Annotated in this window: 47 protein-coding genes and 1 pseudogene (1 of these 48 only partly in view); 39 read left to right on the top strand and 9 right to left on the bottom strand. The window is 58.3% G+C overall.

The genetic code is table 11. The features are described from left to right. The 14 genes from AC1VNY_RS17500 to AC1VNY_RS17435 form a co-directional block, all read left to right on the top strand. On the top strand, nt 1-736 hold a 736-nt coding region (locus AC1VNY_RS17500; protein WP_482406101.1), incomplete at its 5' end, for a SufD family Fe-S cluster assembly protein. Between the two features lie 70 nt (nt 737-806). Continuing rightward, nucleotides 807-1,577: a Fe-S cluster assembly ATPase SufC gene (gene sufC, locus AC1VNY_RS17495; protein ID WP_482406100.1), complete on the top strand. Its 771-nt coding sequence runs from the start codon at nt 807-809 to the stop codon at nt 1,575-1,577. Further along, a complete protein-coding gene (gene sufD, locus AC1VNY_RS17490) occupies nt 1,574-2,896 on the top strand; it encodes a Fe-S cluster assembly protein SufD (protein ID WP_482406099.1) in 1,323 nt (440 codons plus the stop codon). Before sufC ends, sufD begins: the two co-directional genes overlap by 4 nt. Then, entirely contained in the window at nt 2,893-4,140 is a 1,248-nt protein-coding gene (locus AC1VNY_RS17485; RefSeq protein ID WP_482406098.1) for a cysteine desulfurase, read from the top strand. The genes sufD and AC1VNY_RS17485 overlap by 4 nt, the downstream gene beginning before the upstream one ends. Nucleotides 4,141-4,205: 65 nt before the next feature. Further along, nucleotides 4,206-4,505 (top strand): hypothetical protein, encoded by a 300-nt coding sequence (locus tag AC1VNY_RS17480; protein ID WP_482406097.1) that lies wholly within the window; start codon nt 4,206-4,208, stop codon nt 4,503-4,505. 110 nt (nt 4,506-4,615) lie between these two features. Then, nucleotides 4,616-6,118: a nitrogenase molybdenum-iron protein alpha chain gene (gene nifD / locus AC1VNY_RS17475; protein WP_139481299.1), complete on the top strand. Its 1,503-nt coding sequence runs from the start codon at nt 4,616-4,618 to the stop codon at nt 6,116-6,118. Nucleotides 6,119-6,204: 86 nt separating this feature from the next. Then, nucleotides 6,205-7,761: a nitrogenase molybdenum-iron protein subunit beta gene (nifK, locus tag AC1VNY_RS17470; RefSeq protein ID WP_482406096.1), complete on the top strand. Its 1,557-nt coding sequence runs from the start codon at nt 6,205-6,207 to the stop codon at nt 7,759-7,761. A gap of 96 nt (nt 7,762-7,857) precedes the next feature. Next, the gene (gene nifE / locus AC1VNY_RS17465) at nt 7,858-9,504 is read left to right on the top strand and encodes a nitrogenase iron-molybdenum cofactor biosynthesis protein NifE (RefSeq protein WP_482406095.1); all 1,647 of its coding nucleotides are present in this window, start codon (nt 7,858-7,860) and stop codon (nt 9,502-9,504) included. An 8-nt stretch (nt 9,505-9,512) separates the two neighbouring features. Then, nucleotides 9,513-10,913 (top strand): nitrogenase iron-molybdenum cofactor biosynthesis protein NifN, encoded by a 1,401-nt coding sequence (nifN, locus tag AC1VNY_RS17460; protein ID WP_482406094.1) that lies wholly within the window; start codon nt 9,513-9,515, stop codon nt 10,911-10,913. Then, nucleotides 10,910-11,305 (top strand): nitrogen fixation protein NifX, encoded by a 396-nt coding sequence (gene nifX / locus AC1VNY_RS17455; protein ID WP_018269911.1) that lies wholly within the window; start codon nt 10,910-10,912, stop codon nt 11,303-11,305. Before nifN ends, nifX begins: the two co-directional genes overlap by 4 nt. Before the next feature lie 6 nt (nt 11,306-11,311). Then, nucleotides 11,312-11,782: a NifX-associated nitrogen fixation protein gene (locus AC1VNY_RS17450; RefSeq protein WP_482406093.1), complete on the top strand. Its 471-nt coding sequence runs from the start codon at nt 11,312-11,314 to the stop codon at nt 11,780-11,782. Nucleotides 11,783-11,790: 8 nt separating this feature from the next. Further along, entirely contained in the window at nt 11,791-11,991 is a 201-nt protein-coding gene (locus AC1VNY_RS17445; protein WP_482406092.1) for a CCE_0567 family metalloprotein, read from the top strand. 12 nt (nt 11,992-12,003) lie between these two features. Further along, nucleotides 12,004-12,297, top strand: a complete 294-nt coding sequence (gene fdxB, locus AC1VNY_RS17440; protein WP_482406091.1) for a ferredoxin III, nif-specific — start codon at nt 12,004-12,006, stop codon at nt 12,295-12,297. 905 nt (nt 12,298-13,202) lie between these two features. Then, nucleotides 13,203-14,054 (top strand): host specificity protein, encoded by an 852-nt coding sequence (locus AC1VNY_RS17435; protein ID WP_482406090.1) that lies wholly within the window; start codon nt 13,203-13,205, stop codon nt 14,052-14,054. A gap of 529 nt (nt 14,055-14,583) precedes the next feature. Here the strand turns inward: AC1VNY_RS17435 and AC1VNY_RS17430 are convergent. Beyond that, nucleotides 14,584-15,174, bottom strand: a complete 591-nt coding sequence (locus AC1VNY_RS17430; protein WP_482406089.1) for a hypothetical protein — start codon at nt 15,172-15,174, stop codon at nt 14,584-14,586. A gap of 274 nt (nt 15,175-15,448) precedes the next feature. On the opposite strand from AC1VNY_RS17430, the gene AC1VNY_RS17425 reads away from it, so the two are divergent. From AC1VNY_RS17425 to AC1VNY_RS17350, 16 genes are all read left to right on the top strand, one after another. Next, complete coding sequence (locus AC1VNY_RS17425; protein WP_482406088.1) at nt 15,449-15,769, top strand: HesB/IscA family protein; 321 nt, start codon at nt 15,449-15,451, stop codon at nt 15,767-15,769. Between the two features lie 19 nt (nt 15,770-15,788). Then, on the top strand, nt 15,789-16,067 hold the full coding sequence (locus AC1VNY_RS17420; protein ID WP_482406087.1) for a NifU family protein: 279 nt from the start codon (nt 15,789-15,791) through the stop codon (nt 16,065-16,067). Nucleotides 16,068-16,085: 18 nt separating this feature from the next. Then, nucleotides 16,086-17,279, top strand: a complete 1,194-nt coding sequence (nifS, locus tag AC1VNY_RS17415) for a cysteine desulfurase NifS (RefSeq protein WP_482406086.1) — start codon at nt 16,086-16,088, stop codon at nt 17,277-17,279. Beyond that, complete coding sequence (gene nifT, locus AC1VNY_RS17410) at nt 17,276-17,500, top strand: putative nitrogen fixation protein NifT (protein WP_482406085.1); 225 nt, start codon at nt 17,276-17,278, stop codon at nt 17,498-17,500. The genes nifS and nifT overlap by 4 nt, the downstream gene beginning before the upstream one ends. Beyond that, nucleotides 17,497-18,360, top strand: coding sequence for an SIR2 family NAD-dependent protein deacylase (locus tag AC1VNY_RS17405; protein WP_482406084.1), 864 nt, complete (start codon nt 17,497-17,499; stop codon nt 18,358-18,360). Before nifT ends, AC1VNY_RS17405 begins: the two co-directional genes overlap by 4 nt. A gap of 342 nt (nt 18,361-18,702) precedes the next feature. Next, nucleotides 18,703-20,262 carry a nitrogenase cofactor biosynthesis protein NifB gene (nifB, locus tag AC1VNY_RS17400; protein ID WP_482406083.1) on the top strand — a complete coding sequence of 520 codons (1,560 nt, stop codon included), beginning with the start codon at nt 18,703-18,705 and terminating at the stop codon, nt 20,260-20,262. Between the two features lie 8 nt (nt 20,263-20,270). Continuing rightward, on the top strand, nt 20,271-20,495 hold the full coding sequence (locus AC1VNY_RS17395) for a 4Fe-4S binding protein (protein WP_482406082.1): 225 nt from the start codon (nt 20,271-20,273) through the stop codon (nt 20,493-20,495). 137 nt (nt 20,496-20,632) lie between these two features. Continuing rightward, nucleotides 20,633-21,022 (top strand): hypothetical protein, encoded by a 390-nt coding sequence (locus AC1VNY_RS17390; protein ID WP_482406081.1) that lies wholly within the window; start codon nt 20,633-20,635, stop codon nt 21,020-21,022. Continuing rightward, nucleotides 21,015-21,335, top strand: a complete 321-nt coding sequence (locus AC1VNY_RS17385; RefSeq protein WP_482406080.1) for a nitrogen fixation protein NifZ — start codon at nt 21,015-21,017, stop codon at nt 21,333-21,335. Before AC1VNY_RS17390 ends, AC1VNY_RS17385 begins: the two co-directional genes overlap by 8 nt. Continuing rightward, on the top strand, nt 21,332-21,571 hold the full coding sequence (locus AC1VNY_RS17380) for a nitrogen fixation protein NifZ (RefSeq protein WP_482406079.1): 240 nt from the start codon (nt 21,332-21,334) through the stop codon (nt 21,569-21,571). The genes AC1VNY_RS17385 and AC1VNY_RS17380 overlap by 4 nt, the downstream gene beginning before the upstream one ends. A 14-nt stretch (nt 21,572-21,585) precedes the next feature. Further along, complete coding sequence (locus AC1VNY_RS17375; protein ID WP_482406078.1) at nt 21,586-21,945, top strand: DUF3024 domain-containing protein; 360 nt, start codon at nt 21,586-21,588, stop codon at nt 21,943-21,945. A 32-nt stretch (nt 21,946-21,977) separates the two neighbouring features. Then, nucleotides 21,978-22,247, top strand: a complete 270-nt coding sequence (locus tag AC1VNY_RS17370) for a hypothetical protein (RefSeq protein WP_482406077.1) — start codon at nt 21,978-21,980, stop codon at nt 22,245-22,247. Between the two features lie 44 nt (nt 22,248-22,291). After that, a complete protein-coding gene (locus AC1VNY_RS17365) occupies nt 22,292-23,446 on the top strand; it encodes a DegT/DnrJ/EryC1/StrS family aminotransferase (RefSeq protein WP_482406105.1) in 1,155 nt (384 codons plus the stop codon). Nucleotides 23,447-23,694: 248 nt separating this feature from the next. After that, the gene (locus AC1VNY_RS17360) at nt 23,695-23,916 is read left to right on the top strand and encodes a hypothetical protein (protein ID WP_246787985.1); all 222 of its coding nucleotides are present in this window, start codon (nt 23,695-23,697) and stop codon (nt 23,914-23,916) included. Nucleotides 23,917-23,924: 8 nt separating this feature from the next. Beyond that, on the top strand, nt 23,925-24,383 hold the full coding sequence (locus AC1VNY_RS17355) for a Rieske (2Fe-2S) protein (RefSeq protein WP_482406076.1): 459 nt from the start codon (nt 23,925-23,927) through the stop codon (nt 24,381-24,383). Between the two features lie 943 nt (nt 24,384-25,326). Then, nucleotides 25,327-25,674 carry a (2Fe-2S) ferredoxin domain-containing protein gene (locus AC1VNY_RS17350; RefSeq protein ID WP_482406075.1) on the top strand — a complete coding sequence of 116 codons (348 nt, stop codon included), beginning with the start codon at nt 25,327-25,329 and terminating at the stop codon, nt 25,672-25,674. A gap of 554 nt (nt 25,675-26,228) precedes the next feature. Here the strand turns inward: AC1VNY_RS17350 and AC1VNY_RS17345 are convergent. Next, entirely contained in the window at nt 26,229-26,960 is a 732-nt protein-coding gene (locus AC1VNY_RS17345; protein ID WP_482406074.1) for an OmpW/AlkL family protein, read from the bottom strand. 465 nt (nt 26,961-27,425) lie between these two features. Then, the gene (locus AC1VNY_RS17340) at nt 27,426-27,839 is read right to left on the bottom strand and encodes an ArsC/Spx/MgsR family protein (protein ID WP_482406073.1); all 414 of its coding nucleotides are present in this window, start codon (nt 27,837-27,839) and stop codon (nt 27,426-27,428) included. Between the two features lie 798 nt (nt 27,840-28,637). On the opposite strand from AC1VNY_RS17340, the gene nifH reads away from it, so the two are divergent. From nifH to AC1VNY_RS17305, 7 genes are all read left to right on the top strand, one after another. Further along, nucleotides 28,638-29,522 (top strand): nitrogenase iron protein, encoded by an 885-nt coding sequence (gene nifH, locus AC1VNY_RS17335; RefSeq protein ID WP_026192307.1) that lies wholly within the window; start codon nt 28,638-28,640, stop codon nt 29,520-29,522. Between the two features lie 233 nt (nt 29,523-29,755). Further along, nucleotides 29,756-30,373, top strand: a complete 618-nt coding sequence (locus tag AC1VNY_RS17330; protein ID WP_482406104.1) for a nitrogen fixation protein NifQ — start codon at nt 29,756-29,758, stop codon at nt 30,371-30,373. A 377-nt stretch (nt 30,374-30,750) separates the two neighbouring features. Next, nucleotides 30,751-31,938, top strand: coding sequence for a homocitrate synthase (nifV, locus tag AC1VNY_RS17325; protein ID WP_482406072.1), 1,188 nt, complete (start codon nt 30,751-30,753; stop codon nt 31,936-31,938). 192 nt (nt 31,939-32,130) lie between these two features. Beyond that, nucleotides 32,131-32,472 carry a nitrogenase stabilizing/protective protein NifW gene (nifW, locus tag AC1VNY_RS17320; RefSeq protein WP_482406071.1) on the top strand — a complete coding sequence of 114 codons (342 nt, stop codon included), beginning with the start codon at nt 32,131-32,133 and terminating at the stop codon, nt 32,470-32,472. 984 nt (nt 32,473-33,456) lie between these two features. Beyond that, nucleotides 33,457-34,563: an electron transfer flavoprotein subunit alpha/FixB family protein gene (locus AC1VNY_RS17315; RefSeq protein WP_194456557.1), complete on the top strand. Its 1,107-nt coding sequence runs from the start codon at nt 33,457-33,459 to the stop codon at nt 34,561-34,563. 13 nt (nt 34,564-34,576) lie between these two features. Continuing rightward, nucleotides 34,577-35,884 carry an FAD-dependent oxidoreductase gene (locus tag AC1VNY_RS17310; protein ID WP_482406070.1) on the top strand — a complete coding sequence of 436 codons (1,308 nt, stop codon included), beginning with the start codon at nt 34,577-34,579 and terminating at the stop codon, nt 35,882-35,884. Between the two features lie 39 nt (nt 35,885-35,923). Further along, the gene (locus AC1VNY_RS17305) at nt 35,924-36,220 is read left to right on the top strand and encodes a ferredoxin family protein (protein ID WP_194456555.1); all 297 of its coding nucleotides are present in this window, start codon (nt 35,924-35,926) and stop codon (nt 36,218-36,220) included. 238 nt (nt 36,221-36,458) lie between these two features. Here AC1VNY_RS17305 and ahpD read toward each other — a convergent pair whose 3' ends face one another. The 5 genes from ahpD to AC1VNY_RS17280 all read right to left on the bottom strand — a co-directional run bounded on the left by ahpD (nt 36,459) and on the right by AC1VNY_RS17280 (nt 40,303). Continuing rightward, nucleotides 36,459-37,007: an alkylhydroperoxidase, AhpD family gene (gene ahpD / locus AC1VNY_RS17300; RefSeq protein WP_194456554.1), complete on the bottom strand. Its 549-nt coding sequence runs from the start codon at nt 37,005-37,007 to the stop codon at nt 36,459-36,461. A 6-nt stretch (nt 37,008-37,013) separates the two neighbouring features. Then, nucleotides 37,014-37,568 (bottom strand): peroxiredoxin, encoded by a 555-nt coding sequence (locus tag AC1VNY_RS17295; RefSeq protein WP_137479503.1) that lies wholly within the window; start codon nt 37,566-37,568, stop codon nt 37,014-37,016. A gap of 368 nt (nt 37,569-37,936) precedes the next feature. Further along, nucleotides 37,937-38,614, bottom strand: a complete 678-nt coding sequence (locus tag AC1VNY_RS17290) for a DUF2478 domain-containing protein (RefSeq protein ID WP_482406069.1) — start codon at nt 38,612-38,614, stop codon at nt 37,937-37,939. Then, on the bottom strand, nt 38,598-39,794 hold the full coding sequence (gene modC / locus AC1VNY_RS17285; protein ID WP_482406068.1) for a molybdenum ABC transporter ATP-binding protein: 1,197 nt from the start codon (nt 39,792-39,794) through the stop codon (nt 38,598-38,600). The genes AC1VNY_RS17290 and modC overlap by 17 nt, the downstream gene beginning before the upstream one ends. Continuing rightward, a complete protein-coding gene (locus tag AC1VNY_RS17280; RefSeq protein WP_482406067.1) occupies nt 39,791-40,303 on the bottom strand; it encodes a hypothetical protein in 513 nt (170 codons plus the stop codon). The genes modC and AC1VNY_RS17280 overlap by 4 nt, the downstream gene beginning before the upstream one ends. Before the next feature lie 974 nt (nt 40,304-41,277). On the opposite strand from AC1VNY_RS17280, the pseudogene AC1VNY_RS17275 reads away from it, so the two are divergent. After that, nucleotides 41,278-43,058: pseudogene (locus tag AC1VNY_RS17275) on the top strand (S9 family peptidase). 329 nt (nt 43,059-43,387) lie between these two features. Here AC1VNY_RS17275 and AC1VNY_RS17270 read toward each other — a convergent pair. After that, nucleotides 43,388-44,458 carry a cytochrome-c peroxidase gene (locus AC1VNY_RS17270; RefSeq protein ID WP_482406066.1) on the bottom strand — a complete coding sequence of 357 codons (1,071 nt, stop codon included), beginning with the start codon at nt 44,456-44,458 and terminating at the stop codon, nt 43,388-43,390. Between the two features lie 2,725 nt (nt 44,459-47,183). Between AC1VNY_RS17270 and AC1VNY_RS17265 the strand changes: the two genes are divergently transcribed. Next, nucleotides 47,184-47,840, top strand: partial view of a hypothetical protein gene (locus tag AC1VNY_RS17265; protein ID WP_482406065.1) — the beginning only. Its footprint extends 1,005 nt past the window's final position; only the first 657 of its 1,662 coding nucleotides appear in the window; it begins with the start codon at nt 47,184-47,186; its stop codon lies beyond the right edge, outside the window.

Below are 47,840 nucleotides of genomic sequence, written 5' to 3'. Positions count from 1 at the left end.
GGGCTGCACCGCGCCGCAGCGCGACGAGAACCAGCTGCACGCCGCCGTGGTCGAGCTCGTCACGCTCGACGATGCCGAGATCAAGTATTCGACGGTGCAGAACTGGTACCCGGGCAATTCGGAAGGCAAGGGCGGCATCTACAATTTCGTCACCAAGCGTGGCGACTGCCGCGGCAGGAACTCCAAGATCTCCTGGACCCAGGTCGAGACCGGTTCGGCGATCACCTGGAAATATCCGAGCTGCATCCTGCGCGGCGACAATTCGAGCGGCGAGTTCTACTCGATCGCGATCTCGAACGGCTTCCAGCAGGTCGATAGTGGCACCAAGATGATCCATCTCGGCAAGAACACGTCGAGCCGGATCATCTCCAAGGGCATCGCCGCCGGCAAGTCGCAAAACACCTATCGCGGCCTGGTCAGCGCGCACCGCAAGGCAACCGGCGCGCGCAACTACACCGCCTGCGAATCGCTTCTGATCGGCGACAAATGCGGCGCGCACACCGTGCCCTATGTCGAGGCCAAGAATTCCTCGGCGACGTTCGAGCATGAAGCGACGACGTCGAAGATTTCCGAGGACGTGCTGTTCTACTGCGTGCAGAGAGGCTTGAGCGAGCAACAGGCCATTGGCCTAGTCGTCAACGGCTTCGCGAAAGACGTGCTGCAAAAGTTGCCGATGGAATTTGCGGTGGAGGCGCAGAAGTTGATCTCTATCTCGCTCGAGGGATCCGTCGGGTAACTAAACGTTTCCGCGAGCCCTTGCGATTGCGGCTGGCGTTCTGGATGACGCATTTCAGGGGCAGGTTAAAATGGCGCTACTCGAAGTCAGAGATTTGCATGTTAGTATCGAGGGTTGCGAAATTCTTCGCGGCCTCGATCTTACGGTCAATGCGGGTGAGGTGCATGCGATCATGGGGCCGAACGGCTCCGGAAAGTCCACACTCAGTCACGTTATCTCCGGTAAGCCCGGCTATCACGTGAGCGCTGGCCAAATCCAATTCAACGGTGAGGACCTGCTCGCGATGGAAGCAAACGAGCGCGCCACCAAGGGCATATTTCTTGCCTTCCAATATCCGGTGGAAATTCCCGGGGCGACCACCATGAACTTCCTGCGCGCGGCGCTGAACGCCCAGCGCACGGCGCGAGCACAAAAGGAATTCTCCACCCCCGATTTTATAAAACGAGTACGCGAGGTTGCTATGTCGCTCAACATACCGCAAGGCATGCTCAAGCGCGGCCTCAATGTCGGATTTTCCGGCGGCGAGAAGAAGCGCAACGAGATTTTGCAGATGGCGCTGCTCGAACCGAGCCTGTGCATCCTGGATGAGATAGATTCCGGCCTCGACATTGACGCGCTGCGGATTGTCGCGGGTGGCATCAACGCTCTGCGTTCGCCGGAACGCGCGATGATTGTAATCACTCATTATCGGCGGCTTCTCGACTACATCGTGCCGGACGTTGTCCACGTGATGTCGAAAGGGCAGATTAGAAAGAGCGGCGGAAAAGAATTCGCGCTTGAGCTTGAGGCTTGTGGCTATGCCAAATTCGAAGACGCGGCGTCGCAAGAGATTTCCCGATGAAGCGGGTTGCGACCAAAGCCGCCGCCGGGCGCGCAACGGACAATGTCTTTGCCGCGGCGCATGGACGGTTGCCTGGCTCCGGGCCCGTCGCTTATATCCGTGCGAGGGCGTTCGAAGCCTACGAGCGTGCCGGCCTCCCGCATCGGCGCATCGAGGCCTGGAAATACACCGATCTGCGCACCCTGATTGGCGCGGTCCTGCCACTCGCTCCGCGACCCGATGCGGCTGCGCTGGTGCGCGCAGCGGCGCCGGTTAAGCAAGCAGCAGTCGATCGGGCGGTCAAACTCGTCTTGGTGGATGGCATATTCGCACCGGAGCTCTCCGATGTGGACAGTCTGGAAGACGGGGTCGATGTGCGGTCGCTCCGAGAGGTCCTGGAAGATACGACCGACAGCGCGATGGCCGGCCTGGTGCTGTCGACGACGACTGATGCGGTGATCTCGCTCAATGCGGCAATGGCGACCGATGGCTTAGTGATTATGATTTCTGACGGCGAAGCGGTGAAGCGTCCGATTCAGATCGTTCACGTCGCGACCGGATCGTTGGTGTCTAACTTCACGCGCTCCTATCTGCAGCTCGGCCAAGGCGCGCATGCGGCCTTAGTGGAGAGTTTCGTCTCGGCTGAAGGCGCGAGCGGCTATCAGACCAACGATGCGACAATCGCCCTGGTTGGTGACGAGGCGAGCCTTTCGCATATCCGACTGGCGTTCGACGCCGCTGACGCGGTGAATATCTCATCCAGCATCATCGCGGTCGGCACCAGGGCGAAGCTCGATCTCTTCAGCATGACCTGCAGCGGCTCCGTTAGTCGCTACCAGGGATTCGTCACGCTGACTGGCGAGGGATCCAAGCTCTCGGCGAACGCCGTCAATCTCATCAGGCATAAGCAGCATGTCGACACGACAATGGTTGTCGATCATGCCGTGCCACATTGCACCAGTCGGGAGAAGTTCCGTGCGGTCATCGACGAATGCGGCCGTTCGGTGCTCCAAGGCCAGATTGTCGTTCGTCCTGGCGCGCAGAAGGCGGACGCCACGCTGACGACGCGAGCGTTGCTTCTGTCCGACGAGGCCCGGGCCGACAACAAGCCCGAACTCGAAATTTTGGCCGACGACGTGACTTGCGGCCACGGATCGACATCAGGTGCGCTGGACAGTGCTCTCGTATTTTATCTGCGTGCTCGCGGTCTATCCGAAAAGGACGCGCAGGCATTGCTGATTGGAGCATTCCTGGGCGAGGCGATTGAGGAAATCGCCCCCGAGAGCCTACGCGATTTTGTGACCGCGCAAACTGAACACTGGATGCAGGCGCGGAGATGAGCGTGCATCCCGCGATGAGCAATGGCAGGTACGAGGTCAGCTGTCTACGTGCTGACTTTCCTGCGCTGAGCATGACGGTCTATGGCAGGCCGCTGGTCTATTTCGACAATGCCGCCTCGGCTCAGAAGCCGAAGGCGGTAATTGACCGCATGATGCAGGTCTACTCAAGCGAATATGCCAACGTGCATCGCGGTTTGCACTACCTCGCTAACGCTGCGACGGAGGCATATGAAGGCGCGCGTGCCAAGCTGGCGCGATTTGTGAACGCCCGTCTAAACGAAGAGATCATCTTCACCCGCAGCGCCACCGAGGCAATCAATCTGGTCGCCCAGACCTTCGGCCGTGAACGCGTCGCCCCGGGTGATGAGATCGTTCTCTCGATGATGGAACATCATTCCAACATCGTGCCGTGGCATTTTCTCAGAGAGCGCCACGGTGCGGTGATCAAATGGGCACCAGTCGATGATGACGGCAACTTCCTGCTAGATGCCTTTGAGCAGCTCCTGACCCGGCGCACCAAGATAGTTGCGATCACACAAATGTCGAATGCTCTCGGGACCATCTTGCCGGTAAAGGAGGTGGTGAGGATCGCTCACGCTCGCGGTATCCCGGTGCTGATCGATGGTTCGCAAGGATGTGTCCATCTGAACGCCGACGTCTGCGACATCGATTGCGATTTCTACGTGATGACGGGCCACAAACTCTATGGTCCGACCGGCATCGGCGTGCTTTACGGCAAATCTGAGCATCTGGCGTTGATGCCACCCTTCAATGGCGGGGGCGAAATGATCCGTGAGGTCTCACGTACCGGCGTCATCTATGGTGATCCGCCGCACCGCTTCGAGGCGGGTACGCCACCGATCGTTGAGGCGGTCGGTCTGGGGGCGGCTGTGGACTATATCAATTCAATAGGCAAGAAGCAGATCCGCGAGCACGAAAGCGCACTGCTTGCTTACGCTCAGCAGCAACTGGCGGACATCGACTCCGTGCGCTTGATCGGGACTCCATCCGAGAAGGGACCGATCATCTCGTTTGATATGAAGGGTGTACATGCACATGATATTGCCACCGTCATCGACCGCGCAGGTGTGGCGGTGCGGGCAGGCGCCCATTGCGCGATGCCGCTGCTCAAGCGGTTCGGTGTTCTGGCGACATGCCGTGCGTCCTTCGGCCTCTACAACACACATGAAGAGATTGATGCGCTCGTCGGTGCGCTCATCAAGGCGCGGCAGCTGTTCTCGTGAGACGGCGAGCGGGCCACGTCTAAGTGGCTAGGGAGTTTGCATCGACCTCGGCGGGCGATGACATCATGCACAAGACCATCATCGCCTTCGCTGAAGGTAAGCATCTGTCGTCCCGGCAGCATAGATGGTATCGGCAAGCCGGAGCCGCCGGCCAGCCGCTTGTCCATGTCAGCGGCCGTCCCGCCGAGCGCGATCGCAAAATCGTGCAATCGGCGGCAACGTCGCGCCTTCGAGAACTGCGCGGCGCAATTTCGCGCATAGCCGGAACTTGTTCCATTTCGAACAGGGGCAACGAAGAAGTCTCCGTGCAAAGCGCGATGTCGCGTTCGCAACAACAACCAGCCTCATCGGACGAGCCGCGCTAACTCTGTATATTTGTTCTGGTTTTTGCGCTCTCGACGGACTGGCATGCTCGTTGCAAAAGTCTTGGTCAGCAAGAAGCTCTTCCAACCGCTAACCCTTGAAGGACATCAGCATGAGTCTCGCCACGACCCAGAGCATTGCAGAAATCAGGGCTCGTAACAAACAGCTGATCGACGAGGTGCTGAAGGTCTATCCAGAGAAGACCGCGAAGCGGCGTGCCAAGCATCTCAACGTTCACCAGGCCGGGAAGTCCGATTGCGGAGTCAAGTCCAACATTAAATCCATACCTGGTGTGATGACAATCAGAGGCTGCGCCTATGCTGGATCGAAGGGGGTGGTCTGGGGGCCGATCAAGGACATGGTCCATATCAGCCATGGCCCGGTTGGCTGCGGCCAGTATTCGTGGGGCTCGCGTCGCAACTATTACGTTGGCACAACGGGCGTCGATAGTTTTGTGACTCTGCAATTCACCTCCGATTTCCAGGAGAAGGACATCGTATTCGGTGGCGACAAGAAGCTGGTCAAAGTCCTTGACGAAATCCAGGAGTTGTTCCCGCTCAACCACGGCATCACCATCCAATCGGAATGCCCGATCGGATTGATCGGGGACGACATCGAGGCCGTGTCAAGGTCGAAATCCAAGGAATATGGCGGCAAGACCATCGTTCCGGTTCGCTGTGAGGGCTTTCGCGGGGTGTCGCAGTCGCTTGGCCACCACATCGCAAACGACGCGGTGCGCGATTGGATTTTCGACAAGCTCGACCCCGACGGCAAGCCAAAGTTCGAACCGACGCCCTACGATGTTGCGATCATTGGAGACTACAATATCGGCGGCGATGCCTGGTCATCACGAATTCTGCTGGAAGAAATGGGCCTGCGGGTGATTGCGCAGTGGTCCGGCGACGGTTCACTCGCCGAGCTCGAAGCTACGCCGAAGGCAAAGCTCAACATCCTGCATTGCTACCGTTCGATGAACTACATCTCGCGTCATATGGAGGAGAAGTTCGGTATCCCCTGGTGCGAATACAACTTCTTCGGACCTTCAAAGATCGCAGAATCGCTGCGCAAGATTGCGGGTTATTTTGACGACAAGATCAAGGAGGGCGCCGAGCGGGTGATCGAAAAGTACCAGCCGCTGGTGAACGCCGTGATCGCAAAATATCGCCCGCGCTTGCAGGGCAAGACGGTGATGCTGTACGTCGGCGGCCTGCGTCCGCGTCATGTGATTGGCGCCTATGAGGACCTCGGCATGGAAGTCGTTGGGACCGGATACGAGTTCGGTCATAACGACGACTATCAGCGCACCGCCCAGCATTATGTAAAGGACAGCACGCTCATCTACGACGACGTCAACGGCTATGAGTTCGAGCGCTTCGTCGAAAAGCTCCAGCCTGATCTGGTCGGCTCGGGCATCAAGGAGAAATACGTTTTCCAAAAGATGGGCGTGCCGTTCCGGCAGATGCATTCCTGGGACTATTCGGGCCCATATCACGGCTATGACGGCTTTGCGATCTTTGCTCGCGACATGGACATGGCTGTCAACTCGCCGATCTGGAAGAAGATGAAGGCACCCTGGAAGGAAGCCTCAAAAGCCAAGCTCTTGGCTGCAGAATAACAAGCACTTGGCTCCACATAGAGCAACCGATCCCGCTCTCTGCGGCGAGCTGGGCGACATCAATTTTGATAGTGAAGGATCCTAACATGGCGCAGAGTGCAGAACATGTGCTCGATCACCTCGAACTGTTCCGCGGTCCAGAATACCAACAAATGCTGGCCGACAAGAAGTTGTTCGAAAATCCCCGAGATCCTGCCGAGGTCGAACGTATCAAGGAATGGACGAAAACGCCCGAATATCGCGAGAAGAATTTCGCGCGGGAGGCGCTTGCGGTAAATCCGGCCAAAGCCTGCCAGCCGCTTGGCGCCGTCTTCGTCTCAGTCGGTTTTGAGGGAACGCTGCCCTTCGTCCATGGCTCGCAAGGCTGCGTGGCCTATTACCGCAGCCATCTGTCGCGGCACTTTAAGGAGCCAAGTTCCTGCGTATCTTCGTCGATGACGGAAGACGCCGCTGTATTCGGGGGGCTGAACAATATGATCGACGGCCTCGCCAACAGCTACAACATGTACAAACCCAAGATGATTGCGGTCTCGACGACCTGCATGGCTGAGGTGATCGGCGATGACCTCAACGCCTTCATCAAGACGTCGAAGGAAAAAGGCTCGGTTCCGGCAGAGTTCGACGTGCCGTTCGCACACACGCCGGCGTTCGTCGGCAGCCACGTCACGGGCTACGACAACGCACTCAAAGGCATTCTCGAGCATTTTTGGGACGGCAAGGCCGGAACGGTGCCGAAGCTGGAGCGTAAGCCAAATGAGGCAATCAACATCATTGGCGGCTTTGATGGCAATACCGTTGGAAACCTTCGCGAGATCAAGCGAATCTTGGCATTGATGGGCATCGAACATACGGTCCTCGCCGATAACTCTGAAGTCTTCGATACCCCGACCGATGGCGAGTTCCGGATGTATGATGGCGGCACCACGCTGGAAGACGCGGCGAACGCGATTCACGCCAAGGCGACAATCTCCATGCAGCAATGGTGCACGGAAAAAACGCTGCCGTTCGTGTCCGAGCATGGCCAGGACGTCGTGTCTTTCAATTACCCGGTGGGTGTGTCCGCAACGGATGATGTTCTCGTGGCGTTATCACGCATCAGCGGCAAGGAGATTCCGGAGGAACTCGCGCGAGAGCGTGGCCGCTTGGTTGATGCCATCGCGGACTCCAACGCGCATATCCATGGCAAGAAGTTCGCGATCTATGGCGATCCGGATCTCTGCTATGGGTTGGCTGCCTTTCTGCTCGAACTCGGCGCCGAACCGACCCATGTGCTGTCCACCAATGGCAACAAGGCGTGGCAGGAAAAAATGCAGGCGCTGTTTGCAAGCTCGCCATTTGGTCAGGCCTGCCAAGCCTATCCGGGGCGGGACCTCTGGCACATGCGCTCGCTCTTGTTCACGGAGCCAGTTGACTTTCTGATTGGCAATACACACGGCAAGTACCTGGAACGGGACACTGGAACGCCACTGATCCGAATCGGGTTTCCAATTTTTGATCGGCATCACCATCACCGCTCCCCCGTGTGGGGCTATCAGGGCGGCCTGAATGTGCTGGTGAAGATCCTCGACAAGATCTTCGATGAAATCGACAAGAAGACCAATGTTCTTGGCAAGACCGACTATAGCTTCGACATCATTCGTTGATGGCGGAGAGTGCGCGTGCCATCGCCGGAACACTGGCCGATGGCGCGCGCGCAAGATGGTCGGCAGAGAGTTGCTTTCCCTGAGAGGAAAAACCTGATGAGTTCGCTAGCGGCCACGGTCCAGGATATCTTCAGCGAGCCGGGCTGCGCCAAGAATGGCAGTAAGTCGGAGGCTGTGCGCAAGAAGGGTTGCACCAAGCAACTGCAGCCGGGCAGCGCTGCGGGAGGGTGTGCCTTCGACGGCGCCAAGATTGCGCTGCAGCCTTTTACCGACGTCGCTCACCTCGTGCATGGTCCGATCGCATGCGAAGGCAATTCTTGGGACAATCGCGGCGCGGTGTCCTCCGGCTCTAGTCTGTGGCGCACGGCATTCACAACCGATATGAGCGAAACCGATATCGTATTTGGGGGCGAGAAGCGGCTCTGCAAAGCGATCAAGGAGATCATCGACAAGCACGACCCGCCCGCCATCTTCGTCTACCAGACCTGCATCCCGGCCATGATCGGCGACGATATCAACGCGGTCTGCAAGGCGGCGTCTCAAAGGTTCGGCAAGCCGGTAATTCCGATCAATTCCCCGGGGTTCGTTGGTTCCAAGAACCTCGGTAACAAGCTCGCCGGCGAGGCCTTGCTCGACTATGTAATCGGAACGCAGGAGCCGGACTACGCCACACCGTACGATATCAACCTGATCGGAGAATTTAATCTCTCGGGAGAGCTCTGGCAGGTAAAGCCGTTGTTCGAAGAGCTTGGCATCCGGATTCTGTCCTGCATCTCGGGCGATGGCAAATATCGCGAGGTTGCTTCATCCCATCGTGCACGGGCGGCGATGCTGGTGTGCTCGAAGGCCATGGTCAACGTCGCACGCAAGATGGAGGAACGCTACGGGATCCCGTTCTTCGAAGGGTCGTTCTACGGTATTCAGGATTCGAGCGATTCGCTGCGCCAGATTGCCCGCTTATTGGTTGAACGTGGCGCGGGGCAAGAGCTGCTCGGGCGCACCGAAGCGGTGATCGCACGCGAGGAGGCGAGAGCGTGGGCTGCGATCGAGCCGTACAAGCCACGATTCAAAGGCAAGAAGGCTTTACTGATTACCGGCGGCGTCAAGTCATGGTCGGTCGTTGCGGCATTACAGGAAGCCGGCCTCGAAATGGTCGGAACCAGTGTGAAGAAGTCGACCAGGGAGGACAAGGAACGCATCAAGCTGCTCATGGGGCAAGATGCCCACATGATCGAGGATATGACGCCGCGCGAAATGTACAGGATGCTGAAGGACGCCAAAGCGGACATCATGCTCTCGGGCGGCAAATCGCAGTTCGTCGCACTGAAGGCGGCGATGCCCTGGCTCGATGTCAACCAGGAGCGTTGCCACGCCTATATGGGCTATGTCGGAATGGTCAAGCTGGTGGAGGAGATCGATAAGTCGCTCTCCAACCCGATGTGGGACCAACTACGTCGACCGGCGCCATGGGAGGCTTTGGCCAAGGCGATGGTGCATATGCAATCGCCGGTGGCAGCGATCGCGCGCGATCCGGCGCTCGCCGAAGCGGCACGGCGCGCGAGAAAGATCTGCTTCTGCAACACAGTCGATCTCGGCACGATCGAAGACGCGATCTACGTGCATGGCCTGAGGAGCGTCGAGGCAGTCAGAGACCACACCAATGCCGTCGGCGGCTGCTGCAAGCGACGCATCGAGGACGTCCTGGCGTCCTCGCCGCCCGCCGGGCTGCAGGCCGCCGAATAGGAGGTGTCATGGCCATCGCGACGGTGCCGGCAAAAGCATGCGCAGTTAACCCGTTGAAGATGAGCCAGCCGATCGGCGGCGCATTTGCCTTCATGGGTCTAAGCGGGGCGATGCCGCTTTTGCACGGCTCACAAGGTTGCACCTCCTTCGGACTCACCCTCTTTGTGCGGCATTTCAAAGAGGCTGTACCGCTGCAGACCACCGCGATGAGCGAGGTCGCGACCGTGCTCGGCGGCTATGAGAATCTCGAGCAGGCGATACTCAATATCTACAATCGTACCAAGCCAAAGATCATCGGAATCTGCTCGACCGGTGTCACCGAGACCAATGGAGACGATGTTGATGCCTACCTCAAGCTGATCCGGGACAAGCATCCGCAGCTTGCGAAATTGCCGCTGGTCTATGTCTCGACGCCCGATTTCAAGGGGGCGTTCCAGGACGGCTGGGAGAAAGCCGTGGCGAGCATTGTGGAGTTGCTGGTGGAAGGGCCAAACGTCAATGGCCTGCGCGATCCGTCGAGGGTGAATGTTCTTCCAGGATGCCACCTCACGCCGGGTGATCTTGATGAAGTCCGTGCTATTCTGGAGGATTTTGGGTTGCGGCCGTCCTTCCTGCCTGATCTGGCGGGGTCGCTCGATGGGCATATCCCTGATGACTTTACCCCAACGACCATTGGCGGCATCGGCGTGGACGAAATCGCGAGCATGGGCCGCGCAGGGTGGACTATCGCAATAGGCTGGCAGATGCGGCGAGCGGCAGAGGTCATGCAGGCCAGGACAGGCGTGCCATTTCGCCTGTTCGAACGGCTATGCGGTCTCGGTCCGAACGACGAATTCATGACTTTTCTGAGCGAGGTCAGCGGCCGCCCCGTGCCATCGAAATATCGGCGCCAGCGCGGCCAGCTCACCGACGCAATGCTGGACGCGCACTTCCATATTGGCGGTCGCAAACTTGCAATCGCGGCCGAGCCAGACCTGCTGTTCGACCTGTCCAGTATGCTGCACGAGATGGGCGCGCAGGTGAGCGCGGCCGTGACGACCACGCAGTCGGTGGTGATCGAGCGGATCAAGACCGAGGAGGTGCTGATCGGCGATCTTGAGGATCTGGAAGAGCTAGCCAGAACAAAGCATTGCGACCTGCTGATCACGCATTCGCATGGCAGGCAAGCGGCGGCTCGGCTAAAAATCCCGTTCTATCGAGCCGGTTTTCCGATGTTCGATCGGCTTGGTGCAGGGCACCAACTATCCGTCGGTTATCGTGGTACGCGCGATCTGATCTTTGATATTGCGAATCTTGTGATCGCGGACCGCGAGGAGAATCATCAGCCGACGCCCGATAGATGGAGGCCTTCGGCGGCGCTGCCGCTAATGTCGGGCCACCGCAGTGCAGCTGAGAGGTCGACTGCATGAAGGTCGCATTCGCCACGCAAGACCTAAGACGCGTCGATGCCCATTTTGGTTGGGCAAAGAATATCGCTATCTACGATGTCGCGCCAAACGGGCACGTGTTTCTCAAAGCGGTTGAGTTCGAGGGAGATCTCAAGGAAGACGGCGACGACGACAAGCTGGCGCCGAAGATCGAGGCGATCAAGGATTGCGCAATCCTGTACGTCGCCGCTATCGGCGGTGCCGGCGCTGCGCGGGTCGTGGCCAACAACATCCATCCTATCAAGGTGAACAAGCCAGAAAACATCCTTGCGCTGCTCGAAAAGCTCGAGCGCGTATTGAAGGGCACGCCGCCGCCGTGGCTACGCAAGGCCTTGGCGAAGGACCAACGACGCACATTCGAGTTCGACGAATGAGGTGAGATGACCGAGGCCGCAGAAATGGCGCAGCAGGGCGACGCCCTCGATTCCCCGTTCCTCAAGGAGCTGGTCAAGATATGGCGCGCTCAGGATACCAACGGAGCCTGGGAGGCCAAGAGCGATGTCGAGCTGCTTGAACCCTATATCTTGGACAAGGAGAAGCGACGGGCACTGCCGATTGTCGGCGATCCTGATCCCGACACGCTGTGGCGCCTGGGGCTGTTCTTCAATGCGGTCGCACTCTCGATCGAGAGAGCCACCGGCGTGATGATCCAGCCGATGCTGAAGATGCATCATGAAGGCTTTGGCCGCATGGTGCTGATCGGGGGGCGGCTGATCGCCGTGAACAAGCAGCTGCGCGATGTGCATCGCTTCGGCTTCGATAACCTCGCAAAGCTCGCGCAGGAGGGTGACAAATATGTCAGGGGCGGAATCGACTTGATTCGGAAATTTCCGGACGTGGCAAACTACTGAGGGCATTCATGAGCGATCGTGAACTACTGAAGGCGGAGCTAAAGAAACTTTCGGCCAAAGCGCTCCAAGCCAAAATGGATCTGCACGACCTTTCGGAAGAACTTCCCATCAACTGGACATCGATCATGGCGGTGGCGCAGAAGGCGTATGATGCCTATGCCGAACTCGAACGCAAGAGCCATGACTTGAAGGCGCTGGAAAATACTTAAGGACTCCGACTCATGTCATTTGCAACGCGCGATGGCCGCAACTGGACGCCGGACTACCTGATCTCGATCGATGACAAGAAGTGCATCGGCTGTGGCCGGTGTTTCAAGGTGTGCGGTCGAGATGTCATGACGTTGAAAGGAATCAACGAGGAAGGCGAACTTGTCGACCTGGACGACGACGATGAGATCGAAAAGAAGATCATGGTTTTGAATGATCAGGGTGCCTGCATCGGCTGCGGCGCCTGCGCCAGGGTTTGTCCGGCCAATTGCCAGACCCACGGTTCAGCCGCGGCCGAAGCTGCGTGAGCGAAGGCTGGCAGGCGCGATGAACTAGACCCATCGCTGATCTCGTGCAACTCGAAACTGAAATTGCGCCGGCGTGGGTGATAGCGTCGATTGTTGGACGGAGCGAGCGGAGACATTGCCGTCAGGCCCGCAGAAGGCAAGCCATACATTTGAGTCGTAATCCCGTGGAGATCATCCTCCGCAAGCTCTACGTTTTTGTGGAAGGACGTCCTGCAGCTATCCGGGCTCACAGTATCGGGTGAACGAGACGCGATCCAGATTGTAATGGGTCGCAAATGCCGGTTCCCCGAAGTAGGGCGCACTCCTCCAGATGGTTCCGATTATGTCCTGTAGCTTGTCCTCTTCGGCCTAGGTGCCGCCAACAATAGATCCGTGACCGATCGCGTTGACGCCGAATCTGGTCACGGCAGCAGTTAGTTGTTCCTTCCGTCCCCGTCTTGGTTTGGCACTGACGGTGTCGTTGCACCGGACTGGAGCGACGGTGCAAGAGCGTATGCGAGATCGTCGAGATCGGTAGCACACTAAGAAAAGCACGGAACGGTTGATGGGGGACAAGCCCGGGCCGCAGCCGCGACGGATGGTTGCATTTGGTCAATGGTCTGCTCAAACCTATGGCGTCCCAGCAGCCTGATGAGGCGGTGTTGCGGGTCTGTGTTGACAAACGGCCGGTCCCCGAAAGATCAACCATCGGCAATATCACGCAATGCGCGGCTATCGATTGCAGCTCGATGAGCAACCTGGTTTACGAATCGCGCGCTGATAGCCTGGCCGTTCCGTGGAAGCCGGACAGATGTTCTGCGCCGTGTGGGTCAGCTTACGGTCAGCTAAGCCGCGTATCCTCGTCGACAGAGCTTGCGCGGCACGAGCTCTACAGCGTGCAATTGTGCCGATAGGAAAGCGATCTGATGTATAGCAGAATCGTTGGCTCATCCAGCCAGTCCACAAACGCCAGCCAGGCTGATGAATCGGAAGAGACGGGAGATAGCCCGCGCTCTGCGGAAACGCTTGCAGACGTCCGGTCAAGTGGGTCGTCGCCGGCGCCATACTTTCTGGCTTCGGATCCACCGATCATAGACGACATCGCCGAATCTTCCTTCAATGCAAGGCTCCGGAGATTTTTGGGCGACGACATCAGGCAGATCGCCAGTAATCCACAAGAGTACTCGGATTTCGTATCCGAGAAGGCTGAGCGCGCGGCAATTGTTGCTGGAGGCTATATAAGCACTTATTACAATCCAGCCACTCCCCCGCGATTTTTCAGCTATCAGTTGGGTGACGAAGCTGTTGGGCTCCTAAGAGTGGGAGGTCCGGATCGTATCGAGGGAGAGGACTTCCGGCAACAGTTCGGGCGCAACGATATCACTTCTGTCGTAGACCTACGGGTGACTCATCCCCTGGTCGAGAATGCGGGCGATATTCTGCTGGAACATCAATTGAGAAAGGATGGCGATTATCCGTTGATCTTGTCAAACCCGGCCTTGGGCGGCATTGAACCCCGCCTGGCGGAAATGGGTTTTGTTCACGTTGTTGAAAATAAATGGGTGCTTGATCCTCATCAGCATCCCGAAGTGTGGATGAAGAATGATAACGACGAGTGGCAGCGAGTAGGCAAGCCCACAAAGTACCTTGCTAAGGTAGATGACGATGATTCCGCTACTGGAGCGAGTGTCGAGTGGAACTCTTCTGATGATGATCCGTCATACTACTTGGACCGCGCCATGGAAAGAATGGCTCTGGAGCAAGACGATTCGGAGTGACGAGACAGGCCCGAAAATGACTGGTCCTTGGTCATTGCTGGCGCAAAAGTCTTAGCCTCAGAAGGGAGCGCATGCTCGCAGTGCGCTCCCTTTCTTTTGAATATTAGGCTTGCGATTCCTTGCCGAAACTCGCCGAACGTTGTGCTTCGTCGAATTGGCAGAACCTCGAGACACCGGTCGGCGGACCGAAAGGGGCGAACTCTGTAAGCTGAGATCGTGAGCGTTGCAATATACTTGACAGCCGCAAACCGTGAGATTGCGACGCGGAGCAACTCGATCCCGCCGGCGACGGTAAAGTGTGGTTTACGGTGGATGTGGAGCGAAACGAGTTCTTCGATCCATATGGCGTCCGGCTGATGTGCGGCAAGCACGGAGCGACCTTTGAACTGAGCACCGGGCGGTGCGTCGAAGGTCCATGTAAGGGGAGAGCGCTTACGCCGATTGCGTTGACAGTTCTGGACAGCGAAATCTGCATCGTCGGCGGCGTCTTGTCGAAGACGATGCGCCCTCCGATGAATGAAGCCTGCGCTCAGACCGGCCGATTTTCGTTTCGATTCTTCACGGGTTCCATCCTCTTCAGCCCATCTTCATACGAGATCTCGTCACATGACAGATTCAGATTCTTTGCTGCATCGAGCAGGTAATCCAGCTTGCCACCTGAATCGAGCTTCTTGATGTCGTCCTTGTTGATCCCGACCAGGTCGATCATCTCCTTCCAAACTGTGGACTCGTCGCACGGGAGGACGTTGAAAGTAGCGTCGCCAAGCTTGACTCGGTATTTCGCCAGCAGATCTATGTTGTTGCAGAACATGAAGTAGCTGCCGTCGGGGCTCAACGCGCCGTCCAGCACGCCTGCAACGTCGGCAAGATACGCGAAGGAATGCAGATAGCCGGCTAGCACCGGAATGGTTCGCTCTCCGTCCTGCGCGATCGTCAAGACTTGTTCGATCGAATAGTCCGGCGGCCGCTTCTCGTCCGCGAGCTGGGTTTGGAATTTCAGTGCAACGTCGCCGCGAAAGCCGAACCGGCCAGGCTTAATGGTCCCGCCTTTGAATACGGCATTGAGCAGGCGACCCTCCTTCTCAAGTCTGCCGAGTGCGGTGTTCTCGATTGCAGTCATTAAAGTCGTCCTCGATCTAAGCGTTTCACCGACGCTCTGGCCGGTGCGAGATGCAATGCAAATTGCTTGCCGTCCATGCGCGGCTGTCTGCGGCATAGCTTGGGAGGAAAAGCCGTAAATGGGCTCCGACTGGCTCAAGCAGCCTTGTCGGAAATTCGACACGAGTTCCAAAGCCAACAGGCACGATCCGAAAAGGCAAGCATCATCAAACCCCTGAATGCTGGCACATGACTTGCCATTGAGCGGACAGTCCTAAGCAGATGAAGGATTAGCCATGATCAACCTGACGGACAGCGCGGTGAACGCGGTCAAGAGTGCGATTTCATCATCGACCCAGCCAGCAAGCGGCCTGCGCATTATGGTTGAAGCAGGCGGCTGCAACGGGTTCAAATACACGATGGGTCTGGCCGAGGAACCGAAGCCCGACGACAAAGTGATCGAGTGCGGTGACCTGAAGGTCTTTGTCGACGACAAGAGCCATCAACATCTGGTCGGAACAACCATCGACTTCGTGATGGCGCTGGAGAGCCCAGGCTTCACCTTTCACAACCCGAACGCCACCTCGAGCTGCTCCTGCGGAAAATCGTTCACCTGATATGGAAGAGACATCAAGCATGCTGGCCGAATCAGAGCAACTCAGGCAATTGCAGGCCGCCGTGAACGGCCGAGAACGGCGCATTCGCGCCGTGCTCGAGGAGATCCGAGCCATTCTGCGACGCGGCGGCAGCAGTCGACTGATCGGGATCGGTGGTAGCAGGATCATGGTCAGCCTTGGTGCTCCCGCGTTCTGCGCGTTTTCGGGCGGGGCGCTGGAAGGCATTCAGGCGTGGCTTGTCGAGAGGCTCGGCGAGTTCGTCCGCTTCGTCCCGGCTGCTGCAGCAGCCAAGGCGTGAAATTGAGCGGGGGATCAGGTGCCGATTTATCTCGATAACAACGCGACGACGCGGACCGATCCGTCCGTCGTGCAAGCCATGTTGCCTTTCTTCACCGAGCGATTCGGCAATGCCTCATCCAGCCACGCCTTTGGCGGCGAGGTCGCAATCGCGCTGAAGCAGGCGCGCCGTAGCCTGCAGGATCTGTTGGGGAATGCACACGATCATGAGATCGTTTTTACCTCCGGTGGGACCGAGGCAAATAATGCCGCCATCCTCTCGGCGCTTGCGAGCCAGGAAGGCCGTGACGAGATCGTCACCACCTCGGTTGAGCACTCCGCCATCCTTTCGCTGGTCGAGCAATTGGCGCCGAAAGGCGTCAAGGCGCATATTATACCGGTAGATTCACGCGGCCGGCTCGACATTGAGGCGTTTCGCTGCGCGCTCGGGCCCCGCACGGCGATCGTCTCGACCATGTGGGCCAATAACGAGACCGGTACGATTTTTCCCGTGGAGTTTCTGGCCGGGTTGACCCGTGAGGCAGGCGCGCTGTTTCACACAGATGCGGTCCAGGCCGTCGGTAAGGTACGCGTCGACCTGAAGGACAGTGCGATCGACATGCTGTCGCTTTCAGCGCACAAGCTGCATGGCCCAAAAGGGATTGGCGCGCTCTATCTGCGCAAAGGGACAAAATTCCGTCCGCTAATCTGGGGCGGATCACAGGAGCGTCGGCGCCGCGGCGGTACTGAGAATATCCCCGGCATCGTTGGTCTTGGAAAAGCTGCGGAGCTGGCGGTGGAGCGGCTCGAGCCGGAGCGTGTTCGCATTGGTGCGTTGCGCGACCGCCTGGAGCAGGGGATTTTGTACAGCGGCGAGTGTGCGGTGCTCGGCGATGCTGGCAACCGGCTAACGAACACGGCCAATATCGCGTTCGATGACCTTGAAGGCGAAGCAATCGTCCATCATCTCAATCGCGCGGGCATTGCCGTGTCGCTGGGGGCAGCCTGCAGGTCGGGCTCAATGGAGCCATCGCATGTTCTGCACGCCATGCAGGTGCCGGCGCGGAGCATCCGTGGCGCGGTGCGCTTTTCTCTGTCGCGTGAAACATCTGTTGCGGAGGTCGATGAGGTCGTGTGCGTACTATCCGACATCGTGGCTCGCCTGCGCGCCAATTTGCGGGGATCGGCCAGTCTGGCCAGCTATGCGCCGCAGTCGAGGGAGTTGAGCTCGTGAAGATCATGATCCGCCGCGCTCCGGACGCGGGCCTGTCGATCTACGTGCCGAAAAAGGATCTCGAAGAGTCGATCGTGGAATCCGAGCACGAGACGCTATGGGGTGGCTGGATCAAAATAGCTAATGGCTGGGTGCTCGATTTGCCGCAGATGGCGAGCGATACGCGCTTGCCGGTGACAATCAATGCCAAGAAACGGGGCGAAAACGGTGACGATCCGTGAATGCGCCCGTGCAGATCGATTTTGTCAACGCGACCGATGCTAAGGCCATTCTCGCGGACGTCGCTGCCGGGCTGAGGGCCGCGAGCATTGTTCCCTATATCGGTCCTGGCCTTGCCGAACTGTCCAGACCCGATGTGCCGACGACTCCCGAGGCGTTATCTGCTTTCTTCGCCAGCAAGGTTGCGCTGCCGCGGCGGGCCAAGGGCAATGCATGGGCCGCGGCGCAGCACATCGAGATCAGCAAACATCGCTCCACCGTGACGGCATTGATGGCGCAGGCCTTCGCTCGGCCGGTCGAGCCGGCCGCCTTTCACGATCATCTTGCGTCTCTGTCGCTGCCCATCATAGTCGACACATGGTATGATGGCGCGATGCGCGGGGCGTTGGATAAGCGCGATGGGTGGGGCGAAGTGCAAGGTATTACCCGCGCCAGCATTGGCGAGAATCGTTGGTATCGCTTTTATGACTCGGTTGGCCAAGAGGTCGACGGTGTCGTGGCGGACGGCTGGGCGACGGTGCTGTACAAGCCGCATGGCGGTGTGCAGCCGGCAAAGAACTTCCTGATCTCCGACGCTGACTATGTCGAGGCGCTGACCGAAATCGACATCCAGACACCGATTCCGGACATTATCAAGGAACGGCGGATCGGACAGAGCTTTCTCTTCATCGGCTGTCGGTTCAACGACCAGCTGTTGCGTAGCTATGCTCGGCAAATCATCAAGCGTTCAGCCAAAACCCACTATGCGATCGTTGATCTAGATGCGCTCTCACGCAGTGAGCTCCGCTTTCTGCGCGAGCAGGGCCTGACGCCGCTTGCGATTGGATTGCCTCGCGCAGTCGAGATACTGCTCACCCATTAGCGCCTTGCAAAGCCGGATCGCCAGCTCGCATCGGCCTATTGTGAGATGCCGCATCGCATCAAGGCCAACGGGCAAGGAGCCGGGATCGCGCATGCTTGGCGTTTGAATGAATGCACCCGACGTTGAGCTCGGCGGCAGAAATACGACGTACTTGTTGCGTTTCAAACATGCGCATCGTTGCTGTTCTTGCATCCGTTGGCGTTGATGTTCCAGCTAACTGTTTGGCGCATGGCTGCGATCGCGTCGACTCTACCCTGGCATGTGAGTTGCTACTGCTCTTGCTGAGGCTCTCTCGGGGCTGGTCCTGAGAAGCCGATGATTGCCTGCAGGGAGACATGGGAAATGAACGCGGTCGTCGGGCGCGGAAAATGTGCCAAAGCTGCGGTAGGTGCCAGCAAGATGATGCAGCCGGCCGCCGATCATAGGGGCTGCCGCACCTCGTCCAACTCCGGGCAGGCGAGTTGCGGCTCGCGGGTAGGGCAAGGCGATCTGCCGACCGAGATCTGGGAAAAAGTGAAGAACCATCCCTGCTACAGCGAAGAGGCGCATCATCATTACGCCCGCATGCACGTCGCAGTAGCGCCAGCCTGCAACATCCAGTGCAACTACTGCAACCGCAAATACGACTGCGCCAACGAATCACGTCCGGGCGTGGTGAGCGAGAAGCTCACGCCGGAGCAGGCGGTAAAGAAAGCGCTTGCGGTCGCGGCCACTATTCCCCAGATGACCGTGCTTGGCATCGCCGGTCCCGGCGATCCGCTGGCCAATCCTGAAAAGACGTTCAAGACGTTCGAACTCGTCGCCAAAGCGGCTCCGGACATCAAGCTGTGTTTATCAACCAATGGGCTAAGCCTGCCAGATTACGTTGACGTCATCGCCAAGTCCAAGATTGACCATGTCACGATCACCATCAACATGATCGATCCCGAAATCGGCGCCAAGATCTATCCTTGGATCTTCTTCAACCGTAGGCGCTATACCGGCCTTGACGCGGCAAGGGTACTTGCCGATCGCCAACTGCTAGGCCTGGAGATGCTTAGCGAACGGGGGATCCTGTGTAAGGTCAACTCTGTGATGATCCCGCATATCAACGACGATCACTTGGTCGAAGTAAACAAGGCGGTGAAGTCACGCGGCGCCTTCCTCCACAATATCATGCCGCTGATCTCTGCACCCGAGTACGGCACAGTGTTTGGCCTCAACGGTCAGCGCGGGCCGACAGCGCAGGAATTGAAGGCGCTGCAAGATGCTTGCGAAGGGGAGATAAACATGATGCGTCACTGCCGTCAGTGCCGGGCCGATGCTGTGGGTCTGCTCGGAGAAGATCGCAGCGCAGAGTTTACGACCGACCAAGTCATGAAGATGGACGTCAAATACGACCTCGAGATGCGCAAAGCTTACCAGGACCGGCTAGAGGACGTGCGTGCCGCAAAGGCCGCGGCCAGCAAAGAGGAACTCGGGGAATTGGCCGGAGAGGTGAGCGAGGTCACGCTTCTGGTGGCAGTCGCAACCAAAGGCTCCGGGCTGATCAACGAGCACTTTGGACATGCGAAGGAATTCCAAGTCTACGAACTTTCCATATCCGGCGCAAAATTCGTCGGCCACCGCCGCGTGGACGTCTACTGCCAAGGTGGTTATGGGGAGGAGGGTAGGCTTTCGACCATCATTCGCGGTATCAATGACTGCCATGCGGTGTTCGTGGCCAAAATCGGCGGCAGCCCGAAAAGCAATTTGATCAAGGCCGGAATCGAGCCAGTTGATCAATATGCGCATGAGTTGATCGAGAAGTCGGCGATCTCCTGGTTCCGGTCCTATCTCGATCGGGTGAAAAGCGGTGAGATCCTGCACGCGAAGCGCGGCGACGCGTCGATTCGGCAGGGTGCCGTGATCTCTGCGGCGTAGGGGGTGATGTGCCATTCAAGATCATTGCCTCGCAGTGTACGAGCTGCTCAGCCTGCCAACCCTTGTGCCCGAACGTCGCAATCTCTGAGAAGGCGGGGAGCTTCGTCATTGAACCGGCAAAATGTACCGAATGCATTGGCTATTTCGACGAGCCGCAATGTGTTGCCGCCTGTCCGGTCGACAATACCTGCGTCGTTGACACATCCTTGGCGCGCTACCAGGCGCCAGCCTAAAGGGTGAGCCCCGTGAACGGATTGCCGCCGCTTGATGATGCGAACCGTGCCCAGGAATGCGCCCATGCTCCTGCGACTGCGAAGCGAGCCCATCGCAGCCTCGCCGTCTGGTCCGGATCTTCGCTTGATGCGAGGGAATGACGCCGATGCTGGCCGGCCAAGACAATGAAGTGGATCGCGCCGTCGTGCGCCGCATCGCGCCGCAGCTGTTCGACCGATTGATGAACGATGCGGAGGTCGAGTGCCGCCACATTGTGGCACGGGTTGTCCACAATGAGTGGCCGTTAGCCATGGTGAACGACCCGAACGCCTCCGTGCCGTTCGAGAATATACAAGGACTGTTGCCAAGGGTGCTAACTGCTCCGCAGGGCGGTCCTGACCTGTATGTCCGCCGTGAAATGGCGTGCGGCATTGCCGCTGGTGAATCGCCAGATGTCTTCGAGAATGAGGACAAGTCGATGCAGGATTTCGCTTGCGCTGGTACGGCAGCGGCCCTGCGTGTCCATGAGGGAGCGCTGCATGAATAAAATCGTTCGCGATAGCGACGTCGTCGAGCTCAGCGGGCCGCCTGTCTTCAGCTTTAGCGAAAAGGTGCGTGCCAATCGCACAATCCGTAATGATGGCACCTTTCGCGGCAAAGAGATTGGCGAGGTTTTGGTCAGGAAGGGAGAGGTGGGTTACGTCGTTTCGATCGGAACGTTCCTGCAGCAATTCTACATCTACGGCGTCGACTTTCTCGAACGTGGCTACCGCGTTGGCATGAAGCGCAAGGAGCTTGAGTCGGTGGACGCGTGCGTGGAGATCGATGATTCGCCATTTCCGGAAGAGGCTGTGTCATGACTGAGGGCCGCTCTGCGAAATATCGGCGGGGCCAACGCGTTAAAGCGGCGGTCGACCTCATCAACGATGGCTCTTTTCCCAATACGGAACCCGACGGGATCGTGCTCGGCGCCGGAGCAACCGGCGAAATCGTCAAGGTCGCCATCCATACCGAAGCCGACGTGCCGATCTATACTGTCGATTTTGGTGTGCAACGGCTCATTGGCTGTTTTGAAGAAGAAATCACGGTGCTCTGAAGGGGGCTTTCGCGATGACTGCCGCGCTGATGAGGAAGGTAAAGACCGGGTTGGTTCCTCACCCAAACGAGCTCGATCGCAAGCGAATCGAGCGCGGCTTGAGCTCGCGCAAGCGATATCTCTATGTCTCGCCGAACGTGACGCCAGTGAGGGGGGGCTATCTGGTCGAGAGTCCCTGTTGCTCGCGCAATATCGACCAGGATGGTGGTCTCATTGATGTCGCGCTGATTCTTTACGACGCCGTGAGTGGGATCTGGAAGCTGTTTTGCAAGAACCACGCGCAAGGGATCTGGGAATTTTACAGCCTTTACCACCGCTTGACTTCAGCAATCGATGAGTTGAACGCGGATCCGGAGCGCCTGTTCTGGCAATGACGACCACCTTGGGGAGTCCTAAAGGAGCCATGATGGCGCTTACTGCGGAGGAATTGATTGAAATCGAACGGCTGCTTGCTACCGACGGCGCGGACACGAACCCGCTTGTCGAGCTGCGGCGCCGCTTGCCGCAACTTGCATGCGTTCGCTGTGATGCATCGGATGTGACGGATCAGCCCTACCGGCGGTTTCCTCGTTTCGACCTGCATTTGCTCGACGGGTCGGATCACTGCGTGCAGATTACGATCGATCCGAAGCGGGCGACCGGCATCGTGTTGGCAAGAAGGAATGTTGCGCGGTGAGCGGGATTGAACTGGCAGCGCATCGGCTTGATGGTGCGGACAGGATGGAGGCAAATACGTCCTTCATTCCATTGTCCGATCCCGATATCACCTTCGCCGAGCTCTCCGCCGTGGAAACGGTTCTGTGCTCGCCGCAGATCTCCAATGGGTGGGTCACTGAGGCGTTCGAGCACGCTTTTGCAGCCTATCTTGGCCGCAAATATGCCGTTGCGGTCTCGAGCGGCACCATCGGGCTCCTGCTTGCGCTCAAGGCGGTCGGCATCGGGCCAGGGCAGGAAGTCATCGCCTCGCCGTATTCCCTCCGCCAGACGGTCCATGCGATCGGTCTTGCAGGCGCACGGGCGGTATTTGCCGACATCGACTATTGGTCGGGAACATTGATCCCAGATAGAGCCGAAGAGCGCATCACGGCCAACACGCGGGCGATTGTCGCCGGCAATCCCAACGGCCATCCCGCGCCGTGGTCGGAACTGCGGGCGATCGCGCAGCGCCACCATCTGGCGCTTCTAGAGGATTCCACCGAAGCAATCGGATCGCGCTACAAGGGCGAGCTCGTCGGCCGGTTTGGCGACGTGGCGGTCTTCGACTTTGCCCAGCCCTTGGCCCTAAGTTGTGGCGAAGGCGCAATGGTGGTAACGGACGATATCGACATCGCGGTTGGCTTGCGTCGCTATCGCGCCCACCGCCTGGACGAACGCTCCTCCGTGATCGTCGGTGCCGCTGGACCATACCAAGCCGGCATGAGCGATCTCACGGCAGCCTTGGGGCTGGCGCAGCTCAAGCGTCTCGATGAAATCCTGGAGCGTCGTCGGCTGGTGGAGCAGCTCTATAACGCGCATATGCAATCATTTGAGGGCATCAAGCCGCCTTATGTTGGTCCCCATGTGACCGAGGTGAATTGGTTGCTCTATCTCGTCCATCTCGGAACACGCTTCACGCGATCCGGCCGCGATGCCATCGTTGATGATCTGCGCGTCGCTCAAATTGAAGCCGTCGCCTATAGCCATCCGCTGCACTTGCAACGCCACTACTTCGAGCTCGGCTATCGACGTGGCGATTTCCTGGTTACCGAAAAGATCGCCGATCGCGCCCTGGCGCTGCCGTTTCACACCCATCTCACGAACGACAAGATCGAGTTCATTGTCGAGGCCGTGAAAGATGCCTCGATCAACGTGGGCGCAGGGGCAGCGATCTACTGAGATGCGCGTCATCAACCACATCGAAGGACGACGATTGAATGGCGACGATCCTACTTTGCGACGTCGCGCGAGATGGGCGGGGCGACCGAGGGGGGCCGTGAGCACGAAGAAGACCTGCTCGAAATTAGCGAGGCGCGGTCTCCAAGCCGCGGCTCGAGGCCACGCCAAGCTGCCGGAAACGGAGCACGTCACAACAGAGATCCTCAGTTTCGACTCGGGTCTTTAAGGTCGGCCAAATAGGGGTTGCCATGACTTCTCAACAGGTCATCATTCACGTCCGCTTCGCTCCAAACGGGAGAGTGATCCAAATCAGCGAGCGCCCGGCGAAGCTCACGCCAAACCAATGGTTTGATGTCCTCAATACCCGTGCCGGCTCGACCTATCGGCCGCTCGCTCGTGGCCGCGGCGTTTTTCGGCTGGCCCGGGCTTCAGTCGAAGCTTTCAAGCAGGAAACTGCGCGGCCTGGATGAGCAAAGGGATGATCGGCCCGATGTCTGATCAGATCGAGGTGTTCGCCGTCTGTCCGGCCGATGCCATCGAGCGGTGTGGCGCCATGGCCTTTAGCCTGTCGCAGGTAGACGACAGCGGAGAGAGCCGGCCGTTTCCAATTGTTGTGGTTCGCACTTTTGGCGACGACTATCTAGGGTACGTCAATCGTTGTCCGCATGACAGCTTATGGCTCAACATCGGCTCCGGCGAGTTCTTCTCCTCCGATCGCTCCTTTCTCAGATGCGCACGGCACGGTGCGAGATTTGAGATCGACACTGGGCTGTGCATCGATGGTCCCTGCACTGGACAAACGCTTGAACCGGTCGCACTCGCCGTCATCGAAGGTGACGTCTGCCTGTGTGGCATCAAGCTACTTGAGGATGATGGGTTTTCCGACCCGTTCGAGGACAGCGACGAAACCATGGACATAACGATCCATCCCGATTAACGGGCGTCTCACTTGGCCGTTGCTCAAGTTGTCTCCGGCGCGTTGCCGCCGAATAATGCCATCGTACCAATGAGTGCTGGCGCGGACGCGCGTCAATGCTTTTGAAGTTGAGAGGCGAACAGACGAACCTCGTGCGACCGCGACCTTCGCGGCACCTAGGAGGTGCTTTGGCGCTAGCGCACCCAAAATCGAGCCAGCAGGCCATTGCCGCCGCGGGATACGATGTCTTTGAGAAGGAAATGCCCTCGGCGGTTACGCCGAGGGCACCGTCTGGGCTGGTTGAAATGGGGGGACCCAGACTGACAGGACCGTTTGGTCTGGAGGAATGACGATCCTGTATCGCAATTCTTGGACGACCGCCGAGGCGGGCGTAGCAATTGCGATGCCAAGCTTCCGTTCATGCGATGCCCTTAGCGAGTGCCGCACCATAGTCATCCGGTGGCGGCGGCCAAGGTCGAATGCACGAACGGGCGCGTTGGCGTGGTCCGGCTATTGTGCGTACGAACTGCACAACGCGAAATGGTGAAGCGGGAGAGTGTCAAACGCGATGCGCCATATGTCACGCATGGAACAGGGGAGCGCGACATTGTTGCAACCTCGGCATAATTGTCAGTCTCGCCGGAGTGGAGAATGAGATCGCTGAAGAAATGAGCGCGACGCATCTGGTGCGGAACTTGCTTGGAGAAGTTGGATGGTTGCGTAAGTAATGCGGAGGCAGACACCGCGAGGTTAAAACTGATCAAGGAGGCTATTCTAGATGTCGAGTATCGCTGATCGTCAGCGATCATCATCGGCATGTCGCCCGCTTTCGCAAGCTGGAGTGGGAATTAGTAGGATCAATTGGTCGATGCGGCGTTCGACTGAGGAGCAGGTTGTTGGGGCGGATGCGCTCGGATCTTGTCTCTTTTCAGATGATGGAGGCCGTTGATTTCAGGATAGGCGCATGAATGCAGAAACCGAATTCGAGCTTCCTCAACTTTATAGGCATCACGTCTTTGCCTGCAACACGCAGCGTCCGCCGAATCATCCGCACGGCAGTTGCGGCGCTTCTGGGGCGCAGGCCCTCTGGGATCGGATGGGCAAGGCGGTCGAAGCGCAAGGCCTCACTGACGTCGGCTTCACGGTGACGGGCTGCCTTGGCTTTTGTAACTCCGGTCCTTTGATGGTCGTCTATCCAGACGGAATCTGGTATCGCGCCACCACGCCTGAGGATGTTGATGAAATCGTAGACTCTCATCTCAAGCAGGGAAAACGTGTCGATCGCCTCGTGATGGTGCTGAGGCGAAGCTAAAGGCGTCGCTTGAGCGCCGCTCGCCCTTTGTATCGAACATCGCTGGCCTATCCGTCCAATAGCTGGCATCTCGGAACGTTCGACAATGATCGGGTGCCCTAACGCTTCCAGTACGTGCCTAACACGGGACTGCTTACTTGTCGGTATGGCTTTGGTTTCAAGAACATGCGCTAAAGGTAAGCCTTGATCGGATTCTACTCATGATGGGGGCCGATGAGCCCTGAGCCCAACTCTCTTGCAAGTGCGGTCGTTCTCACACAGGGGACGACCACCTTGAATTCTCAGCTCAGATAAGCAGGCGGTCGTTTCTGCTAATGCCGGGAAACACGAGCAGGAGCCCTATTGATCGCTAGTGGCTCGATTTGCTTGTTTTCCACCCCTTACCGACACATCCGTGACGCACAGCGACAGCAATGCTGGGAATGGCTCCTGGTCACCGGCGAGACGATGCGTCTTTACACATCATCTCGCTCGCGTTTGCACTGTATTATGACGGAGAGACGCGTCCGGCGACCCGGCGCGTCCGGGAAGTTCACTGAAGCGTGTTTCCAGCCTCAGAACTTGTAGGTGATGCCACCGCTGACGAGCCATGGGTCGATATTGGCGCGGCCGGTGACGGCAATCGCATTGTTCACGGTCGCCGAATAATCCGGCCGCAACCACAACTTCTTCACGTCGAAGTTGAGGCCCCAATGGTGGTCAAGCATATAATCGAAGCCGAATTGGACCGCGGCGCCGAACTGGTTGGCGATGTGCAAATCCGTCACGGCAAGGCCGGCGAGCGACGTATTGGCAGCCGATTGGTTGAAGAATGCGGTGTAGTTGATGCCCGCGCCGATGTAAGGCTTGAGCGGGCCAAAATCGGTGAAGTGATATTGCAGAGTCAGCGTTGGCGGCAACAGCCAAGCCTTGCCGATATCTAGTCCATTCAGCGTACCTGTGCCGCTGATGTGATGGCGGCTCACACCGAGAATAAGTTCGGCGGCAACGTTTCTTGTGAAGAAATAGGTGATATCGAGCTCCGGTACCGCTTGGTCGCTGATCGATATCCCGGAAGCGGGCGAGGATAGCGGCGGCGCTCCGGCGACATTGACGGAGCTGCCTGCGGTATCCGGTAAGACGCCAAGAACGCGCAGGCGGATCATCCACGGATTGAAGGGTTCGATTGGGGGGGCTTTGTAGTAGATAGGGGCCTGCGCCAGGTCGGCGGCTTGAACCGACATGCTGGCCAACGAGCTCGCGAGCGCGAGCAGCGATGTCGTCGTCAGAATTGTTTTTATCCTCATCGAATTCTCCATTCCAAAGTCCGCGCGAAGAGTCGCGCGAGATCTCTGTCACACATGGGAGACGGCGATTGATTTGATGCTGATCAAAATGGCAGCGCACGTAGCGCAATTATGCAGTCACGTTGCATAAGGATCACGCCGCGAAGCTCCGTGGTTCTGTCCGGATCGTTTATTCAGTTCAATGTTCTGTCTGAGCCGAATCTAACCGTGTCTCGGCTCAAAGCTCTGATCAAATCCAGGCTGCAGGAATCTTGTGCGACAAGCGCGATCGAACTGCGGTGGTTTCCCACACCGCAAGCGACGAACATGTCTTACTCAAACCGAGCAATCTGAGCGCCGTTGGTTACGAAGAACCACGCACGTCGGCGTTCTCGCCGAACATGTCGTCGGCCATCCTGACAAAGCCGGTATGGGAGGATCGTTGTCGCATTGGTTGGCGGCGCAGTCGTATGATCGATCGTGTCCTCACATCTGCGGACAGTGCGTGCCCTGTTGTTCGTAGGAGCATCCCTCAAGGTCATCTTGCGTGTCCCAGCCAAGCAACGACAGTACGGCTTTATGATCGAATCCGGCGCATCTTGCGCCATCGACGTCGATCAGCGGACGTCTGATCAGGAGCGGGTCTGCCAGCATCAACGCGATTGCACTCGCTGTGTCGATTGCGTCAGGATTAACGTCGCCTGACTTGACACGAGGCGCGGCTCGGTTGAACCAGGATGCGATCGGCGTCTTGCCGAAGAAGTGTCGCAATTCCTCCGCAGCCCACGGCTCCTTCAATATATTCTTGGCTATCACGTCATGGCCGGCGGCCTTCAACGCCAGCATCTGACGTGCATTGGTGACGCAGCCGGGCTTTTGATAAAAGAGGATTGTCGCCATGGTATGCCTATGTGGGTACGCTGAGCTGAACGATCGGCGGCGGTTCCGCTATGTCGGAGAGCGCATTTGACGCTCGTGCAAACGATCACACATAAGCGGCTTGAGCACCGTGCCGTGTTTGCGCCCCGCCTTGACGCCTTCGTTGGACCACTAACTCATCAACGAGAATTGGCTTTTATGTTTCGCAAACGAAGCGCGGGGCAGGGCCGCGGCTAGTCTCGATCCGAGGCACCCTTGTGAGGCGCTTCTTGCTGCCTTTGAGCTCAGGCGCGTCGTTACGACCAGTTGGATCAATCAGTAGGTTAGCCGCAAAATTGACCTCGCTTCATCGACCGCGAACTCCATCGCCGGCCACGTACCTTAGAGATGCCAACCTCGACCTGCATCTCGCTCTGCCCAGATTGCCGACCACCGGCTTGCAAGAAGAGGAGCAAGTCCCGTTCCAGTTGAGAGCATTGGACCTGCTCAGCCAAGCTGGCGTTTTCCAGCATGATGGGTAGGGCCGGTGTTCGTTTTCTGACAGCCGAGCGGATCCTGTCCGGTGCAAAACACTCTGGGGTTATTCAACGGCTCGTTGGCTTTTTAGAATGCAATCAGAAGCTTAATGAGCGCGGACAGTGTTGGCATGGCGGTTGCTATTAAGCGGCAGCAACACTGAGTGAGGGCTGAGTGCACGCCGACGCGTAAGGCGAGCGATGCGCTCCTTCCCTTGAACCCGTGTGCCCCGTTTCTGAGAGAGAAACAGGCTCGCGTGTAGGAAGCGCGCAACTTTTGGCAAATCGGTTGATGGAGAACAACATGTCTTCACTGAGACAAATCGCGTTCTACGGAAAGGGCGGCATCGGCAAGTCGACCACTTCCCAGAATACGTTGGCGGCACTGGCCGAGATGGGTCAGAAAATCCTGATCGTGGGATGCGATCCTAAGGCGGACTCGACCCGCCTGATCCTGCACGCCAAGGCGCAGGATACGATTTTGAGCCTTGCAGCGAGCGCTGGCAGCGTGGAGGACCTCGAACTCGAAGACGTGATGAAGGTCGGCTACAAGGACATCCGCTGCGTGGAGTCCGGCGGTCCTGAGCCGGGTGTCGGCTGCGCCGGCCGCGGCGTCATCACCTCGATCAATTTCCTGGAGGAAAACGGCGCCTATGAGGACATTGACTATGTGTCCTACGACGTGCTCGGCGACGTCGTTTGTGGTGGCTTTGCGATGCCAATCCGGGAAAACAAGGCGCAGGAGATCTATATCGTCATGTCCGGAGAAATGATGGCAATGTATGCCGCGAACAATATCTCCAAAGGCATCCTGAAATACGCCAATTCTGGCGGCGTGCGACTGGGCGGCCTGATCTGCAACGAGCGGCAGACCGACAAAGAGCTGGAACTGGCGGAGGCGCTGGCCAAGAAGCTGGGCACTCAGCTGATCTACTTTGTGCCGCGCGACAATGTGGTGCAGCATGCCGAGCTGCGCCGCATGACGGTGCTGGAGTATGCGCCCGAGTCGAAGCAGGCCGATCACTATCGCAATCTTGCGACCAAGGTTCACAACAATGGCGGCAAAGGCATCATTCCGACCCCGATCTCCATGGACGAGCTCGAGGACATGCTGATGGAGCATGGCATAATGAAGCCCGTCGACGAATCCATCGTCGGCAAGACCGCTGCCGAGCTCGCGGCCTCTTAAGGTCGCGTGTCGCGGCCTTGTGAGGCGCGCGACGGATGCCGGTCTCCCTCACCCCCCATCCGGGGAGACCGGCATTCTGACGATCACCCGGCCAGCTAGAATGGGACGGGGCCAACGTGACCGCTGACAAGGGATTCATGGTCGAAGCGAACTTCCATCCGTTTAGGGCTGCTTGCGCCGACGCGGGCAACGAGGTGCAAAGAGGAATTGCGACCTACCGAGCGCTCACTGGTGTGCCCCCTGAAGAGGCCGACATTGCGACCGACAGCAATTTCGATTGCCATGTCCTGGCGTCGATTCTGGCGGCCGCCTCGATGGATGGTGGCGCGCTTCCCGAGAGAGCTGGCCTGTCCGGCCACGAGCTGGCGGCCCTGCTGGGCCACCATTTTCCATCGGTCGGGGTCAAGGTTTCGGAGCAGCTTCTGGCTTTCAAGTGCGATGAGAACGACGAAATCGCAATGGTGCGCGATCTCTTGCTCAAGCAACGCTCCACGGAAGGGCGTATCGGGAGTTGGCTGGCCGCAATGATTGCACGCCGCGCCATAGAGCCAAACCACTTGTGGGAAGATCTGGGATTACGCAATCGTGGCGAACTCTCTCGGCTGCTAAGCCGCCACTTCGCGCCGCTCGCCGCGCGCAATAATAACAATATGCGCTGGAAGCGCTTCTTCTACCGCGCGCTGTGCGAGGACGAAGGCCTCGTCATGTGCACGACGCCCGTTTGCACGCAATGTAACGACTTCAATCTCTGCTTCGGCGAAGAAAGCGGCGAGAGCCGGATGGCAGAACGCCGGCGCGACGTTCTGTTGCGGACGGCTCGCCCGGTCATCAGCGTCGATTGGCCCGTTTAAGCTGTTGCAAGGCTCGATCGCCCAAGTCAGCTAGAACCCGCGCGCGCTTTAGCGAGTTCAGCAGGAGCTGGAGGGCGCGGCTAACGCCGTTTCGATGCGCACGCGACCATGGGTCTAAGCGGTGCGGGCCACAAATACTCCGCGACATTCGCGCCCTGCCGGCGTGTCGCAACCGCGTTAACATTCGAGCTCGGCGTTGCGAGAGGCAGGATGAGCCGTCCGCTTCATAAGCCTGTCGCGTTTGCGACAATCTATTTGCGAAGGCAAGCTAGCCGCTGAAGGAAGCGTATTGTTTTCAACGGTTAACAAGGATGGCGGGCTGGCATGGGGGTTGCTGAAGCGCCTGGGGGTCAAAAGCAATGAGGAGCCCTTTCGTGATGGCCGCTACCAAGACCGCCAAGCCGGCTTGGCCCGAGCAGGCGAGCGCCAAGCCGACCGTGCTCAACGACACGACGTTACGCGACGGCGAGCAGGCGCCTGGCGTTGCGTTCACCACAGAGGAAAAGCTGGCGATCGCGCAGGCGTTGGCGCGGGCCGGCGTGACGGAGATCGAGGCGGGAACGCCCGCGATGGGCAACGAGGAGATCATCGCCATCCGCGCAATCGTCGAAGCGGAGCTTCCGCTTACCACCATAGGCTGGTGCCGGATGCGCGAGAGCGACATCGACGCGGCGATCGAAGCGAAGGTGTCCATGGTCAATGTGTCGATCCCGAGTTCCGATGTTCAGATCGCGGCCAAGCTTGGCGGTCGTCGCGACCTGGCGCTGGAACAAGTGAAGCGAGTGGTAGGTTACGCACGTGAGCGGGGACTTGAGGTTGCCGTCGGCGGCGAGGACTCCTCCCGCGCCGACATCGACTTTCTCATCAGACTGATAGCCGCGGCAAAAACGGCGGGAGCGCGTCGCTTTCGTATTGCCGATACGCTCAGTGTGCTCGACCCGGACACAACCTCCGCGTTGGTCGGAAATTTGCGGGCGACTACAGATCTCGAACTCGAGTTTCATGGTCACGACGATCTCGGCCTCGCGACCGCCAACACGCTCTCCGCTATCAAGGCCGGCGCGAGCCACGCCTCGGTAACCGTTATCGGCCTCGGCGAGCGGGCTGGAAATGCACCGCTCGAGGAGGTCGCGGTCGCGCTCAAGCAGCTCTACAGGCACGAGACCGGCATCATCCTGCCGGAGCTCGAGAGCGTCGCCGCGGTGGTTGCAGCCGCAGCCGCACGTGCGATTCCTCTGAACAAAGCCATCGTCGGAAAGCATGTTTTTACGCATGAATCGGGCATTCACGTGGATGGCCTTTTGAAGGATCAACGTACCTACCAGTCGCTTGATCCGGTTCTGCTTGGACGCCGCAACAGTTTTGTGATCGGCAAGCATTCCGGGCTCTCGGCGATCACCGCGTTGCTCAATGAATTACAGCTCGCCGCCAGCGCCGACCAAGCCAGACAGATCCTGACGCAAGTCCGCAAGCATGCCATAGAGCACAAGGTGCCGGTCGAGCGCGAAACAGTAGCGGCGATCTGGCGCGATGTGTGCGGATACTTGTTGCCCCACCCCGCCTGAAGAGGCGTGCCCAGCGAGGTCTGGACAGGCCATTCGAAAACCAAGCGCCGCGAGGACGGTATTGGGCATCGTTAATCGGCGGCCACGACGGCCTGCCTCAGCATGGTCGCGCGAGGTTGGCTGCAGCAGGATCACCAGGCGATGCCGCGTTGTCGCCAACCGTCCACGTGCCAATTCAAAGGGGAGTCTTCGATGAGTAACTCGCACCCAGCAGCCGGTATCCTGGATCGGCTCAACAAAGCCTCGTCCGCGGAAGAGTTTTTTTCACTGCTAGGCGTCGAGTACGACCCCCGAATCGTCAATGTCGCGCGCCTTCACATCCTAAAGCGCATGGGACAATATCTTGCCAAGGAGCAATTCGCTGGTGCCGCAGAGCCGGACATCAGAGCTCGTTGCAAAGCGATGCTGGAGCAGGCCTATGCCGACTTCGCGGCATCGTCGCCAATCGACCAGCGGGTGTTCAAGGTTTTGAAGGATGCCGTCGCAGACCATGACAAGCCGATGGCCTTTGTCCCATTGAGCGAGCTGAAGTGATCTCGCGCTCCCGAGGTTTGTCACCAAGTGTGGCGTGGTGATGATCCCTCGTGCAGCCTTCGTCTTCTTCCGGATCAACTCTCCGCAGCCATGGCTCGCGCGGCGCTGTCGTATTTCCGACCCATGTCCGGAGTGGTCGTGTCCTGGGGATTAGCAGCCCTTCCAAGTGTCCCCTAAGTCATTGCGTTCGCCTGATCTTCCTTGATTTTTGCAACTGGTACGACACTTGCTGTTGTCGGGTCGATCCGGTCATCGATGCAGACAAATGGTAGCCAATGAGATTTGAAGGAAGACCTTTCACGTTACGTCTACTGCCGGCCGAGTTGTGCGGCATCATCTCGTGGCTCACGCTCGCGCAGTGGCATCTCAAATGGCTTTTGACTCGATTGAGACTGCCATCGAGCCCGCGATGGGGGGCAATGGGTAACTCGCCCGTCAGCGCCACACCTGGGAAACGTATGCACATCATCGTCCGAATCAGGCGGGTGCCCATTTGCGCGCAGATCCACAGCCACCTCAGAGCCGATAGCAACATGCGCCAGGAAGAGAGGCAAGCGTCCCCTGCAAGTCAGCGGCGCTGGCGGTCGAGCACTCATCGCATGAAACTGCGGTGGCAAGATCGGCCGGGTCGTCACGGCCGATGCGGAGCGCTAGGCCGAAAGCAGGGTGCAGCTATTGCGCAGCAAGCGGACCGGCGTACTCAGCCATGGAGAGGGTCAATTAGAGCGACCGCAGCGGCCAGGCGGCCCCGCTGGCGCTTGTCGAATAACGCGCGCAAGAAACCTGTCTTGGGGCCATCTCGGAACTTGGCCCGCCCGATACGTTCACCCCGTGCGACGCCTCTCGTTGCGCGGTCGGGCCGCGCCGAGCAAGCGGAACCACCGAGCAGCAAGCCATCTGCTGGTCAAAAGTGATCTCCAGCCAGCCGAAGTAGCAACCAATCCTGTGGCGCGGGCGCGCGCATTTTTGAGGGAAATTTAAAGCATGAGCAATGTCACCAAAACGGCCGCGCCGGCGGCCGGCCGCGCGGCGGCCAAGAAGGAACTGCCGGAGCACTTCAAGGCCTACAAGCATGTCTGGGTTTTCGTCGAGCAGGAGCGTGGCCAGGTGCATCCGGTTTCCTGGGAGCTCATGGGAGCGGGGCGCAGGCTTGCCGACAGGCTGAAGGTGAATCTCGCGGCGGTCGTTATCGGTCCGGAGGGGCAGCCGACGCGCAACGCCGCGCTGGAGTCATTTTGCTATGGCGCCGATCTGGCATACCTCGTGAGCGACAATGTATTGTCGGATTACCGCAACGAATCATACACCAAAGCGCTAACCGAACTCGTCAACACCTACAAGCCTGAGATCCTGTTGTTAGGCGCGACGACACTCGGTCGCGATCTTGCAGGTTCGGTGGCGACCACCTTGTCGACGGGACTCACAGCCGACTGTACTGCGCTCGACGTCGACGCCGACGGTTCGCTTGCGGCGACGCGTCCGACCTTTGGCGGCTCGCTGCTGTGCACGATTTATACCTTGAACTATCGTCCACAGATGGCAACCGTCCGCCCGCGCGTCATGCCGATGCCGGAGCGCGTCGTACGCGATGCCGCTCGTATCATCATCCATCCGCTTGGCCTTGTTGAAGACGATATCGTCACGAAGGTGCTGACGTTCATTCCCGACCGCGATTCCGAAACGTCAAATCTGGCCTATGCCGATGTCGTAGTCGCCGGCGGTTTAGGACTGGGATCGCCCGAGAATTTTCGGCTGGTGCGCGAGCTAGCAACTCTGCTTGGTGCCGAGTATGGCTGCTCGCGTCCTCTGGTGCAGAAGGGATGGGTGACGTCTGACCGGCAGATCGGCCAGACCGGCAAGACTATTCGGCCAAAGCTCTATATTGCGGCCGGCATTTCCGGCGCGATCCAGCACAGGGTCGGCGTGGAGGGGGCGGACCTGATCGTCGCCATCAATACCGACAAAAACGCGCCGATCTTCGACTTCGCCCATGTCGCGATCGTCAGCGATGCCATGCAATTGCTCCCGTCGCTGACGGCCGCATTTCGCGCCCGGCTTTTGCCGGATTCGCGCGCCCGGCTCGCGGTCTAGAGGAGATGCTGTGATGATCGAAGAGAGGTTCGATGCGATCGTGGTCGGAGCCGGTATGGCCGGAAACGCAGCGGCGTTGACCATGGCCAAGCGCGGCATGAAGGTGCTACAGCTGGAGCGAGGCGAATATCCGGGATCGAAGAATGTCCAGGGCGCAATTCTCTATGCTGACATGATGGAAAAGCTGGTCCCCGAGTTTCGCGAGGAGGCGCCGCTCGAGCGCCATCTGGTGGAACAGCGGTTCTGGATGATGGACGATCGCTCCCATGTCGGCATGCACTACCGCTCGGATGACTTCAACGAGGAGCGGCCGAACAGATACACGATCATACGCGCGCAGTTCGACATATGGTTCTCCTCGAAGGTGCGGGAGGCCGGCGCGACCGTGCTGTGCGAGACGACAGTCACCGAGCTCGTACGGGACGACCGTGAGAGGATCGTCGGTGTTCGTACAGATCGCCGCGACGGCGAAATACGCGCCGACGTCGTCGTGCTGGCCGAGGGTGTCAATGGCTTGCTCGGGACGCGCGCGGGCCTGCGGTCGCGGCCGAAACCCGATAATGTGGCACTCGCGGTGAAGGAAATGCACTTTTTGCCTCGCGAGACTATCGAGGCGCGTTTCAATCTCAAGGGCGACGAAGGCGTTGTGATCGAGGCGGCCGGTACCATTTCCCGCGGCATGACCGGAATGGGTTTCATCTATGCCAACAAGGAGTGCATTTCGCTCGGCATCGGCTGTCTCGTCGCTGATTTCCAGCGCACCGCCCAGACGCCCTACGGTATGCTCGATCATTTCAAGCAGCATCCGTCCGTGGCGCCGCTCATCGCAGGTTCCGAAGTCAAGGAATATGCGGCGCATCTCATTCCTGAAGGCGGCTACAAGGCAATCCCGCAGCTCTACGGCGAGGGCTGGGTGGTGGTGGGGGATGCGGCACAGCTCAACAATGCCATTCATCGCGAAGGTTCCAATCTTGCGATGACCTCAGGCCGCATCGCGGCAGAAGCGATCGCCCAGGTAAAATCGCGCCGCGAGCCGATGACCGCGACAAATCTGTCGCTCTACAAGAAGATGCTGGACGAGTCCTTTGTCATCAAAGATCTCAAGAAGTACAAGGACATGCCGATGCTGATGCACACCTATTCGCAAAACTTCTTTCTTACCTATCCGCAGCTTATTTCCAAGGCGCTGCAAAACTTTGTACGTGTCGATGGTACGCCGAAGGTTGAGAAGGAGAAGGCGACCTTGAAATCCTTCGTCAAGGCGCGGTCATGGACAGGTCTGTTCGCCGATGCGTGTCGTTTTACCCGGGCGTGGCGCTGACCGGCGACAGTGTGAAGTCCAGCAATGAAAGATCAAAGCATGAATGTCGAGCCCACGGTGCGCGTCGAAGACAAGCTGTACTACAACCGCTATCTTGTGGACGTCGGTCGCCCTCACGTCACGGTGCGCGCGCACACGACGCCGTCGCCACAGCTACTTGCGCTTTTGAACGCCTGTCCCGCGCGATGCTACGAACTCAACGACAACGGCCAAGTTGAGGTAACCGTCGACGGCTGCATTGAGTGCGGCACCTGCCGTGTGATCGCCGAACCCACCGGTGACATCAAGTGGAGTTATCCGCGCGGCGGTTACGGCGTGCTGTTCAAGTTTGGGTGAAGTGCAACGAAGGGCCGCGGTGTGATTGCCATGAGACGGCGAATTTTGCCGCCTTTGGGGCATGGGGCATTCTGGCTCATCTGCACTGCAGATGAAATTCGAACGAGCCGCGCAGCCGTGGGGGACGCCCCGCAAGGCACAGCTTGAGGATGTTACACTCGCTCTGGACCGGCGAAGGGTTGGTTGTGGCACCATTGAGTGGTGCCACAAACGGCGTCGATCCGACGGCGAAGGAAACTCAGCCCATCGCCTTGGCGGGGGCAGGACCGGCGGCCTCGATCGCAACCGCCACGGATTGCACAATCGCAGCAAAGCGCACGGCAGTCTGGATCACTCCGGAACTGACGCCCTCAGCCCGCAGCGTCTTCTCGTGAGCGTCGACACAGGCACCGCAGCCGTTTATGGCCGAGACCGCCAGCGACCACAGCTCGAAATCGGACTTATCCACGCCGGGATTGCCGATCACGTTCATGCGCAGCCGTGGCGGCATGGTCTTATATTCCGGGTTGGATACGAGATGAACGAATCGGTAGTAGACGTTGTTCATCGCCATCACAGTGGCTGCAGATTTCGCTGCGGCGATCGCCGCAGGCGTCATCACGGCGGCGGCTGCCGCTTCGATCGCGGTAATCAACGCTGCATTGCGAGTGGCAATCGCGCTCGCCAGCAGCAGGCCGTATTGTCGCTGCGGCGGCAGCGTATCATCGGCCAGCAAGGACGCCAGGTTAAGCCTGACGTCCTTGGCGAAATTGGGAATCGTCTCATTCAACTGCTCAATCGACGACATGCCGCCTCACGCAACCTTCAGTGTTTCGCCGCCGACTTCGCGGTTACAAGGACAAAGTTCGTCGGTTTGCAGCGCGTCCAGAACGCGGAGAGTGTCTTTGGGGCTACGCCCGACATTGAGATTGGTCGCATAGATATGTTGAATTGTGTTCTCGGGGTCGACGATAAAGGTGTAGCGATAGGCGACGCCCTCGGGCGAACGCACGCCCAGGCCATCGACTAAGGTCCCTTTTGTGTCGGCAAACTGCCAAATCGGTAGATTGTGCAGGTCTGCATGCGAGCGCCGCCAGGCAAGCTTGCAGAACTCATTGTCAGTCGAACCACCCATTACGACAGCATCGCGATCGGCGAATTCCTTGGATAGCCGGCCGAACTCGGCGATCTCGGTCGGACAGACGAACGTGAAATCCTTGGGATAGAAAAAGATGATCTTCCATTTTTCGGGGAAGCTCGTTTCGGTCAGCGTCTCGAACGCGCTGTGTCCTTCTTCTTCCTGGGCCTGAAAGCCGGGCTTCACGCCTGTGATTTCGAACGGCGGCAACTGACTTCCAATTCCGAGCATGCTGACCTCACAAGTTTGCTTTGCGTTTGTGCCATCATTGGTGAAGCAAGCTATATGCCATCCGTTCTCAAGATCGGACTGTCGCAACGAAGCGAATACCAGCGGCCCGGCCGCGGGCATTTGATCGTAAGGTCCGATGGCTCTCACATCCACCTCCATCATGCCGCGTGGAAACGCGATGCTCGATCGTTTCAGTCGGTGAGCGCCGCGGAAGTCACGAGTGGGGTACCGCAGTTAAAAAGTCGCAGCCAAGTTCCTCGACCAGCGATTGAACCGCTGGTCGAAAACGCCACTTGCCGACCGAGAATGGATACTCGGCGCTCGCGGCAGAGCATCCGGATATCTCAAGGTGTGAAACGGCTGCGAAGCTAAGGTTGTTTTCGTAGGCCGCGCAGGAGCGTAACCGACGATTTCTGAGCCGACCTTGGCGATATTCTCGCAGCCGTCATCAAGCTGTCCGGTATCATAGTCCCCAAATAGCTCCAGCTAGGGCTGAAGGCGCGGCGTCGCGCCGGGCGCGTGGCGACGTCGCGCCACCATTCCTCTACGACTTGACGATCGCAAAGTAGCAGCGAGCCAACATCACCCGAAAAAGCTCTCCAGTCGGCAAGACATTTTCTTGGAACAGCCGTCAGGAGCGGCACACCTTGAGTGATCGCGTCAACAAATTCAGCGCGCAGGCCGCGGCCAACCGCTTCTTGTTTGGCGAATTTGCTGATCACGAGGAGATCGACTTTGTCCCGAAGCGCTTGGGAAACGACAACGGCGGCCTCAGCTAGTCCGTTTGTATCGAGCTTACAGGATGCTGCCCCGCTGCCGAGTAGCTGGGAAATCGAGATCTCTCGCCCTGTCGCAACGTCGACAGCGAGCATAACGTGCGTGCCGTTTGCATTTCTAAAGTGTCGCTGGACGATGCCGCCGACGCGTACGTCATGCCGCGCGAGATCCTGGACGAAATCGGCAAGCAGCTTATCGGCGTCGTCCTCTGGATGGTAGAGAATCGCCGCCACAGCTGTCGGATCGATGTTGTCAAAATTGTCGATCATGGCCGTGATCCGATTCCTGGTCGTTTCGGATGTCGGCGCTCCGCTGTAGAGCATCTCCGAGTGGTGTCGCAGGCGTTATGCGCAACCGCTCGGGGGTTGAGACGGGCAAGGCTCGCGCGACCTCGGCGAATACGTCCATTCCGTTGCTGAGCCCTAGCGCATCAAAGGAGCGGCGTGTGATGCGGGCCAAAAGCGGCACGCCCGAACGGCCGGTTTCGAGCGCTAGAACCAACGTGATCTCCGATTCGTCGAACGGAAGAGAGGCTTTGATGCGTGCCGGAAAGACATTCAAGAAGGAGCTTGCGCGCGGAGCCTCGCGCACGATACTGACATCGGCGGCTGCGATGCGCAGCCTTAGCTGCGCCCCAGGTCTGAGCGGCGGCCCAGGTATTAGCAGACGCGCGCCTCTGAGGCGGACCATGATGAGTCCATAGCGCCCGTCGTAGCCGCCGACCACGGTGTCAACGCAAACTGCCGCTTCGCCACGCGCGGCAAGCGCTGGATCACTCTGAACGACTTGCAGCGGTCCGGCCGCAGTCACCATGCCATCTTTCATCATGACGAGATAATCGGCAAAGCGCTCGATGTCAGCCATGTCATGACTAATATAGATCATCGGCAACGTGAGTTCTTCACGCACGCGCTCGATAAATGGTAAAATCTCCCGCTTGGCGGGACGGTCGAGCACAATGAGCGGGTCGTCCAGCAAAAGTAGCCGCGGTTGGGCCAGTAGCGCACTGCCTAGGGCAAGTCGCTGTCGCTCGGCGCCAGAAAGATGTGACGGAGAACAGTCAAGCAGTGACGCCAAGTCGAGCAACTTAACCACACCATCAAAGTCGATCAGTGTCGCCCTCGATTTCGATGCGTTGTACAGAAGGGTGCGCTTGACAGACAAATGAGAAAAAAGAATGGGTCGCTGAAATACATATGCGACAGGACGCAGATGAGGCGGCCGAAACGTCGTCTCGTTCTGCCAAATTTCACCGTCGACGCCACAAAATCCACTGGGTAGATGCTGGATGCCGGCGATGCAACGCGCGAGCGTGGTCTTGCCGCACCCCGGAGGACCAAAAATTGCCGTGACACCTTTCGCCGGTACGATGAATTGCGCATCCAGCGGGATGCTTGCGGGAGCACCATTGAAGGCGACTTCGATATAGCCCGGTCTTGCTTCTCTCACCTGCCCGCGCCTATGCTGTATCTCGCCATCAAGTCACGAGGAGAATGGCCGCAAAGGCGATGATCACCATGCCGCCGACAATCCATTCTGCTTGGCTCTAGCGCGGCGTCTCCGCCCCGAGGAGGCCAAAAGGCGCGGGCGGCATTGCAGATCGACGGTGTTACGACAGCCTGCATCTTGAGCGTCTCCGTGCCATTGAGGATCGTGGCAATCGAACGCTGCCGGGCGCGCATACCAATCACACACGCAAGGCGGGAATCCAATGTTGCGGAATCCTCAGCCAGCTTGGCTGGACGCCGGTTATCCGCTGGCTGAACTGGCAAGGCTTGCGTCGTTTGGCTGTAGATGTGTCGGCTGTCGCCAGAGCTTGATGCCGCCTCGGGGCGGGCAATCGGCTTGAAAGGCGCCACAGCTTTGGTGACCAATGTGAAGAGTGCGCTGGTGCCCACATTCATGGCTTCCGCAACGTCAGGCGCAAGCAGCATCAAAGCCAGATCGAATAGGATCAACCGGATAAACCTCATTGGGACCCCGAAGATGGACCGCCACGACTGCTTTCGTCGCGGCAGATCCTTGCTCCTCACCCAGCAATCTGCGTGCCGGTTCGAAAGAATGGCGCACGGCCCGCGTGGCTCAGGTGAAACTCCTATATGTCCCACCCAGCGTCTGGAATGGCCGCATCGTGTCGTTGGGTTCCAGACGTGCGCGTCGCCAACCAGCCACGCAGGACGGACGAGATAGATACTGAGGATGATGCCGTTGGCTCTTGCGTCGGGAACGGTGTTGGAGGCGTCGCTACAATTTGTCGTCCGTCTGATCTGCGCCAACAAAAGGGGCGCTCATCGACCGCATTTGATCATTTGGCTAGAAGTTTAGTGATCTCTTGGACACGACATTTCGAAAATCCGCCTTACCCTGAGCTCATGGGCATCACGATCTAGCCCTCGTCCACCCCTAGCGCGATCGCCCTTGCAACTCTGAGGGCGACGCCTCACGCGCGAACTCACGAATGATCTCCTGATGTCATCACGCAGGTGGTTCCGCCTGCGAACAATCGCTTGCGTTCGCTGCCCGGACCGCTCTCGCGTCCTGATGCGGGCGCATAGGAGAAGCCAAGAAGCCATTACTATCGCCCCGCCGATCCTGTGTGCAGAGCAAACTGCAAGAACATACACATCAGTTGGCATAGATTCTGCTCACCAAAGCGGCGCGGAAGTAATGCGACAATGTCGGCGCTGCAGCGTTCGTATGATTACGTGCTGTGTGGGGATTGTCGGAGGCACTTGCGGCTGCCGGCGAGTCGCCCGGCCAAATGTTCGTCGGAGCACCGTGCGATTCAGCCCCGAGGCTGTGCGCAAGTGTCATGTCGCTTAAAGTGCAAGAATGCCAGCTGCACCGGGGAACTGCATATCAATCGCGAGTGACCTCGGTCGGTGCCGGCGCGCTAAGAGAAGAGGTGAAAACGTTTTGCTTAATTCTTGCGATGTTGGCTCAGCAGGAGTGCGCTGCCGCGCAGGCGCAGGCGCACACGGCGGAGGATGTCGTAAATGCGCCCCTCGCGCGGTCGGATTACGAGCGAGCACTGACGACCGCAGACCGATATGGCCGGCTTACCGTCAATGTCCCCGACGTGCCGTTTTGGCTCGGCGAGCGCGAGGCGTTCGTCTATCGGCGCACGCCCCATGGCAAGCACCAGTTTATCCTGGTTGATGCCGACAAAGGCGCAAAGGGGCTGGCTTTTGATCAAGCCGGCCTCGCGGCTGCGCTGAACAGAGCGAGCCACAAGAACTATCAGCCCGAGAATCTTCCCTTCGACCATTTCGAGCTGAGCGACAAGGGTAGCAGAATGAGCAACCTCGAAGGTACGCATTGGAGATGCGAGCTTGCAAGCTATGCCTGCGCCGGAACTTCAATGCACTCGGGCGCCAAACAGCAAAGTCCCTACGACGACACGCCACCGGCAGAGAACGATCCAAACAAGACAAGCGCATCACCTGATGGCACATGGCTGGCCTACATTCGAAACTACAATCTCTTCGTGCGCAGCCAAGACGGTTTGCAGGACATCCAGTTGACCTGCGACGAAGCTGAGAGTGACTATTATGCTCTCTCGACAGCAAGATGGTCTCCAGCCTCAACTCACCTGGCCGTCTACAGGATCCGTCCAGCCCACCAACGGGAAGTCCATTACCTCGAAACGTCGCCGGCGCGCCAGCGTCAACCCAGACATTTGACCATGGCGTATCCAAAACCGGGTGATGCCTTGGCATTGCTCCAACGCCTGAGCCAGCCGATCATCACAGCGAGTTCTCGCCTAGCAGTCGCTACTATGTCGACCTGTGGTCACGCATCGGCGTTCCGCCCCGCATGATTCTGTACCGTGCCAGTGATAATGCCGTACTGATGCAGGTTGAGAGCGCGGAGATGTCCGAGCTCATTGCCGCTGGCTGGCAGCCGCCGCTCAGCTTCCACGCCAAGGGACGCGACGGCGAGACGGACATATGGGGCGTCATTCACTTGCCGACCAATTTCGATCAGCGCAAGAGATCTCCAGTGGTGGAGCACATCTATGCGGGCCCCACCGGTTCCTTCGTTCCCAAGTCCTTCTCAGCTTCAATCGAGCCGCTCACGCAACTCGGCTTTATCGTTGTTCAGATTGATGGAATGGGTACCAACCATCGCTCGCGCGCGTTCACGACATTGCCTGGAAAAATTTGAAGGACGCCGACTTTGCGGACCGGATCCTATGGCACAAGGCGGCGAGTGCGAAGTATTCCTGGTATAATATATCCAACGTCGGCATTTTTGGCACTTCCGCCGGTGGGCAAAACGCGGTGAGCGCGTTACTTTTCCATCCCGATTTCTATAAGGTCGCGGTCGCGAACAGTGGCTGCTACGATAACCGGCTGGACAAAAAGTGGTGGAACGAACAGTGGATGGGGTGGCCGGTCGGCATCGAATATTCGCGATCCTCCGCCATCGACAATGCCGCCAAACTGCAAGGTAGATTGCTTCTCATAGTCGGCGAAATGGACCGCAACGTCGATCCTTCCGCCACGTTCCAGCTTTCCGATCGGCTTATCAGGGCGGGAAATTACTTCGACATGCTGTATGTGCCAGGAGCAGATCACGGAACACCCGGCTGTTATGCACAGCTCAAGCTCCTGGAGTTCTTGGTCCGGAACATTATCGAGCAACCACCAGCCAAACTGGAACACGGGCTCAATGGAACTGCCGAAGAGCAGATCAGGCCATGATGGTTGACGATCCATCGGGATCCAGGCCCCGGTGCGTGGCGCTCCACGATCGCGTTCTCGAAATTGAGAAATGCTCGTTGCCATCTACGACGAGGTCTCTCGTACATGCTGTCATGCGTACCTCCATCCTGTTCGGCGCACGCAGCTGCTGATGCCGACAACGGCCTCATCAGTTGGCGCCAAATCAGGGCGCGAACGCTGCGCGCGCGGCGGTCGGCTGCGAAGCCCGCGACGTCGCGCCCCGTCGTCGCTCCAAATGAGAGTCGAGAAGCGGGAGCGTGCCCGCACCATCTTCCCTTGGCAAGTTGGACGAGCCTGGCTCTGTAAGGCGATAGCCTATTTGTCTATAGAGGGCTTTGGCGTTGTGTCCGTGCGCGCGGGTAATATCGGATAATCGATCTTAGGCAGCTGCCCGGTAAGTGAATTTAGAAACGCGACGATGTCGTCTTTTTCTCCATCGTTGAGCGTCGCGCCGAGTTGTATCTCACTCATCACCCCAACAGCTTGCTTGAGGCTCCAAACTTGGCCCGAATGGAAGTAGGGAGGACGCAATGCGACATTGCGCAACGGCGCGGAGCGGAAAACATACTCGTCGCTGGGTAACTTTGTGACGGCGAAACGGCCCTTGTCGTCCCTCGGCAGCAGGCTTGCGGTTGGCCGTTCGGTCACGCCGAACGGGAAGTAGTCCTGGCCGCCGACGTTGATACCATTGTGGCAAGATGAGCATCCCTTTTCTATGAACAGCTTTAATCCTGCTTTCTGCTGAGCACTGAGAGCATACGCATCGCCCTCGAGGTATTGATCGAAGGGAGCGGCGGGCGTGATCAAGGTAGCCTCGAAAGCCTCGATGGCCTTGGCGAAATTGTCAAAGGTAATGGGCGTCGCGTCGTTAGGAAACGCCTTGCTGAACATGACGATATAATCGGTCATTGAATTCAACGTATTGAGAAGGCGAGCGGGCGTCGCATTCATTTCCGCACTGGCCTGGATGGGGCCTGCGGCCTGCGCCTTGAGGTCAGCCGCGCGCCCGTCCCAGAACTGTGCCACATTGAAGACTGCGTTATAGACCGTTGGCGCTCGACGTGAACCTAGCTGCCAGCGATGACCAACCGACCTCGGGCCAGCATCTGCTCCGCCGGTCCCAAGGTTGTGACATGTATTGCAGCTAATGACCCCGCTCGCCGATAGCCTCGGATCGAAGAATAGGATCCTGCCGAGTGTAACCTTTTCGTGGGTAATAGGGTTGTCCTTGACCGCAGGCACGATAAAGGGGATCGGCTTGAAAATCTGTCTCGCCGCACTCATCAAATCATCATCGGCGCCTGCTGTTGACGAAGCCAGGATCCCAGAGGCCAGAACACATAACTTGGCTGCGATGTAAAGCGTTCGTGCCGCTGATTTCCTCATCTTGGCTTGCCCTTGTCGTAGTTCGTGAAGCCGCGAACAGAGTGCGATGTTGCAGCTAGCCTGCCTATCATCGAAATGACTCCCAGCGATCAAAGACGAGCGACATCTATTGGGGTGTACTCATCCAAGTCTGATCCGCTGTCGCTGCGTAGTAGCAACCGCCGTGCCAATGGAGTTCAGGGGTGGTCCGTTGATTTGGTCTTGAACAATTGCAGGAATGGCAGCAGTCGGCTCGAACCTTTGGAATCAACTGACCGTCCCACACGCGACGATCGCCACCTTGACGAAGTGTATTCCGGCCTGCGATCTGAACCTTTGGGCGAAACCATAAGGCTGTCGGTTTCGCGATTTTGGGGTGCAGGCTTGCAATTAGGTAGGACGCCGAACAAAAACGAGGATCCACGCAATTCGTCGCAGCATTGACGCGACGGAATCATGTGGCCTTGCGAAGCCTTCAACTATGCGTTGCGCTCCAGCGTAGCCGAGCAATTATCAGCCGGCGCTGGGTGACGTTTCGTATGCGCTGCGCCCGGTGAAGCGTGCAATTGTCGAGAACTCTCCTTGCGAGCTCCCGTCAAGATATGGATATGCCTATCTTGGATCATATTGGCACCTGTTCGACGATCAAAGTGCTTGAATCGACCGTAGCGTCAGGTTGTAGGCAGTGCCGAGCAGGATCGGTCGCCTTCGTAGAAATGTCATGTTAGGAGCTGACGTCGCGAATGTCGCAAGGCTAGACACAACGCCTAAAGTGGGCTGCGCCCGCTGTAAATGTGGCTAGCCTGCGTTGCACGTTGATCTTGGCAACAAGACCTGACGCGCGATGCAGATGATTCGGAAGTACCGCAAATGACGTCGGCCGCTCCTGGCGATGCGGCGACCTGCTTTCCTAAACAAACGATACTTGCGAGGCAAAGAACAATAGTGAAGGTTATGCAAGTTAAGAGAGTTCAGTTGAGCCAAAAGCGACGAACCGGTTGGGCTTACCGTGCGCCTCGCCATGTCACAGCCCTTGTTGCGATCGCAGCCACGTGGTTCACGGGATACGCTAGCGCGCGAGAACGAAGATTGGAAGAGATCTTGACGTCTTGCAGACCAGACGTGATGCGATTCTGTGACCGTTTTACAGGGCGTGGCGATATGGACGCGGCAATGTTTTGTCTTAGGGACAATTTCAAAGGCTTGCGCGTCGAATGTCGCCGCGTGATGCCAACCGCGGCGGAGAGAAACGGTGGGTCGAAAAGACGAGGCGTCAACAACGTTCCGATCCTGCATCGAGAGTGAGGCACCGGAGCGGCAGGACTCTTAAGCACCAGAATGCTCGCATTAGCCTCCGATCGAGGTCCGGAAGGAACCGGTTGGTGCCGTTGCGGCGTTCTCAACGAGCGTTTCAGTGGATTCGCTTGGGACTGCTTTTGGTTGAGTTGGTCGAAGGGCTCAAGACCAGAGGAAACGCGGTCGTCAAGAGTCGTTCAAAGGCGGCAAGCTGTTCAAGCAGACGCTTCTCAACGGCAGCACTCTCCTCGCGAGGCAGTTCCGTCTTAAGCAATCGACGACAGCGCCAGATCTCGTTTCTCACCCATCTGATCTCACTTAATCTATCATCAATCGAAGTCATCACAAATGCAGGTTCACTTGGGCATTGGGAGTGCAACGCGTACGTTTCAGCACTGCGTAGTCCCTCCGTCCGCATTCATGCCGATGGAGTTCGTCGCCATTGCTCGGCGGATGTGGCGAGCGGTTCGATGTATTCAAGACCGCTATCAACCGATATCACCTTACGCCGGGCGTGCGACCGGAATTTGCTGCGGATTTCTGCGGGTTTTCGACGCTACGATCATCTGGGTTGAGGAATTCCTCCGCTTCACAGGGTCGATCGGCGCGCAGTCACGTGCAAACGCAGGGCAGTAGCTCGCGACTGGAAAACGGAGCGATGTTGTCCCCCACGGCGTGTGCGGTGTCAAACGCTGCGGCTTCATTGCGCTCGCCGCTTCCCTGACGATGGGCGTGTTGCTAGCCGTCGGACCATCACATTTGTGCCAATGGGCATGTCCATGAGTAAGGTGCGCGCGCTCACCAACATCCTGGAAAGGCATGGCGGCAGTGTTTTCTTCTATAGATAAAAACGAGCGTTACCGCGATATCCCGGGCGCGACCCGATCGAACGAGCGCAGGAGCGAGCGTGGGACCTCACTGGGTAAATGTCACTCGAAACCGTGTCGAACTGAATGGGCGCCCCATTGGTAGTCGCTGCGATAGTCGGCTGTGCAACGCCACGCCTCGATACCCATTTAATGGCTTGAACCCCACGCTGCGTCAGGTTGTAGTCTCGCTAAGACAAAGGCAGGCTGGGCGGGCGTCGAATGGTTCAACATGATCGGAAAGGGATGGCTTCCTAATTGCCGACATTGTCGCTTGCGGGCCATGGGCAAGACCTTGGGTCCATCGGCGGGGGTGCTGCTGTGCTGGCCGTTGTCAATCGCGCTGCAACAACCGGAGTCGTGATATATCATGGGGTGATGGAGTGATGCGCGCAGCAGGATGTCGCTGACGACTGCTTCAATCGCGTTTCTCGCTGAGCGGGGAGGGCCCACCGAGTGAACAGGCCAGCTCTCGCACGAGGTGCTTCAACTGCGTAGGCGGTTAACATTCAGCCATAAGCGGTGACTAGTCGCATTGAGCTTGTGGCTGGACAAGGCGCCGCGGTAAAAGCTCGGAAGATCCCATGTCTACTCAAGCCAATCTGACGACGGCGCTAAGCGAGATCGATTGTGCTCGCGACATCGTTGAATTCTCAACTGTGGTTGTTGCGCGCGACAAGCAGCTTCGCAAGACTGATCATCCGGTCTTTCTGCAAAAGGCTGCGCTTGAGTTTCAATCTAGATTCCTGCCGAATTTCGAGGAAAGCATCCGTGCCGGGAGATCGTGGGGGTATGCCACGACATGCAATGCGGTGAGCCGAAAGGCCGGAGGTCAGGTCGGCCGGGACGTTTGCGAAGGAATAGCTTCTCGCGTGTCGCTGCTTGACCATGCGCTGATCGGAAAAATCGGGATAAGAGCCCTTTCCATATTTGCCGCATCATTCGGTCGACATTCCAACAGAGTAGAATGTCGCAAAGGGGCGATCAGAATAGCTAAGTTTTGTCGCGAGGAAAGCAGGCCGCTTCAAGAGTTGAACAATCTGAGCCTGGCGGCGCTGATAAACGGCTTCAGCAAATGGCCGGAAGAAGCAGACTTTCGCCAGGCGGCGGTTGCAATTGCGGGCGATGTCATTCGGCGCGCAGGCCGCCATCATCGGCTCTCCGACTTTACACAGCAAGGATTGGTGAGTTTGGTCAACGGGTTCAGCAAGTGGCCGGATGAGGCGGCTTCGCGCCAGGCA

The organism is Bradyrhizobium ferriligni, assembly GCF_056837965.1.
The sequence above is the reverse complement of the archived record's forward strand: the minus strand, read 5'-3'. Positions and strand labels throughout refer to the sequence as shown.

Bases quoted from the DNA above. Each gene is read 5' to 3' on its own strand.
- AC1VNY_RS17290 (WP_482406069.1), bottom strand. From the start codon at position 38,614: ATGATCGACAATTTTGACAACATCGATCCGACAGCTGTGGCGGCGATT.
- AC1VNY_RS17380 (WP_482406079.1), top strand. From the start codon at position 21,332: ATGACTGAGGGCCGCTCTGCGAAATATCGGCGGGGCCAACGCGTTAAA.
- nifH (WP_026192307.1), top strand. From the start codon at position 28,638: ATGTCTTCACTGAGACAAATCGCGTTCTACGGAAAGGGCGGCATCGGC.
- AC1VNY_RS17345 (WP_482406074.1), bottom strand. From the start codon at position 26,960: ATGAGGATAAAAACAATTCTGACGACGACATCGCTGCTCGCGCTCGCG.
- nifV (WP_482406072.1), top strand. From the start codon at position 30,751: ATGGCCGCTACCAAGACCGCCAAGCCGGCTTGGCCCGAGCAGGCGAGC.
- AC1VNY_RS17315 (WP_194456557.1), top strand. From the start codon at position 33,457: ATGAGCAATGTCACCAAAACGGCCGCGCCGGCGGCCGGCCGCGCGGCG.
- AC1VNY_RS17355 (WP_482406076.1), top strand. From the start codon at position 23,925: ATGATCGGCCCGATGTCTGATCAGATCGAGGTGTTCGCCGTCTGTCCG.
- AC1VNY_RS17420 (WP_482406087.1), top strand. From the start codon at position 15,789: ATGCTGGCCGAATCAGAGCAACTCAGGCAATTGCAGGCCGCCGTGAAC.
- AC1VNY_RS17340 (WP_482406073.1), bottom strand. From the start codon at position 27,839: ATGGCGACAATCCTCTTTTATCAAAAGCCCGGCTGCGTCACCAATGCA.
- AC1VNY_RS17435 (WP_482406090.1), top strand. From the start codon at position 13,203: ATGTATAGCAGAATCGTTGGCTCATCCAGCCAGTCCACAAACGCCAGC.
- AC1VNY_RS17485 (WP_482406098.1), top strand. From the start codon at position 2,893: ATGAGCGTGCATCCCGCGATGAGCAATGGCAGGTACGAGGTCAGCTGT.
- ahpD (WP_194456554.1), bottom strand. From the start codon at position 37,007: ATGTCGTCGATTGAGCAGTTGAATGAGACGATTCCCAATTTCGCCAAG.
- AC1VNY_RS17480 (WP_482406097.1), top strand. From the start codon at position 4,206: ATGCACAAGACCATCATCGCCTTCGCTGAAGGTAAGCATCTGTCGTCC.
- nifD (WP_139481299.1), top strand. From the start codon at position 4,616: ATGAGTCTCGCCACGACCCAGAGCATTGCAGAAATCAGGGCTCGTAAC.
- AC1VNY_RS17310 (WP_482406070.1), top strand. From the start codon at position 34,577: ATGATCGAAGAGAGGTTCGATGCGATCGTGGTCGGAGCCGGTATGGCC.
- nifX (WP_018269911.1), top strand. From the start codon at position 10,910: ATGAAGGTCGCATTCGCCACGCAAGACCTAAGACGCGTCGATGCCCAT.
- AC1VNY_RS17365 (WP_482406105.1), top strand. From the start codon at position 22,292: ATGGAGGCAAATACGTCCTTCATTCCATTGTCCGATCCCGATATCACC.
- AC1VNY_RS17445 (WP_482406092.1), top strand. From the start codon at position 11,791: ATGAGCGATCGTGAACTACTGAAGGCGGAGCTAAAGAAACTTTCGGCC.
- AC1VNY_RS17360 (WP_246787985.1), top strand. From the start codon at position 23,695: ATGACTTCTCAACAGGTCATCATTCACGTCCGCTTCGCTCCAAACGGG.
- nifE (WP_482406095.1), top strand. From the start codon at position 7,858: ATGAGTTCGCTAGCGGCCACGGTCCAGGATATCTTCAGCGAGCCGGGC.
- AC1VNY_RS17305 (WP_194456555.1), top strand. From the start codon at position 35,924: ATGAATGTCGAGCCCACGGTGCGCGTCGAAGACAAGCTGTACTACAAC.
- AC1VNY_RS17390 (WP_482406081.1), top strand. From the start codon at position 20,633: ATGACGCCGATGCTGGCCGGCCAAGACAATGAAGTGGATCGCGCCGTC.
- sufC (WP_482406100.1), top strand. From the start codon at position 807: ATGGCGCTACTCGAAGTCAGAGATTTGCATGTTAGTATCGAGGGTTGC.
- nifW (WP_482406071.1), top strand. From the start codon at position 32,131: ATGAGTAACTCGCACCCAGCAGCCGGTATCCTGGATCGGCTCAACAAA.
- AC1VNY_RS17370 (WP_482406077.1), top strand. From the start codon at position 21,978: ATGGCGCTTACTGCGGAGGAATTGATTGAAATCGAACGGCTGCTTGCT.
- nifN (WP_482406094.1), top strand. From the start codon at position 9,513: ATGGCCATCGCGACGGTGCCGGCAAAAGCATGCGCAGTTAACCCGTTG.
- AC1VNY_RS17295 (WP_137479503.1), bottom strand. From the start codon at position 37,568: ATGCTCGGAATTGGAAGTCAGTTGCCGCCGTTCGAAATCACAGGCGTG.
- fdxB (WP_482406091.1), top strand. From the start codon at position 12,004: ATGTCATTTGCAACGCGCGATGGCCGCAACTGGACGCCGGACTACCTG.
- AC1VNY_RS17430 (WP_482406089.1), bottom strand. From the start codon at position 15,174: ATGACTGCAATCGAGAACACCGCACTCGGCAGACTTGAGAAGGAGGGT.
- AC1VNY_RS17270 (WP_482406066.1), bottom strand. From the start codon at position 44,458: ATGAGGAAATCAGCGGCACGAACGCTTTACATCGCAGCCAAGTTATGT.
- AC1VNY_RS17450 (WP_482406093.1), top strand. From the start codon at position 11,312: ATGACCGAGGCCGCAGAAATGGCGCAGCAGGGCGACGCCCTCGATTCC.
- AC1VNY_RS17385 (WP_482406080.1), top strand. From the start codon at position 21,015: ATGAATAAAATCGTTCGCGATAGCGACGTCGTCGAGCTCAGCGGGCCG.
- nifK (WP_482406096.1), top strand. From the start codon at position 6,205: ATGGCGCAGAGTGCAGAACATGTGCTCGATCACCTCGAACTGTTCCGC.
- AC1VNY_RS17425 (WP_482406088.1), top strand. From the start codon at position 15,449: ATGATCAACCTGACGGACAGCGCGGTGAACGCGGTCAAGAGTGCGATT.
- AC1VNY_RS17375 (WP_482406078.1), top strand. From the start codon at position 21,586: ATGACTGCCGCGCTGATGAGGAAGGTAAAGACCGGGTTGGTTCCTCAC.
- nifB (WP_482406083.1), top strand. From the start codon at position 18,703: ATGAACGCGGTCGTCGGGCGCGGAAAATGTGCCAAAGCTGCGGTAGGT.
- sufD (WP_482406099.1), top strand. From the start codon at position 1,574: ATGAAGCGGGTTGCGACCAAAGCCGCCGCCGGGCGCGCAACGGACAAT.
- AC1VNY_RS17350 (WP_482406075.1), top strand. From the start codon at position 25,327: ATGAATGCAGAAACCGAATTCGAGCTTCCTCAACTTTATAGGCATCAC.